The 57,671-nt window shown below is 69.7% G+C and carries 46 protein-coding genes, 1 tRNA gene and 1 pseudogene (1 of these 48 cut by a window edge); 39 read left to right on the top strand and 9 right to left on the bottom strand.

Features of this window, described 5'->3' with window-relative positions:
* Nucleotides 1-395 carry the 3' end of an NAD+ synthase gene (locus tag H570_RS0111115; RefSeq protein ID WP_027080801.1) on the top strand. The gene continues 1,258 nt to the left of window position 1, outside the view, so 395 of the gene's 1,653 nt are visible here — the last part of the coding sequence; the start codon falls outside the window, past its left edge; its stop codon occupies nt 393-395.
* Between the two features lie 117 nt (nt 396-512).
* Here the strand turns inward: H570_RS0111115 and H570_RS0111110 are convergent, their stop codons facing one another.
* Nucleotides 513-1,394: an outer membrane protein assembly factor BamD gene (locus H570_RS0111110; RefSeq protein WP_027080800.1), complete on the bottom strand. Its 882-nt coding sequence runs from the start codon at nt 1,392-1,394 to the stop codon at nt 513-515.
* A 91-nt stretch (nt 1,395-1,485) separates the two neighbouring features.
* Here H570_RS0111110 and rluD point away from each other — a divergent pair, with 91 nt between their 5' ends.
* From rluD to clpB, 6 genes are all read left to right on the top strand, one after another.
* Nucleotides 1,486-2,484, top strand: coding sequence for a 23S rRNA pseudouridine(1911/1915/1917) synthase RluD (rluD, locus tag H570_RS0111105; protein WP_027080799.1), 999 nt, complete (start codon nt 1,486-1,488; stop codon nt 2,482-2,484).
* Nucleotides 2,481-3,257, top strand: coding sequence for a peptidoglycan editing factor PgeF (pgeF, locus tag H570_RS0111100; protein WP_051176323.1), 777 nt, complete (start codon nt 2,481-2,483; stop codon nt 3,255-3,257). The genes rluD and pgeF overlap by 4 nt, the downstream gene beginning before the upstream one ends.
* The gene (locus tag H570_RS19140; RefSeq protein WP_036136005.1) at nt 3,254-3,793 is read left to right on the top strand and encodes a DUF4166 domain-containing protein; all 540 of its coding nucleotides are present in this window, start codon (nt 3,254-3,256) and stop codon (nt 3,791-3,793) included. Before pgeF ends, H570_RS19140 begins: the two co-directional genes overlap by 4 nt.
* Nucleotides 3,771-4,196, top strand: a complete 426-nt coding sequence (locus H570_RS19135) for a thiol-disulfide oxidoreductase DCC family protein (protein ID WP_027080796.1) — start codon at nt 3,771-3,773, stop codon at nt 4,194-4,196. The genes H570_RS19140 and H570_RS19135 overlap by 23 nt, the downstream gene beginning before the upstream one ends.
* 140 nt (nt 4,197-4,336) lie before the next feature.
* Nucleotides 4,337-4,873: a lactoylglutathione lyase gene (gloA, locus tag H570_RS0111085; protein ID WP_036136002.1), complete on the top strand. Its 537-nt coding sequence runs from the start codon at nt 4,337-4,339 to the stop codon at nt 4,871-4,873.
* 257 nt (nt 4,874-5,130) lie between these two features.
* Nucleotides 5,131-7,716: an ATP-dependent chaperone ClpB gene (gene clpB / locus H570_RS0111080; protein WP_027080794.1), complete on the top strand. Its 2,586-nt coding sequence runs from the start codon at nt 5,131-5,133 to the stop codon at nt 7,714-7,716.
* A 22-nt stretch (nt 7,717-7,738) separates the two neighbouring features.
* Here the strand turns inward: clpB and ybaL are convergent, their stop codons facing one another.
* Both ybaL and H570_RS0111070 read right to left on the bottom strand, forming a co-directional pair.
* Nucleotides 7,739-9,445, bottom strand: a complete 1,707-nt coding sequence (gene ybaL, locus H570_RS0111075; protein ID WP_027080793.1) for a YbaL family putative K(+) efflux transporter — start codon at nt 9,443-9,445, stop codon at nt 7,739-7,741.
* A gap of 179 nt (nt 9,446-9,624) precedes the next feature.
* Nucleotides 9,625-12,063: a TonB-dependent receptor plug domain-containing protein gene (locus tag H570_RS0111070; protein WP_027080792.1), complete on the bottom strand. Its 2,439-nt coding sequence runs from the start codon at nt 12,061-12,063 to the stop codon at nt 9,625-9,627.
* A 387-nt stretch (nt 12,064-12,450) separates the two neighbouring features.
* On the opposite strand from H570_RS0111070, the gene H570_RS0111065 reads away from it, so the two are divergent.
* The 18 genes from H570_RS0111065 to tolA all read left to right on the top strand — a co-directional run bounded on the left by H570_RS0111065 (nt 12,451) and on the right by tolA (nt 30,500).
* The gene (locus H570_RS0111065; protein WP_027080791.1) at nt 12,451-14,433 is read left to right on the top strand and encodes an ABC-F family ATP-binding cassette domain-containing protein; all 1,983 of its coding nucleotides are present in this window, start codon (nt 12,451-12,453) and stop codon (nt 14,431-14,433) included.
* 100 nt (nt 14,434-14,533) lie between these two features.
* Nucleotides 14,534-15,781, top strand: coding sequence for a cation:proton antiporter (locus H570_RS17285; protein ID WP_084500090.1), 1,248 nt, complete (start codon nt 14,534-14,536; stop codon nt 15,779-15,781).
* A gap of 49 nt (nt 15,782-15,830) precedes the next feature.
* The gene (locus tag H570_RS0111055; protein WP_027080790.1) at nt 15,831-16,490 is read left to right on the top strand and encodes a hypothetical protein; all 660 of its coding nucleotides are present in this window, start codon (nt 15,831-15,833) and stop codon (nt 16,488-16,490) included.
* Nucleotides 16,491-16,645: 155 nt separating this feature from the next.
* Nucleotides 16,646-16,957 carry an FmdB family zinc ribbon protein gene (locus H570_RS0111050; protein WP_027080789.1) on the top strand — a complete coding sequence of 104 codons (312 nt, stop codon included), beginning with the start codon at nt 16,646-16,648 and terminating at the stop codon, nt 16,955-16,957.
* A 157-nt stretch (nt 16,958-17,114) separates the two neighbouring features.
* Entirely contained in the window at nt 17,115-18,878 is a 1,764-nt protein-coding gene (gene aspS, locus H570_RS0111045; protein WP_027080788.1) for an aspartate--tRNA ligase, read from the top strand.
* 92 nt (nt 18,879-18,970) lie between these two features.
* Nucleotides 18,971-19,513, top strand: a complete 543-nt coding sequence (locus H570_RS0111040; RefSeq protein ID WP_036135998.1) for a GNAT family N-acetyltransferase — start codon at nt 18,971-18,973, stop codon at nt 19,511-19,513.
* A 33-nt stretch (nt 19,514-19,546) separates the two neighbouring features.
* Nucleotides 19,547-19,858: an I78 family peptidase inhibitor gene (locus H570_RS0111035; RefSeq protein ID WP_051176408.1), complete on the top strand. Its 312-nt coding sequence runs from the start codon at nt 19,547-19,549 to the stop codon at nt 19,856-19,858.
* Nucleotides 19,821-20,531: an esterase/lipase family protein gene (locus H570_RS0111030; protein WP_425411563.1), complete on the top strand. Its 711-nt coding sequence runs from the start codon at nt 19,821-19,823 to the stop codon at nt 20,529-20,531. Before H570_RS0111035 ends, H570_RS0111030 begins: the two co-directional genes overlap by 38 nt.
* Before the next feature lie 137 nt (nt 20,532-20,668).
* The gene (locus tag H570_RS0111025; RefSeq protein WP_027080784.1) at nt 20,669-21,400 is read left to right on the top strand and encodes a YebC/PmpR family DNA-binding transcriptional regulator; all 732 of its coding nucleotides are present in this window, start codon (nt 20,669-20,671) and stop codon (nt 21,398-21,400) included.
* A 101-nt stretch (nt 21,401-21,501) separates the two neighbouring features.
* On the top strand, nt 21,502-22,059 hold the full coding sequence (gene ruvC, locus H570_RS0111020; protein WP_051176322.1) for a crossover junction endodeoxyribonuclease RuvC: 558 nt from the start codon (nt 21,502-21,504) through the stop codon (nt 22,057-22,059).
* 127 nt (nt 22,060-22,186) lie between these two features.
* Nucleotides 22,187-22,792: a Holliday junction branch migration protein RuvA gene (gene ruvA / locus H570_RS0111015; protein ID WP_027080782.1), complete on the top strand. Its 606-nt coding sequence runs from the start codon at nt 22,187-22,189 to the stop codon at nt 22,790-22,792.
* Between the two features lie 139 nt (nt 22,793-22,931).
* Nucleotides 22,932-24,836: a potassium transporter Kup gene (locus H570_RS0111010; RefSeq protein ID WP_051176321.1), complete on the top strand. Its 1,905-nt coding sequence runs from the start codon at nt 22,932-22,934 to the stop codon at nt 24,834-24,836.
* A 623-nt stretch (nt 24,837-25,459) separates the two neighbouring features.
* A complete protein-coding gene (locus H570_RS0111000) occupies nt 25,460-26,452 on the top strand; it encodes an LLM class flavin-dependent oxidoreductase (RefSeq protein ID WP_027080780.1) in 993 nt (330 codons plus the stop codon).
* A 112-nt stretch (nt 26,453-26,564) separates the two neighbouring features.
* Complete coding sequence (gene ruvB / locus H570_RS0110995; protein WP_027080779.1) at nt 26,565-27,635, top strand: Holliday junction branch migration DNA helicase RuvB; 1,071 nt, start codon at nt 26,565-26,567, stop codon at nt 27,633-27,635.
* Entirely contained in the window at nt 27,632-28,084 is a 453-nt protein-coding gene (gene ybgC, locus H570_RS0110990) for a tol-pal system-associated acyl-CoA thioesterase (RefSeq protein WP_027080778.1), read from the top strand. The genes ruvB and ybgC overlap by 4 nt, the downstream gene beginning before the upstream one ends.
* Nucleotides 28,085-28,214: 130 nt before the next feature.
* Nucleotides 28,215-29,015 carry a protein TolQ gene (gene tolQ, locus H570_RS0110985; RefSeq protein WP_027080777.1) on the top strand — a complete coding sequence of 267 codons (801 nt, stop codon included), beginning with the start codon at nt 28,215-28,217 and terminating at the stop codon, nt 29,013-29,015.
* 85 nt (nt 29,016-29,100) lie between these two features.
* The gene (tolR, locus tag H570_RS0110980) at nt 29,101-29,544 is read left to right on the top strand and encodes a protein TolR (RefSeq protein WP_027080776.1); all 444 of its coding nucleotides are present in this window, start codon (nt 29,101-29,103) and stop codon (nt 29,542-29,544) included.
* Nucleotides 29,544-30,500 (top strand): cell envelope integrity protein TolA, encoded by a 957-nt coding sequence (gene tolA, locus H570_RS0110975; RefSeq protein WP_027080775.1) that lies wholly within the window; start codon nt 29,544-29,546, stop codon nt 30,498-30,500. Before tolR ends, tolA begins: the two co-directional genes overlap by 1 nt.
* 273 nt (nt 30,501-30,773) lie before the next feature.
* On the opposite strand, the gene H570_RS19130 is transcribed toward tolA, so the two are convergent.
* Entirely contained in the window at nt 30,774-30,923 is a 150-nt protein-coding gene (locus H570_RS19130) for a hypothetical protein (protein ID WP_169447767.1), read from the bottom strand.
* Nucleotides 30,924-31,156: 233 nt separating this feature from the next.
* Here H570_RS19130 and tolB point away from each other — a divergent pair, with 233 nt between their 5' ends.
* The 8 genes and pseudogenes from tolB to H570_RS0110925 all read left to right on the top strand — a co-directional run bounded on the left by tolB (nt 31,157) and on the right by H570_RS0110925 (nt 37,749).
* Nucleotides 31,157-32,485: a Tol-Pal system beta propeller repeat protein TolB gene (gene tolB, locus H570_RS0110965; protein WP_027080774.1), complete on the top strand. Its 1,329-nt coding sequence runs from the start codon at nt 31,157-31,159 to the stop codon at nt 32,483-32,485.
* Between the two features lie 78 nt (nt 32,486-32,563).
* The gene (pal, locus tag H570_RS0110960; RefSeq protein WP_027080773.1) at nt 32,564-33,079 is read left to right on the top strand and encodes a peptidoglycan-associated lipoprotein Pal; all 516 of its coding nucleotides are present in this window, start codon (nt 32,564-32,566) and stop codon (nt 33,077-33,079) included.
* Between the two features lie 105 nt (nt 33,080-33,184).
* Nucleotides 33,185-34,015 carry a tol-pal system protein YbgF gene (gene ybgF / locus H570_RS0110955; protein WP_027080772.1) on the top strand — a complete coding sequence of 277 codons (831 nt, stop codon included), beginning with the start codon at nt 33,185-33,187 and terminating at the stop codon, nt 34,013-34,015.
* A 106-nt stretch (nt 34,016-34,121) separates the two neighbouring features.
* Nucleotides 34,122-34,808, top strand: a complete 687-nt coding sequence (queE, locus tag H570_RS0110950) for a 7-carboxy-7-deazaguanine synthase QueE (RefSeq protein ID WP_027080771.1) — start codon at nt 34,122-34,124, stop codon at nt 34,806-34,808.
* Between the two features lie 241 nt (nt 34,809-35,049).
* A complete protein-coding gene (gene queC / locus H570_RS0110945; protein ID WP_027080770.1) occupies nt 35,050-35,733 on the top strand; it encodes a 7-cyano-7-deazaguanine synthase QueC in 684 nt (227 codons plus the stop codon).
* Nucleotides 35,734-35,790: 57 nt separating this feature from the next.
* A tRNA-Lys gene (locus H570_RS0110940) sits at nt 35,791-35,866 on the top strand.
* A gap of 751 nt (nt 35,867-36,617) precedes the next feature.
* Nucleotides 36,618-36,990: pseudogene (locus H570_RS17275) on the top strand (efflux RND transporter permease subunit); the annotation flags it as partial.
* 468 nt (nt 36,991-37,458) lie between these two features.
* A complete protein-coding gene (locus tag H570_RS0110925; protein WP_027080768.1) occupies nt 37,459-37,749 on the top strand; it encodes a hypothetical protein in 291 nt (96 codons plus the stop codon).
* Between the two features lie 32 nt (nt 37,750-37,781).
* Here H570_RS0110925 and recQ read toward each other — a convergent pair whose 3' ends face one another.
* Nucleotides 37,782-39,611 carry a DNA helicase RecQ gene (recQ, locus tag H570_RS0110920; protein WP_027080767.1) on the bottom strand — a complete coding sequence of 610 codons (1,830 nt, stop codon included), beginning with the start codon at nt 39,609-39,611 and terminating at the stop codon, nt 37,782-37,784.
* 207 nt (nt 39,612-39,818) lie between these two features.
* A complete protein-coding gene (locus H570_RS0110915; RefSeq protein ID WP_027080766.1) occupies nt 39,819-40,373 on the bottom strand; it encodes a Dps family protein in 555 nt (184 codons plus the stop codon).
* Nucleotides 40,374-40,458: 85 nt separating this feature from the next.
* Here H570_RS0110915 and hrpA point away from each other — a divergent pair, with 85 nt between their 5' ends.
* Nucleotides 40,459-44,670, top strand: a complete 4,212-nt coding sequence (gene hrpA, locus H570_RS0110910) for an ATP-dependent RNA helicase HrpA (protein ID WP_027080765.1) — start codon at nt 40,459-40,461, stop codon at nt 44,668-44,670.
* A gap of 45 nt (nt 44,671-44,715) precedes the next feature.
* Here hrpA and H570_RS0110905 read toward each other — a convergent pair whose 3' ends face one another.
* Nucleotides 44,716-45,225: a hypothetical protein gene (locus tag H570_RS0110905; protein ID WP_027080764.1), complete on the bottom strand. Its 510-nt coding sequence runs from the start codon at nt 45,223-45,225 to the stop codon at nt 44,716-44,718.
* A 62-nt stretch (nt 45,226-45,287) separates the two neighbouring features.
* On the opposite strand from H570_RS0110905, the gene H570_RS0110900 reads away from it, so the two are divergent.
* Together H570_RS0110900 and H570_RS0110895 are read left to right on the top strand one after the other, a co-directional pair.
* Entirely contained in the window at nt 45,288-47,465 is a 2,178-nt protein-coding gene (locus tag H570_RS0110900; RefSeq protein WP_051176320.1) for a RelA/SpoT family protein, read from the top strand.
* A 68-nt stretch (nt 47,466-47,533) separates the two neighbouring features.
* Nucleotides 47,534-49,138 (top strand): hypothetical protein, encoded by a 1,605-nt coding sequence (locus H570_RS0110895; RefSeq protein WP_156899956.1) that lies wholly within the window; start codon nt 47,534-47,536, stop codon nt 49,136-49,138.
* 249 nt (nt 49,139-49,387) lie between these two features.
* On the opposite strand, the gene H570_RS0110890 is transcribed toward H570_RS0110895, so the two are convergent.
* Nucleotides 49,388-51,493 carry a glycosyltransferase gene (locus H570_RS0110890; RefSeq protein ID WP_027080761.1) on the bottom strand — a complete coding sequence of 702 codons (2,106 nt, stop codon included), beginning with the start codon at nt 51,491-51,493 and terminating at the stop codon, nt 49,388-49,390.
* A 209-nt stretch (nt 51,494-51,702) separates the two neighbouring features.
* On the opposite strand from H570_RS0110890, the gene mrcB reads away from it, so the two are divergent.
* Genes mrcB through yoaA form a run of 3 tightly spaced genes read left to right on the top strand, consistent with a single transcriptional unit; the run spans nt 51,703 to nt 56,742 of the window.
* Nucleotides 51,703-54,126 carry a penicillin-binding protein 1B gene (mrcB, locus tag H570_RS0110885; RefSeq protein WP_027080760.1) on the top strand — a complete coding sequence of 808 codons (2,424 nt, stop codon included), beginning with the start codon at nt 51,703-51,705 and terminating at the stop codon, nt 54,124-54,126.
* Nucleotides 54,126-54,665: a tetratricopeptide repeat protein gene (locus tag H570_RS0110880; protein WP_051176318.1), complete on the top strand. Its 540-nt coding sequence runs from the start codon at nt 54,126-54,128 to the stop codon at nt 54,663-54,665. The genes mrcB and H570_RS0110880 overlap by 1 nt, the downstream gene beginning before the upstream one ends.
* Before the next feature lies 1 nt (nt 54,666).
* Nucleotides 54,667-56,742, top strand: coding sequence for a DNA repair helicase YoaA (yoaA, locus tag H570_RS17270; protein ID WP_036135989.1), 2,076 nt, complete (start codon nt 54,667-54,669; stop codon nt 56,740-56,742).
* 358 nt (nt 56,743-57,100) lie between these two features.
* On the opposite strand, the gene H570_RS17265 is transcribed toward yoaA, so the two are convergent.
* Nucleotides 57,101-57,671 (bottom strand): hypothetical protein (locus H570_RS17265; protein ID WP_036135987.1); only part of this gene is annotated, 571 nt, incomplete at its 5' end.

Raw genomic sequence — 57,671 nt, 5'->3', positions numbered from 1 at the left:
ACATGTGCGGCGGCTATGCGCCGATCAAGGACCTGTACAAGACCGAGGTGTTCGCGGTGTCGAAGTGGCGCAACGCGGTGGCCGGGGCGCCGGTGATCCCGCCGGCGGTGATCGCGCGGCCGCCGTCGGCGGAGCTGCGCGACAACCAGCTCGACCAGGATTCGCTGCCGCCCTACGACGTGCTCGACGCGATCCTGCTGCGCCACGTCGACCAGGAGCAGGCGCGCGACGAGATCGTGGCTGCCGGGTTCGACGCCGCCACCGTTGACCGCGTGCTGCGGCTGGTGCGCACCAGCGAGTGGAAGCGCCACCAGGCCGCACCCGGGCCGAAGGTCTCGCGGCGGGCGTTCGGGCGCGAACGGCGCTATCCGATCAGCAACGGATACGGTGGCTAACCCGCACGAGCGCCCCATGGGCGCGATGTTAGCGCGGCGCAGGCCATCGCGCCCGTGGGGCGCTCCTGCGAAAAAAGCCGCCCGGAGGCGGCTTTTTCCCGGCGGCGCGGCGGGCGCCTACTTCTTCTTGTCGTTGTCCAGCGCCGACTTCTCGCCCGCGAACGGGTTGAGCTTGCGGATCGTCCACGGGTAGTCCGGCCAGTGGCCGGTCAGGTATGGGTGCTGCGGGTCGTTCTGCTGCAGCACGCGTTTGGCGTCGGCGGCCAGCGTGTCGTTGCCCAGCCGGGTGTAGGCCTCGGCCAGCAGGGCGACGGCGTCGTTCTGGTACTCGCTCTGCGGATAGGTTTCGAGCAGGTACTTGGCGCGCTCCACCGCGCTGACGTTGGCGCCGCGGCGCAGGTAGTACAGCGCGACCTCCATGTCGTGGCGGGAGAACAGGTTGCGCAGCGCCACCATGCGCTGGCGCGCGTCGGCGGCGTAGCGGCTGTTGGGATAGCGGGTGGTGACGGTGTTGAAGTCGTTGTAGCCCTGCATCGGCGTGGCCAGGTCGCGACGGCTGGCGTCGAGCTTCCACACCTTCTGCAGGAACACCGTGTCGCGGTTGGAGTTCACCAGCCCGCGCAGGTAGTACATGTAGGCGATGTTGCGGTGGGTGGGGTAGGTGCGGATGAAGCGGTCGATCGACGAAATCGCTTCTTCGTTGTTGCCGCTCTTGTACTGGGCGTAGGCGGTTTCGATCAGCGCCTGCTCGGTGTAGGCGCCATACGGGTACTGCGCGACCAGCCGCTTGTAGGTGGCCACGGCGCCGTTCCAGTTGCCGCCATGCATCTGCTTCTGGCCCTTGGTGTAGATCTCCTCGACCGGCTGTCCCTCGAGGGCATCCTTGTCCTTCTTGAACAGGCCCTTCACGCGAGCGCAGCCCGAGGCCGTGAACAGCACCAGCAGCAACAGGAGCAAGACATTGCGGACGTGGCGCGAAGCGGGCTGGCGTGGGGTCATGGGAAACCGATTGGTCGCGGGAGGCACGAAGGGCGGATAATAACAGCCCGTGATGGCCATCGCGGTCCGCGCCTGAACCGATACCGTCCCCATGCCCAGTTCCCCAGCGCCCGAGCGCGCCCAGCCCGAACAGCGCAGCGCCCGCGTGCCGGAGGCCGACGCCGGCCGCCGCTTCGACGCCGTGCTCGCGGGCCTGTTCCCCGAATTCTCGCGCTCGCGCCTGGCCGAATGGATCAAGGCCGGCGACGCCCTGCTTGACGGCGCGCGCGTGCGCCCGCGCGATCCGGTCCGCGGCGGCGAGGAGGTAACCCTGGCGGTGGTGCTGGATACCCAGACCGAGGCCGAGCCGCAGGATCTCCCGCTCACGATCCTGCACGAGGACGCCGACGTCTTCGTGATCGACAAGCCGGCCGGGCTGGTGGTGCATCCCGGCGCGGGCAATCCCGACGGCACCCTGGTCAATGCGCTGCTGTTCCGCGACCCGGCGCTGGCGGCCCTGCCGCGCGCGGGCATCGTGCACCGGCTCGACAAGGACACCTCCGGGGTGATGGTGGTGGCGCGCACGCTGCAAGCGCACGCCGCGCTGGTCGAGCAGCTCTCGGCGCGCGCCGTGCACCGGCAGTACCTGGCGATCGTGGTCGGCGCACTGGTCAGCGGCGGCACGGCGCATGCGGCCATCGACCGCCATCCGCGCGACCGTCTGCGCATGGCGGTGCGCGACGACGGCCGCGATGCGGTCACCCATTACCGCCTGCGCGAGCGCTTCCGCGCGCACACCGCGCTGGAGTGCCGGCTGGAAACCGGCCGCACCCACCAGATCCGCGTGCACATGGCGCACCTGAAGCATCCGATCCTCGGCGATCCGCTGTACGGCGGGTCGCTTCGGCTGCCGCGCGGGGCCTCGGAAGAGCTGATCGCCGCGCTGCGCGGGTTCAGGCGCCAGGCGCTGCATGCCGAAACCCTGGAATTCATCCATCCGCTCGGCGGCGAGCCGCTGCGCTGCAGCGCGCCAGTGCCTGCGGACATGCTCGAACTGATGCGCCTGCTGCGCGAGGACAGCGCGGCGCAGGCGGGGACGGGGCGGCGTTGAGCGGGCGCGGGCACCCAAGCGACAGCGCGATATTCGCGCTGGACGCCGACTGGGATGCACCGCCCAGCGTGCACGCCTTCACCACGCAGCGATTCGGCGCCGGCCGCTCGCAGCCGCCGTTCGACAGTTTCAACCTCGGCAACGCGCGTGCCGCCGATGGTGACGATCCCGGCGTGGTCGCGCGCAACCGTGCCGAACTGGACGAGCGTGCCGGACTGCCGTCGCCGCCATGCTGGCTGCGGCAGGTGCACGGGACGCGGGTGCTGCGATTCGAAGCGTCGACGGCCGACGAGCCCGAGGCCGACGCCGCGGTGACTTCGACGCCGGGTGTCGTGCTCGCGATCCTCACAGCCGACTGCCTGCCGGTGGCGTTCGCCGCCCGCGACGGCAGCGAGCTGGGCGTGGCGCACGCCGGCTGGCGCGGTCTGGCTGCCGGCGTGCTCGAGGCAACGGTCACGGCGATGCGCACGGCACCCGCCGATCTCGTCGCCTGGCTCGGCCCGGCGGCCGGACCGGGCGCCTACGAAATCGGCGAAGAGGTATTCGAGGCGTTTACCTCGCGCGACCGGCGGGCCGAAGCCGCATTCGCGGCAACGCGTCCCGGCCACTGGCGCGTCGACCTGTACGCGCTGGCGCGCCTGCGGCTGGCCGATGCCGGCGTGGCCGCGGTCCACGGCGGCGGCCTGTGCACGATTTCCGAGCCGCGGCGCTTCTTCTCCCATCGCCGCGACGGCCGCAGCGGCCGCATCGCGACCCTGGCCTGGATGACATGACGCCGACCCTGTTCCAGGGGCTGCTCGGAGCTTCGTTCTACTCGCTGCCGCCGGCGGTGCGCGCGCTGCACGACGTCCGCGGCAGGGCCACCTATGCCGGCCGGGCGACGATCGTGCGCGGCCGCAATCCGCTGGGGCGGCTGTGCGCGAGGGTCGCCCGCCTGCCGGCGGCACGCGAGGATGTCGCCACCGCCGTCACCTTCGACGCGCGTCCTGCCAGCGAGACGTGGCACCGCGATTTCGGCGGCCAGCCGATGCAGTCGCGCCTGCACCGCGAGGGCAGGATGCTGGTCGAGCGGCTCGGCCCGCTGCGCTTCCGTTTCGCGCTGCACGTGCAGGACGACGCGCTCTGGTGGCGGGTTGGCGGGGTGCGCCTGCTGGGCGTGCTGCCGCTGCCGGCGTCGCTGTTCGACCGCGTGTATTGCCGCGAAGGCGAGCATGCAGGGCGTTACACCTTCCAGGTCGAGGCCGCGCTGCCGCTGTGCGGGCAACTGATCCACTACGAGGGCTGGCTTGAAGCCGTCGACCCCGCCTGAGCCGGCAGCCGGCGGCGCCATCGTGGTGTTCGACGGCGTCTGCGTGCTGTGCAGCGGCTGGGTCGGCTTCCTGCTGCGCCACGATCGCGCGCGGCAGTTCCGCTTCGCGGCGATGCAGGGCGAGGCGGGACGGGGGTTGCTCGATGCGCACGGGCTCGATCCGGACGATCCGATGTCGTTCCTGCTGCTCGACGCGTCCGGCGCGCGTACCGACAGCGACGCGATCATCGCGGTGCTGGCGCGGCTCGGCGGCGCCTGGCGCGGCGCGCGCCTGCTGCGCATGGTGCCGCGCCGGCTGCGCGATTCGTTGTATCGCCGGCTGGCGCGCAACCGCTATCGCTGGTTCGGCAGGCGCGACGCGTGCCACCTGCCATCGGCGACGGAACGCGACCGATTCCTGTAGGAGCGCCCCATGGGCGCGATGGGCTCTACCCGTGATGTCCCATCGCGCCCATGGGGCGCTCCTGCGTGGTCTTTGGGGTTCCGCGACATCCCCGTGACCCTCCCGCATCGACACTGGACCCTCGACCCACGAGATCCGCCATGACCATCCAGACCCGCGCCGGACTCGCCGATGTTCCCGGCGTCGCCCCGATCCGCGACGCCGCCACCGCCGGCTTCATCTTCAACCACACCATGCTGCGCGTGCGCGATCCTCGGGCATCGCTGGATTTCTACACCCGCGTGCTCGGCTTCGCGCTGGCGCGCAAGGTGGATTTCGAGCAGGCGAAGTTCTCGCTGTACTTCCTGGTGCTCGCCGAGCTCGACGACCTGCCCGACGGCGACGAAGCGCGGCGGCAGTGGCTGGCGCGCCAGCGCGGCGTGCTCGAACTGACCCACAACCACGGCACCGAATCGCAGCCTGGCCCGGTCTACCACGACGGCAACAGCGAGCCGCGCGGCTTCGGCCACATCTGCGTGAGCGTGCCGGACGTGCGCGCCGCCTGCGTGCGGCTGGAGGCGCTGGGCGTGCCGTTCCAGAAAAGGCTCGGCGACGGCAGCATGCGCGACATCGCCTTCATCCGGGATCCGGACGGCTACTGGATCGAGCTCATCCAGCCGACGCCGCTGGAGAACTGAGTCGCCATGGCATATCAGCCCATGATCGTGTAGGTCGGGGCAAAGCCCCCGACGGCTTCCAGCGATTGGACCGAACCTGATGCCTGGCGACGCGGGCGTCGGGCGCGTAGGCCCGACCTGCGTCCCGACGATCATTGAAAGCGTCGGGAGCGCGGCCCCGACCGACGTCTCACAAGATCTTGAAACCATCGCGGTCAACCCTATTTCATGGGCATTGCCGGCGCTGCCGGCCATCCTGATCCCGAGGGCCTTCCCAGATGCGCATGGACAAACTCACCTCGCGTTTCCAGCAGGCGCTGGCCGACGCGCAGTCGCTGGCCGTGGGCCGCGACCACAACCTGATCGAACCCGCCCACCTGCTGCTGGCGCTGCTCGACCAGTCCGGCGGCGGCACGCGCCCGCTGCTCGCACAGGCCGGCGTCAACGTGCCGGTGCTGCGCGAGCGGCTGGCCGAGGCGCTGGACAGGCTGCCGAAGGTGTCGGGACAGGACGGCAGCATTTCGGTCGGCAACGACCTGTCGCGCCTGCTCAACGTCACCGACAAGCTGGCCCAGCAGCGCGGCGACGCGTTCATCGCTTCGGAGCTGTTCGTGCTCGCCGCGCTCGACGACAGGGGCGAGGCGGGCCGTGCGCTCAAGGCCGCCGGTGCGGACAAGGCGAAGCTCGAAGCGGCGATCGACAACATGCGCGGCGGTGAGAAGGTCCAGGACGAGAACGCCGAAGACGCGCGCCAGGCGCTGGAGAAATACACCATCGACCTCACCGCGCGCAGCGAGAAGGGCAAGCTCGACCCGGTGATCGGCCGCGACGAGGAGATCCGCCGCACCATCCAGGTGCTGCAGCGCCGGACCAAGAACAATCCGGTGCTGATCGGCGAGCCGGGCGTGGGCAAGACCGCGATCGTCGAAGGCCTCGCCCAGCGCATCGTCAACAACGAGGTGCCCGAGGGCCTGCGCGGCAAGCGCGTGCTGTCGCTGGACATGGGCGCGCTGATCGCCGGGGCCAAGTTCCGCGGCGAGTTCGAGGAGCGCCTGAAGGCGGTGCTCAACGACCTGGCCAAGAACGAAGGCCAGATCATCCTGTTCATCGACGAGCTGCACACGATGGTCGGCGCCGGCAAGGCCGAAGGCTCGATGGACGCGGGCAACATGCTCAAGCCGGCACTGGCGCGCGGCGAGCTGCACTGCATCGGCGCGACCACGCTCGACGAATACCGCAAGTACGTCGAGAAGGACGCCGCGCTCGAGCGCCGCTTCCAGAAGGTGTTCGTGGGCGAGCCGAGCGTGGAGGACACCATCGCGATCCTGCGCGGATTGAAGGAGCGCTACGCGGTGCACCACGGCGTGGAGATCACCGACCCGGCGATCGTCGCCGCGGCCACGCTTTCGCACCGCTACATCGCCGACCGCCAGCTGCCGGACAAGGCCATCGACCTGATGGACGAGGCCGCCTCGCGCATCCGCATGGAGATCGACTCCAAGCCGGAGGAACTCGACCGCAAGGAGCGGCGGCTGATCCAGCTCAAGATCCAGCGCGAGGCGCTGAAGAAGGAGAAGGACGCCGAATCGAAACAGCGCCTGGCCGACCTTGAGGCCGAGATCGAAGTGCTCGAACGCGAGTACAACGACCTGGAGGAAGTGTGGAAGGCCGAGAAGGCCACCTTGCAGGGCGCAACGAAGGTCAAGGAGCAGATCGAGGCGGCCAAGCTCGAACTCGAATCCGCGCAGCGCCGCCAGGACTTTGCCGCGATGAGCGAGATCCAGTACGGCCGCCTGCCGGAGCTGGAGAAGCAGCTCAAGGCCGCGCAGGAGGCCGAGACCCAGGGCTTCACCCTGCTGCAGGACAAGGTCACCGCCGAGGAGATCGCCGAGGTCGTCGCGCGCTGGACCGGCATCCCGGTCAGCAAGATGCTCGAGGGCGAGCGCGAGAAGCTGCTGAAGATGGAAGAGGTGCTGCACGCACGCGTGGTCGGCCAGGACGAGGCGGTCAGGGTCGTGTCCGACGCCGTGCGCCGCTCGCGCGCGGGCCTGAGCGATCCCAACCGCCCGAGCGGTTCGTTCCTGTTCCTCGGCCCGACCGGCGTGGGCAAGACCGAGCTGTGCAAGGCACTGGCGGAGTTCCTGTTCGACAGCGCGGACGCGATGATCCGCATCGACATGAGCGAGTTCATGGAGAAGCATTCGGTGGCGCGGCTGATCGGCGCCCCCCCGGGCTACGTCGGTTACGAGGAAGGCGGCTACCTCACCGAGGCCGTGCGCCGGCGCCCGTACAGCGTGATCCTGCTCGACGAAGTGGAGAAGGCGCATGCGGACGTGTTCAACATCCTGCTGCAGGTGCTTGACGACGGCCGCCTGACCGACGGGCAGGGGCGCACCGTGGATTTCCGCAATACCGTGATCGTGATGACGTCCAACCTGGGCTCGCAGATGATCCAGGAGCTCAACGGCGACGACTCACCCGAGGCCTACGTGCAGATGAAGGCCGCGGTGATGGGCGTGGTGCAGTCGCACTTCCGCCCCGAGTTCATCAACCGCCTCGACGACATCGTCGTGTTCCATCCGCTGGACAAGGCGCAGATCAAGTCGATTGCGCGGATCCAGATGCGCGGCCTGGAAAAGCGCCTGGGCGAACGCGGGATCCGCATCGAGGTTTCAGACAAGGCGTTCGAACTTCTCGGCAACGTCGGTTTCGATCCGGTCTACGGCGCACGGCCGCTCAAGCGGGCGATCCAGCAGCAGCTGGAGAACCCGCTGGCGACGAAGATCCTCGCCGGCGAGTTCGGCAACGGCGACACGGTGAAGGTGGACGCGGAGGGCGGGGCGCTGGTGTTCGCGAAGGGCTGATGCGCGGCGGCCGCGCGGCCGGTCAGCCTGCCGCGCGCGCGGGCCGGTATGGCGGCGTGGACATCACCATTTCCGCAAGCGAATAGGCCAGCTCGCGCTCGGCCAGCAGCGCGCCGTCGGCGCCGCGTTCGAGCAGGTGCCTGACCTCGGCATCGCTGTGCGCGCGCGCCAGCACGGTGATCGCGGGGTTGAGTGCCTTGAGACGGGCGATCGCCTCGCCGGCCTCCAGCGCCTGCGCGATCGCGAACACCACCAGTTTCGCGCGTCCGGGCGCGGCTTCATGCATCACCCGCTCGGCGGCGATGTTGCCGCGCACCGCCGGAAAACCGGCGTCGCGCGCGTGCGCCACGCTGTCGGCATCGTCCTCGACCACCACCACCGGCACGCCGCGTGCCTGCAGCAGCGCGGCGAGCTGGCTGCCGACGCGGCCGTAGCCGACGACGATGGTGTGGTCGGTGATGCTGTCGGGCACGTGGTGGGCGGCCGCGTCCTCGGCCAGGATCGCGGCGGCATCGCGCGACTGCTGCTCCTGCTCTCGCGCATCCTGCCTGGCTTGCCAGCGGTCGAGCACGCCGAACAGCAGCGGGTTGAGCATGATCGAGATCAGCGCGCCGGCCAGCACCAGGTCCTGCGCGGCCTTCGGCATGATCCCAAGCGTCACGCCCAGGCCGGCGATGATGAAGGCGAACTCGCCGATCTGCGCCAGGCTCGCCGAGATCGTCAACGCGGTGCTGTTGGGATGCCCGAACGCGCGCACGATCACGTAGGCCGCCGCGGACTTGCCGAAGATGATGATGGACGCGGTGGCCAGCACCAGCAGCGGCTGTTCGACCAGGATGTGCGGGTCGAACAGCATGCCGACGGAGACGAAGAACAGCACCGCGAACGCGTCGCGCATCGGCAGTGAGTCCTGCGCGGCCTTGTGGCTGAGCTCGGACTCGTTGAGCAGCATGCCGGCGAAGAACGCGCCCAGCGCCAGCGAGACCCCGAACAGCTCGGCCGACCCGAATGCCACCCCCAGCGCGATCGACAGCACCGCCAGCGTGAACAGTTCGCGCGAACCGGTGCCCGCGGTGCGCTCGAGCAGCCACGGGATGACGCGGCGCCCGAACACCAGCATGACCGTGACGAACAGCGCCACCTGCACCAGCGTGGCCAGCACCTTCGCCAGGATCGTGCCGAAGGTGACCGCGTCGCCGCTGTTGGCCACGCTGGCGGCCACCGGCATCAGCACCAGTGCCAGCACGCAGGCCAAGTCCTCGACGATCAGCCAGCCCACGGCGATGCGCCCGCGCCGCGATTCGAGCAGGCGCCGCTCCTCCATCGCGCGCAGCAGCACCACGGTGCTGGCGGTGGCCAGCGAGAAGCCGAAGATGATGCCGTGCAGCGTCGGCCAGCCGAGCAGCGCCGACAACCCCCAGCCGAGCCCGGTGGCGACGGCGATCTGCACGATTGCGCCGGGGATGGCGATGTACCTGACCGCCATCAGGTCCTTGAGCGAGAAATGCAGGCCGACGCCGAACATCAGCAGGATCACGCCGATCTCGGCCAGCTGCGGCGCCAGCGACTGGTCGCCGACGAAGCCGGGGGTGAACGGGCCGGCGACGATCCCGGCGACCAGGTATCCCACCAGCGGTGACAGCCGCAGTCGCTGCGCAGCCATGCCCAGCACGAAGGCGAGCACGAAGCCGACGCACAGGATGGCGATCAGCGAAGTGTGATGCGGCATCGCGGATCCGGCGGGGAACGGGAAACGATAGTGACCGGCGGGCACGGTCGATGCAATGCGCTCCGGATGCGGGCGTCACGCAGGAGCGGCCCATGGCCGCGAGCTTTTCGTACCCCGGCATTTCGCGAAAAGCTCGCGGGGCGTGGGCCGCTCCTACGGGGTGTGGTGCCGCGACGGTGTTACCAGGTGTAGGCGACCCTGCCGTACACGTAGGCACCGTTGAACCCGCTCGGCGACTGGCTGCTGTACGGGAACTGGTTGTGGTTGGCGTTGGCCGCGATGGTGCGGTCGGGGTACTGGTCGAGCAGGTTGTCGGCGCCCAGGGTCAGCGTCCAGCGATCGCTGGGCTTGAAGCTGGCCGAGGCGTCGACCGTCCACATCGCGCCGTAGGTCTGGTCGAGGGCCGGGTTGCCGCTCTCGCTCACGCGGGTCGTGAAGTCGCCGTAGCGGGTCGCGCCCGCGTTGAAGCTCCAGCGATCGAGGTTCCAGTTCGCGCCCAGCGTGACCTTGTCGCGCGGGAAGCCTTCCTCGATCCGGCCCTGCTCGTCGCGGCCCACGCGCCAGAACGTGGCGCCCAACTGGTTGAGCACGGCCGGGTTGGGCGCGATGCGGGTGATGTCGGTCTTGTTGTAGTTGTAGCCGGCGGTCAAGGTGAGCTTGCTGCTCTCCAGTTCGACGTCGTAGCTGCCGACCACGTCGATGCCGCGGGTGCGGGTGTCGATGGCGTTGTTGAAGTAGCGCAGCGCGGTGACGCCCGTGATGCCGAGGTCCTGGAGCAGCTGTTGCGCGGCCGGGTTGGTACCGACCAGCAGGTTGGACGACAGCACGATTCGGTCGTCGACCTCGATCTGGTAGGCGTCGATCGTGACGTACAGCCGGTCGAGCGGCTGCAGCACCAGGCCCAGGCTGTAGGACAGCGAAGTCTCGGCCTGCAGCGGTTCGGCGCCCAGCGCGCGCGCGGCGGGACTGGTGGCGGGGAAGGTGCCCGAGTCGAAGAAGCGGTCCAGCGCGCCGTTGTAGTTCGAGGTCACTACCTGGTAGTGCTGCTGCGACAGCGACGGCGCGCGGAAGCCGCTGGCCACCGTGCCGCGCAGCGCCACCGCGTCGCTGAAGGCGTAGCGTGCCGACAGCTTGCCGGAGGTTTCACTGCCGAAATCGCTGTAGTCCTCGTAGCGCCCGGCGATGCCGGCGGAGAACTTGTCGGTGAAATCGGCCTCGAGTCCCGCGTAGACGGCGTAGCTGTCGCGGTCGAAGTGGCCCGAGTTGCTCGGCGTGAAGCCCTGGAAGCCCTGCGCGCCGCCGCCGTTGTAGGAGTCGGGCTCGCCGGGCGACTGGTTCCACTTCTCGCGCCGGTATTCGGCACCGAACGACAGCGTGGCCGGGTACGCCAGGCCCCAGTCCAGGGTCTTGGTCACGTCGGCGTTGACCACGTTCTGGGTGTACTCCAGCGCGCCGTCGTAGAAGCTGGTCGGGCTGGCGGTGCCGAGGCTGTAGTTGATCGTGTTCTGCGTCCGGAAGCCGATGTGGTTGTAGCCGTAGTTGTAGCTCACGTCCCAGGTCCAGCCGGCATCGTTGCCGCCCTTGAGGCCCGCGACGAGCGAGCGGTCCTGCGACAGCATCGCGATCTCCGGCACGTAGCCGTCCGGATAGAACTGCGCCAGCAGCGCGCCCTGGCCGCTGTGGTTTTTCGAGCGGTTGAAGGCGTACGAGATGATGTCGCGGTTGCTGGCGATCGCGGTGGCGTAGGCGCTGAGGTTGTCGCTGAAGTCGAATCCGGCATTGGCCGAGACCGCGGCCGAGTCCACCTGCGGGTCGCCGTAGATGTAGGCCACCTCGCCCAGGCCCGGATTGTTGCCCTGGTCGGGCAGGGTGGCGGGCGTGAACGGCTGGAACGGGCCGGCGCGGTTGGTCTCGTCCTGGCTGCCGGCCTGCCCGGCGACGTGGACGAAGCCGCGGTCGTCGGCGAAGCGCAATCCGGTGTTGCCGGAAAGCTGGTATTGCCTGCCGTCGCCGGCCGAATACTGGCCCGCGTCCACGGCGATGCTGCCGCCGGTCTCGCTGCCCTTGAGCACGACGTTGACCACGCCGGCGATGGCGTCGGAGCCGTACTGCGCCGAGGCGCCGTCGCGCAGCACTTCGACGCGCGCAATGGCCGCGACCGGGATCGCGTTGAGGTCCACCGCCGACGAACCGCGGCCGATGCTGCCGTTGACATTGAGCAGCGCCGAGACGTGGCGGCGCTTGCCGTTGACCAGCACCAGCACCTGGTCGGGCGACAGGCCGCGCAGCTGCGCCGGGCGGATCGCGCTGGTGCCGTCGGTCACCGCCGGGCGCGGGAAGTTCAGCGACGGCAGCACGCGCGCCAGCGCGGTGGCCAGCTCGGTGGTGCCGGTGGCCTGCAGCGCCTCGGGCGTGATGATGTCGATCGGCGACTGCGATTCGGCCACGGTGCGGTCGCTGACCCGGGTGCCGGTGACGATCACGGTGTCCAGCGTGCTGGCCTTGGCCTTCGATGGCGCGGCGGCGTCCGGCGCGGCGTCCTGGGCAAGCGCGGGAGCGCTGGCGATGGCGGCCAGCAGGGCGAGCGCGAGGGTGGTCGGAGCGGGGCGATGGGTCACGGGGGATTCCTTGCACGGCGTTCAGGGAAGTCCGGTGTAGCACGGCCGCCGCGCAGCTGCAATCGCTGCATCCGCATGAAGCGATATTTCCATCAGCGCAACGATGAAGCGCCCGCGCCGCCGCCATCGCCCGGGGCATCTGATGAACACCTGTGGCAGCAGGATCGGTCGCGAGCGTATCGGGCTCGCAGGAGTGCGATCGCGCCTTGCAAGGTTGCCAGCCGGGCGCAGCAATCCGGTTCCCTTGCAATGGAAGGCCGGTTCCCGTTTGCGCTTGGCGTGAGGCGGCCTGCGCCTGTCCGTCGGCGACGAAACGCTCGCGGCTGGACCCGCTCCCGTCGCCATGCGTGCGGTCGCGGGGCACTGCGCCTGTAGAATGCGCGCCCCATGATCGCCTTCAAGAATTTCGCGCTGCGGCGCGGCGAGCGCCTGCTGCTCTCCGACGTCGACCTCGCCCTGCACGCCGGCTGGCGCGTCGGCGTGGTCGGCCGCAACGGCACCGGCAAGTCGAGCCTGTTCGCGGCGATCCGCGGTGAGGTCGAGGCCGACCGCGGCGATATCGACGTGCCCAACCGGGTGCGCATCGCCAGCATCGCGCAGGAAATGCCGTCGCTGCCGGACGCCGCGCTCGACTTCGTGATCGGCGGCGATGCCGCGCTGGCGGCCGCGCTCAAGGCCGAGGCCGACGCGCTCGCGGCGGAAGACTGGGAAGCGGTGGCCAACGCCCACCACCGGCTGGAGGAAGTGAACGGCTACGACGGCGCCGCGCGCGCCGGCAAGCTGCTGCACGGGCTGGGCTTTTCGGCCGACCAGCAGCAGTGCGCGGTGGCGACGTTCTCCGGCGGCTGGCGCGTGCGCCTGAACCTGGCGCGCGCGCTGATGACGCCCAGCGACCTGCTGCTGCTCGACGAGCCCACCAACCACCTCGACCTCGACGCCGTGCTGTGGCTCGAGCAATGGCTGCTCAAGTATCCGGGCACGCTGCTGCTGATCAGCCACGACCGCGAGTTCCTCGACAACGTCAGTACCCACACCCTGCACCTGCAGGGCGGCGGGGCGAAGCTGTACGTCGGCGACTACACCGCGTTCGAGCGCCAGCGCGCCGAACAGCTGCGCCAGCAGCAGATCGCGCACGACAAGGAACAGGCCGAGCGCGCGCACCTGCAGAGCTTCATCGACCGGTTCAAGGCCAAGGCGAGCAAGGCCAAGCAGGCGCAATCGCGGATGAAGCGGCTGGCCAAGCTGGCCGGCACCGAAGCGGTGCGCGCCGAGCGCGAGATGCGGATCGAGTTCCCGGCGCCGCTGCGGTTGCCGCATGCGCTGTTGCGGTTGAACCACGCCGATTGCGGCTACGCATTCGAACCCTCCCCTTCAAGGGGAGGGCAGGGTGGGGATGGGGTTGCTCGCCGCGTGGGGGAAACCCATCCCCTCCCCAACCCTCCCCTTGAAGGGGAGGGAGCCAAGAGCACCACCATCCTCACCAACGTGGGCTTCGGCCTCGAAGCCGGCGACCGCATCGGCCTGCTCGGTGCCAACGGCGCGGGCAAGTCGACCCTGGTCAAGACGCTGGTGGGCGAACTCGAACCGATCGCGGGCGAGCGCTACGCGCACCCGGACCTGCGCATCGGCTACTTCGCCCAGCACACGGTGGAAGCGCTGCGCGCCGGCACCTCGCCGATCGACCACCTGCGCGAGCTGTCGCCGGACGCGTCCACGCAGGCCTTCCGCGATTTCCTCGGCAAGTGGAACTTCCCCGGCGACCGCGCCTTCGAAAGCATCGACGGGTTCTCCGGCGGCGAGCGCGCGCGCCTGGCGCTGGCGCTGATCGCGTGGAAGCAGCCCAACGTGCTGCTGCTCGACGAACCCACCAACCACCTCGACCTGGACATGCGCGAGGCGCTGGCCGAGGCGCTCTCCGACTTCGACGGCGCGATCGTGCTGGTCTCGCACGACCGCCATCTGATCGGACTGGTCAGCGACACTTTCTGGCGCGTGCACGACGGCGTGGTCGAACCTTTCGACGGCGACCTCGACGAGTACGCCGCGTGGCTGCGCTCGCGTTCGGGCGAGTCGCGCTCGTCGTCGAATGCCGGTGCCGCATCCGCGAAGCCCGGCGGCGCGATCTCCGCAGGCACGCCGGCAAAAACCACCAGGCCGGCGAAGGTCAATCCGCACAAGCTGGCCCAGGCCGAGTCGCGGGTCGAGGCGCTGGCGGCGCAGCTTGCCGAGGTTGAATCAAGCCTCGCCGACCCCGGCGCCTACGCCGACGGCGGCAAGCGCGTCGCCGAGCTGGGCGTGCGCCAGGCCGGGTTGCGCGCGCAGATGGAAGCCGCCGAAGCCGAGCTGCTGGCGCTCTACGACGCGGCGTGATCGCGCGCCGTCTTCTCGGTGCGCACACATCGCACCGCGATAATCGCCCGCTGGCCCGACGCGGCGGCGATACAGGCCGGCGCCCGCACACGGAAGGCGCATGAACCGCGAACTGATCTACCTGCTGTTGATCCTGGGCTTGCTGGTGATCCCGCGCGCGCTGCAGCGCTTCAATATTCCGGCACCGATCACCTGCCTGGTCTTCGGCATCGGCGCGATGCTGGCGTGGGGCGCGAAGACCCACGATCCGGTGGTGGCGCTGCTGTCGACGCTCGGGATCTCGTCGCTGTTCCTGTTCGCCGGGCTGGAGGTCGACCTGCGGGCGCTGCGCCGCGGGCTCTGGCCACTGCTCGCGCACCTGGCGATCCGCGTGGCGATGCTGTGCGGCGTGGCTTGGCTGGCGTGGCGCTATCTCGACCTGGGATGGCAGGCGGCGGGGCTGCTGGCGCTTGCCCTGCTGACGCCGTCCACCGGCTTCATCCTCGACACGCTCGAGCGGCTCGGGCTCGACGAGGAAGAGCGCTTCTGGGTGACCAGCAAGGCGATCGCCGGCGAACTGCTGGCGCTGGCGGCGCTGTTCGTGGTGCTGCAGGCAGGAGATCCGGCGCAGCTGGGGGTGTCGAGCGTGGCGATGGCGGCGATGCTGGTCGGCCTGCCGCTGGCGTTCATCGCGCTGGGGCGCTGGATCGTCCCGCATGCGCCGGGCTCGGAGTTCTCGCTGCTGGTCATGGTCGGCATGGTGGCCGCCTACATCACCTACAAGCTGGGCGTGTACTACCTGGTCGGCGCCTTCGTCGCCGGCCTGATCGCGCGCCTGCTGCGCATCCGCATGCCGCGGCTGGCGTCGAACGACAACATCCACGCGCTGCGGCTGTTCGCGACGTTCTTCGTGCCGTTCTACTTCTTCCACGCCGGCACCCTGGTCTCGCGCGAGGCGCTGAGCTGGGAGGCGCTGGGGATGGGACTGCTGATCACCGCGGTGATCGTTCCGCTGCGGGTGGCGACGGTCTGGCTGCAGCGGCGGGTGCTGTTCCGCGGCGAGCGCAGGCACAGCACCCTGCGGGTCTCGATCGCGCTCACGCCGACGCTGGTGTTCACCCTGGTGCTGGTGGAGATCCTGCACAGCCGCTTCGGTATTTCCGCCGCGCTGTCCGGCGCGCTGGTGCTCTACACGACCTTGAACACGCTGTTGCCGTCGCTGCTGCTGAGGATGCCGTTCGATGTCGATCCGGTCGACGGAGGCTACCTGCATCCCGAGGACAAGGCCGCCACGGCCAACCGGATCGTGGAGCAGGGCGGAAGCAGCCCGCGCGGTGCGGTCGAGGCGGACGCGCCGCAGGGCGCCTGAGAACGGCGGGAGATTGTGACCGGGGGCCGCGGTCGGTTAGCTTGGCTGCATGAGAATGCCGAACCGCCCGACGTTCACCGCACTTGCCGTCGCAGCCCTGCTGCCGTTCGCAGCGTGTTCCACCCAAGGCAAGCCCGAAGCCGCCGCGACGGCCGCGGCTGCCGAAGTGGAGGCCGCCCCGGCGGATGCCTTCCTCGCCGCGCTCGCCAGCCATTGCGGGCTGGCATTCGCCGGGCGCATCGTCGCCGACGAGCCGGCGTCGCCCGCGCCCGACGCGTTCGCCGGCAAGCCACTGGTGATGCATGTGCGCGGCTGCGAAGAACCGACGCGCGAGCTGCGCATTCCGTTCCACGTCGGCGACGACCGCTCCCGTACCTGGGTGGTCACGCGTACCGCCGGCGGCCTGCGCCTGAAGCACGACCATCGCCACGAGGACGGCAGCGACGACGTGCTGACGATGTACGGCGGCGACAGCGTTGCGCCCGGCACGGCGGCGCGGCAGGCGTTCCCGGTGGATGCCGAGTCGATTGCCCTGTTCGAGCGTGAAGGATCGGCGGCATCGGTGGCCAACACCTGGGCGATGGAAGTCGAGCCGGGCAAGCGCTTCCTCTACGAACTCTCGCGCCCCGGCGGGCGGCTGTTCCAGGTCGAGTTCGACCTCTCGCGTCCGGTCGAACCGCCGCCACCGCCTTGGGGCAGCGAAACGTAGGCCAGCGCGACGCGGGCGATCGAACCGGGGACGGCAGGGCGTGGCTTGACGGCGCACGGACCCGTAGAACGAGTGCCGACGACACGTCGCACGCTTGAAATCCGGCGCCCAGGCCCCAGACTGGCGCGCATCCAGACACGCGCCGTACGTCCACCATGCCGATCTACGCTTACCGCTGCGCCGCTTGCGGCCACGACTTCGACCGCCTGCAGAAGATGTCCGATCCCGACCCCGACACCTGCCCGTCGTGCGGAGCGGCCGGCGACGTGCATCGCCAGGTCACCGCGCCGGCGTTCCGCCTGGCGGGCAGCGGCTGGTACGAGACCGACTTCAAGAAGGGCAGCGACAAGAAGCGCAACCTGGTCGAAGGCGGGGAGGGCGCCGCCAAGGCCGAGCCGGCCAAGCCGGCGAAGGAGGCCGCGACGCCGGCCAGGCCCGAAGCGAAGCCGGCGGCCAGCGGCGGCTGAACGCCGCGGGCGCCTCGGTGCGTCCCGAACTACGCGCGGCAGCCGTCGCGCACCCAAACAGTGGGACGCGGCAACCGTTAAAATGGCGTATTCCGGCAAACCGCCGGCATGATCGCCGGCGGCGCCAGGTCGCCGGTTCGCCATTCCTGGAGCCCCCATGCGTACCCATTTTTGCGGCCTGATCGACGAGTCGCTGATCGGCCGGACCGTCACCCTGTGCGGCTGGGCCGACGTCGCCCGCGACCTCGGCGGCCTGTGCTTCATCGACCTGCGCGACCACGAGGGCATCGTGCAGGTGGTGGCCGAGCCGGGCGACGCCGCGGGCAACGCGGCCGTGATCGCGACCGCGGCGAAGGTGGGCTACGAGGACTGCCTGCGCGTGACCGGCACGGTGCGCCGTCGCGAGAGCGTCAACAACAAGATCCGCACCGGCCAGGTGGAAGTGGTCGCGACCGCGATCGAAGTGCTCAACAAGGCCGAGCCGCTGCCGTTCCACGCCCACGAGAACGCCGGCGAGGACATCCGCCTCAAGTACCGCTACCTCGACCTGCGCACGCCGAAGATGCAGCGGATGATGCGCACCCGCATCAGGCTGGTGCAGGCGCTGCGGCGCTGGCTCGACGCGCGCGGCTTCCAGGACATCGAAACCCCGATCCTGACCAAGGCCACGCCCGAGGGCGCGCGCGATTTCCTGGTGCCCGCGCGCATGCACCCGGGCGAGTTCTACGCGCTGCCGCAGTCGCCGCAGCTGTTCAAGCAGATCCTGATGGTGGCCGGCTTCGATCGCTATTATCAAATCGCGCGATGCTTCCGCGACGAGGCGCTGCGCGCCGACCGCCAGCTCGAGTTCACCCAGCTCGACATGGAATTCGCATGGGTCGACGAAAAGACCGTGCAGGACACCACCGAGGCGATGATCCGCGAGGTGTTCCGCGAGGTGATGGACGTGGAGCTGGGCGAGTTCCCGCGCATGACGTATGCCGAAGCGATGCGCCGCTACGGCTCGGACAAGCCGGACCTGCGCTTCGATCTGGAGCTGGTGGACGTCGCCGACCTGGTGAAGGACAGCCAGTTCAAGGTGTTCACCGACTGGGCCAGTGCCGACGGCGGCCGCGTCGCCGCGCTGCGCATCCCGGGCGGCGCGTCGCTGTCGCGCAAGCAGATCGACGAGTACGCCGCCCACGCCGCGAAATACGGGTCCAAGGGCCTGGCCTACGCGAAGATCGACGAGGCCGGGGCGGTCAGTTCGCCGATCGCCAAGTTCTTCGACGAGGCCGCGTTCGCCGCGCTGTTGCAGGCGGTCGTCGCCGGCAACGGCGACATGGTGTTCTTCGGCGCCGGCGTGTATCGCACGGTCAGCGAATTCATGGGCGCGGTGCGGCTCAAGGCAGGCAGGGACTTCGGCATGATCGCCGACACCTGGAAGCCGCTGTGGGTCACCGACTTCCCGATGTTCGAGTGGGACGACGAGGAAAACCGCTACGTCGCGCTGCACCATCCCTTCACCGCGCCGGCGGTCGACGACGAGGCCGACCTTCGTGCGAACGCGAAGAACGCGGTGAGCCGCGGCTACGACATGGTGCTCAACGGCAACGAGATCGGCGGCGGTTCGATCCGCATCCACCGTTCCTCGATGCAGAGCGCGGTGTTCGAACTGCTCGGCATCGGCGCCGAGGAGGCAGAGGCCAAGTTCGGCTTCCTGCTCGACGCGCTCAGGTACGGCGCGCCGCCGCACGGCGGCATCGCCTTCGGCATCGACCGCATCGCCGCGCTGATGGCCGGCACCGAGTCGATCCGCGACGTGATCGCCTTCCCCAAGACCACCACCGCGCAGTGCCTGATGACCGGCGCGCCGTCGCCGATCCCCGACCGGCAGCTGGCCGAGGTGCACGTGGCGGTGCGGCCGAAGGCAGCCGGCTGACACCCTCTCGTGTAGGAGCGGCGGAAGCCGCGAACTTTTCGGTGAACAAAGAGCAAAAGCTCGCGGCTTCCGCCGCTCCTACAATTCGTGCCATGCCGAGTTCCTCCACCATCCGCCGCGCCACGCCCGACGATGCGCCCACGCTGTCGCAACTGGCCGCCCGCACCTTCGTCGAAACCTTCGGCCACCTGTATCCGGCCGAGGACCTGCAGGCCTTCCTCGCCGATGCCTATGCGGTGGACAAGCAGCGCACGATCCTCGCGCATCCGGACTATGCGGTGTGGCTGCTCGAACGCGATGGCGTTGCGGTCGGCCATGCCGCCGCCGGCCCGTGCGGGCTGCCGCATCCGGACGTCGCGCCCGGCGACGGCGAACTCAAGCGCCTGTACGTGCTCAAGGCGCACCAGAACGGTGGCATGGGCGGGAAGCTGTTTGCCACCGCGCTCGACTGGCTGCTGCGCGATGGCCCGCGCACGCTTTGGATCGGCGTGTGGTCCGAGAACCTGGGCGCGCAGCGTTTCTATGCACGGCATGGATTCGTGAAGGCCGGCGAGTACGAGTTCCCGGTGGGGCGCGTGCGCGACCGCGAGTTCATCCTGCGCCGCGCCGCCGGCGCGCCGGCCCCGCGCTGCTAGACTGCGTTTCCCATGCAAACCGGCCTGCATTCCATGTCCTTCCGCATCCTGTCCGTCACCTGCCTGGGCCTGCTGCTGGTGGCCTGCGCACCGCCGCAATCGCTGCAACCGGCCAGTGGTGGCCCGGCCATCGCCGGTGATGGCACCTGCAAGGTCGAAGGCGTGGACTGGGCGATCGGGCAGGAAGCCACCGAGGCGGTCATGGCGCGGGTCTGGCGCGAGAGCGGCAGCGGCCTGATCCGGCCGATCGCACCCGGCCAGGCGGTGACGCGCGACTACCGGCGCGATCGCATCAACGTCCATATCGATGGCGACAACGCCATTACCGGAATCGACTGCGGCTGACCGCGGCGTGTCGTCTTCGCCGCATTCCGTGGACCCGGGCGCGCCTGTACGACGCGTGGTCCTGCTGCACGGCATCTGGATGGTCGGCGCGACCATGCAATGGCTTGGCACCCGCCTGCGCGCGGCGGGCCATGTGCCGGAAACCTTCGGCTACCACAGCATCGTCGGCGGGCCGGACGAGGCAGTGCCGCGACTGGTCGAGCAACTGCGGGCGGGCGAGGAAGCCGACATCGTCGCCCACAGCCTCGGCGGCCTGGTGGCGCTGCAGGCAATGGCGGCCGAGCCCGACCTGCCGGTACGCCGGATGGTGTGCCTGGGCGTGCCGCTGTGCGGCAGCAGCGCCGCGGCGAACCTGGCGCGCTGGCCGCTGGCGGCGCTTTGGCTGGGGCGCAGCGCCGACCTCCTGCGCAACGGCTGCATGACCTGGCCGCCCGGCCACGAGATCGGCATGGTCGCCGGCCGCCTGCCGCATGGGCTCGGCGGCCTGCTGGCGCAATTCGAGGGTGACAACGACGGCAGCGTATCGGTCGCCGAAACCCGCAGCCCGCAGCTGGCCGACCACGTGGTGGTTGCGGCCAGCCACAGTGGCCTGCTGTTCTCGGCCGAGGCGATCACGCAGACGGTCGCGTTCCTGCACGACGGCCACTTCCGCCACATCAACGAGCCCTCGTAGGAGCGGCGGAAGCCGCGAGCCCTTCGGCACGTCGCCAGGCCGCCATGAACGGCTCGCTGCTTCCGCCGCGCCTGTGGGTGATGAGGGCCCGATTCCAGTAAAATCGCCGGCTTTCCACGCAAGGCCGGGGGTTTGCCATGGGTCGCGGCCCATCCATCGAAGCACGCAAGAACGCCTCCGACGCCAAGCGCGGCAAGATCTTCACCAAGATCATCCGCGAGATCGGCGTGGCCGCCCGCGCCGGTGGCGGCGATCCGGCGACCAATCCGCGCCTGCGCACCGCGATCGACAAGGGCCTGTCGAACAACATGTCCAAGGACGTGATCGAGCGCGCGATCAAGAAGGCCACCGGCGAACTGGAAGGCGTGTCGTACGAGGAAATCCGCTACGAAGGCTATGCGCCCGGCGGGGTGGCGGTGATCGTCGACTGCCTCACCGACAACAAGGTGCGCACCGTGGCCGACGTGCGCCACGCGTTCGGCAAGTTCGGCGGCAACCTCGGCACCGAGGGTTCCGTGGCCTTCATGTTCAAGCGCATGGGCGTGCTGCGCTTCGCTGCCGGCGCGGACGAGGAAAAGATCACCGACGCCGCGATCGAGGCCGGCGCCGACGACGTGTTGGTGTATCCGGAAGACGGCGCGATCGACGTGCTGACCTCGGTGGAGTCGTTCGAAGCGGTGCGCGACGCGATGAACGCCGCGGGCGCCGCGCCGGACGACGCCGAAATCACGTACCGCGCGGACAACGACGTCGCCGTCGAAGGCGAGACCGCGCAGCAGGTTGTCAAGCTGCTCGACTGGATCGAGGACCTGGATGACGTGCAGAACGTCTACAGCAACGCCGAACTCGGCAAGGACGCGTACACGTGAACCCCGGGCCGGAAATGCGCGCGCGCCGCGGTTGCCGTCGTCGCCGTGCCGGCGCCCGGCGCCTGGCGCTGGCGCACGATCCGCGCGGAGGCTGCTGAGCCTTGTCGAATCCCGATTCCCGGTTCCCGGTCGCCGGCTCCACCCGCATCCTCGGCATCGACCCCGGCTCGCAGCGCACCGGCGTGGGCATCATCGACGTGGATGCGGCCGGTCGCGCCACGCACGTGTTCCACGCGCCGCTGGTGCTGCTGGGCGAGGGCGGTTTCGCGCAGCGGCTCAAGCGCCTGCTCGACGGCCTGGGCGCGATCATCGCCGAGTACCGGCCCGATGAAGCGGCCGTGGAACAGGTGTTCATGGCGCGCAACCCGGACTCGGCGCTCAAGCTCGGCCAGGCGCGCGGCGCGGCACTGTGCGCGGTAGTGATGCATGATCTGCCGGTGCACGAGTACGCGGCGCGCGAGATCAAGCTCGCGCTGGTCGGCAAGGGCGGCGCGGACAAGGTGCAGGTACAACACATGGTGGGGATCATGCTCAACCTCAAAGGCAAGCTGCAGGCCGACGCCGCCGATGCACTGGCGGTGGCCATCACCCATGCCCACGTGCGCGCCAGTGCGCAGCGCCTGGGCATGGGCACGCGCGAAGCGTGGAGCCGCAAGTGACGGGGGCCGGGATCCGGGATCCGGGAGTCGGGATTCGGAAAGGCAGTCAAGTCGGCAGCGCCAACGAACCCTGCTTTCCCCAGTCCCCGATCCCCGATCCCCATTCCGTGTACGCGGAGCGTGCGCGATGATCGGCCGCCTCAAGGGCATCCTCGTCCACAAGCAGCCGCCGTGGCTGGTGGTCGACGTGCACGGCGTGGGCTACGAGCTCGAAGCGCCGATGAGCACGTTCTACGACCTGCCCGCCGTGGGCAGCGAGGTGTCGCTGTTCACCCACTACGCGCAGAAGGAGGACAGCGTCTCGCTGTACGGCTTCCTGGGCGAGCCCGAACGGCGCCTGTTCCGCGACGTGCAGCGGGTCAGCGGCATCGGCGCGAAGATCGCGCTGGCGGTGCTGTCGGGTGCCGGGGTCGACGAATTCGCGCGCATGGTGCAGGCCGGCGACGTTGCCGCGCTGACCCGTATCCCGGGCATCGGCAAGAAGACCGCCGAGCGGATCATCGTGGAGCTGCGCGAGCGCATGGCGCAGATGTATCCGGTCGGCGTCGCGGGCGCGGGCATGGAAGGGGTGGGGCACGGCGCCGCCAACGATCCGCTTTCGGAAGCCACCGTCGCCCTGCAGCAGCTTGGCTACAAGCCGGCCGAGGCGCAGCGCATGGCCAAACAGGCATTCGCCGAGGGCGACGTTGCCGAAACCATCATCCGCAAGGCGCTACAGTCCGCGCTGCGTTGAACTGCGCCGCGATGAAATGAGGTCACGATGAGCTATCACCGGCGCCCCGGGAATCGTATCCCGGCAACCAGCCGCCATGATTCCGGCGCGGCCGCGGGTCGGGCCGTCCGTCCCGCGAACGCACCTGGGAAGATCAACAATGCGTGCTGACGCAGGCGCCGCGGCCAGCGGCGGACACGGCAAGGTCGGCCTGCCCGGACTTGTCGTCGGCGCGCTCGGCGTGGTCTTCGGCGACATCGGCACCAGCCCGCTGTACACGCTGAAGGAAGCGTTCTCGCCGCACTTCGGCCTGACCGGCAACCACGACACCATCCTGGGCATCCTGTCGCTGGTGTTCTGGGCGCTGATGATCGTGGTGACGCTCAAGTACGTCAGCATCATCATGCGCGCCGACAACGAGGGCGAGGGCGGGATCATGGCGCTGATGGCGCTTGCCCAGCGCACGCTGGCCAAGGGCGGGCGCTCGGCGTACATCGTCGGCATCCTCGGCATCTTCGGCGCGTCGCTGTTCTTCGGCGATGGCGTGATCACCCCTGCGATCACCGTGCTGGGCGCGGTCGAGGGCCTGGAGGTCGCAGCGCCCGCGCTGGATCGCTTCATCGTGCCCATCGCGGTGGTGATCCTGGTGCTGGTGTTCCTCGCCCAGCGCTTCGGCACCGCGAAAGTGGGGCGGGTGTTCGGGCCGATCACGATGCTCTGGTTCATCGCGCTGGCCGCGATCGGGATCCACAACATCATCGATGCCCCGGAAGTGCTCAAGGCGCTCAACCCGTGGTGGGCGGCGAAGTTCTTCATCACCCACGGCTGGCATTCGCTGTTCATCCTCGGCGCGGTGGTGCTCGCGGTCACCGGTGGCGAGGCGCTGTACGCCGACATGGGGCACTTCGGCGTGCGCCCGATCCGCTACGGGTGGTACGGGATGGTGCTGCCGGCGCTGATGCTCAACTACCTCGGGCAGGGCGCGTTCGTGCTCAGCCATCCAGCCGCGGTGGAGAATCCGTTCTACGAGGCCGTACCGCAGTGGGCGCTGTACCCGATGATCGCGCTGGCGACCATGGCGGCGATCATCGCGTCGCAGTCGGTCATCACCGGATCCTATTCGGTGGCGCGCCAGGCGATGCAGCTCGGCTACATCCCGCGGATGCAGGTCAAGCATACGTCCAGCGACACCATCGGCCAGATCTACATCCCCTACATCAACTGGACCCTGATGGTGGCGGTGCTGACGGTGGTGCTGATGTTCCAGAGTTCCACCGCGCTGGCATCGGCCTACGGCATCTCGGTGTCGGCCACGATGCTGATCGACACGCTGCTGCTGGCGCTGGTGGCGCGCGCCCTGTGGCCGCGCGGGCGCAAGTGGGTGCTGCCGCTGTGCGTGCTGTTCTTCGTGGTCGACGTGGGCTTCGTGATCGCAAACGGCGCGAAGTTCTTCGACGGCGCGTGGTTCCCGGTGGTGCTGGGCCTGTGCGTGTTCACCCTGCTGCGCACCTGGCGCCGGGGCCGCGAGCTGCTGCACGAAGAGGTGCGCAAGGAAGGCATCCAGCTCGACACCTTCCTGCCGGGCCTGATGCTTGCCCCGCCGGTGCGCGTGCCGGGCACCGCGATCTTCCTGACCGCGGACCCGGGCGTCGTCCCGCACGGCCTGCTGCACAACCTCAAGCACAACAAGGTGCTGCACGAGCGCAACGTCTTCCTGACCGTGGAGACGCTGACCGTGCCCTACGCGCCGGCGGGAACGAGGTTGCAGCTCGAATCGATCGGCGATGATTTCTACCGCGTGCTGATCCGCTTCGGCTTCATGGAGACCCCGGACGTGCCGCTGGCGCTGATGCGCTCGTGCGACCAGGGAGGCATCCATTTCGACCCGATGGAAACCACCTATTTCGCGAGCCACGAGACCGTCGTTGCCAGCCGCCGCCGCGGCATGCCGATCTGGCGCGACCGCCTGTTCGCCTTCATGCACCGCAACGCGGCGCCGGCGACGGGATTCTTCCGGATCCCGGGCAACCGGCTGGTGGAGCTGGGGGCGCAGGTCGAGATTTAGGGGCAGCCTCTGAACGGTTCGTCATCCCCGTGGCTTTCAACAGACGCATGTCTGGTCACGCGGGAATCCATGGACGTTGCTTTCCCGTGAGTTGAAAACGCAAGCCGCAAGAAGTGCGAAAGTCAGAAGCTTCCGCCTTCGGCGGCTTCATTTCTTTTGATAAGCGTCAAAAGAAACGGAAGCAAAGAAAAACGCTTCCCCGTACGGAGCTCTCCAGGCGATTCGTTGACGCAGGGATTTTTCTAATCGGCATCCTGCCTCATAGAAAAACGCCGCACATCCATGTGCGGCGCCCTTCGGGTTTGCCGACAAGGGTGAGACGGTGTGTTTCTCAGAAGGTCAAAGTCAAAACCTAAGACAAACGCTGATCAATTCGCTTTTGCTCTTCATTCCCGCGAAGGCGGGAATCCAGTGACCTTGCTATTCAAGAATCTGGAGTCACTGGATCCCCGCCTTCGTGGGGATGAGGACACTTACTCTGCGTTGCCCTAATACCAAGATCAGGATCAGGGCGGACACTGCGTGCGGGTCGCAGGCCGGCATAAGCGAAAGTCCATGTTCGCGGGGATGGCAAAACACCTCGGTCGTCCCGATATCGAGCACGTCCCCGCCGGAGCCCCGCGATGATTCCGTATTCGATCCTCGACCTCGCCCCCGTCACCGAAGGCAGCACGCCGCGCGAAGCGTTCGCCAACACGCTTGACCTCGCGCGCCACGCGGAAGCCCTCGGCTACCACCGCTACTGGCTGGCCGAACACCACAACATGCCCGGCATCGCCAGCGCGGCGACCGCGGTGCTGATCGGGCATGTCGCAGGTGGCACTTCGACGATCCGCGTGGGCGCGGGCGGGGTGATGCTGCCCAACCACGCACCGCTGCAGGTGGCCGAGCAGTTCGGCACGCTGGCATCGCTGTATCCCGATCGCATCGACCTGGGCCTCGGTCGTGCGCCGGGCACCGACCAGGCCACCACGCGCGCGCTGCGGCGCTACTTCGACGGCGCTGATGCGTTCCCGCAGGACGTGGCCGAGTTGCTGCGCTACTTCGAACCCGTGCGTCCGGGGCAGCCCGTGCAGGCCGTGCCCGGCGCCGGCATCGAGGTGCCGGTGTGGCTGCTCGGGTCGAGCCTGTTCAGCGCGCAGCTGGCCGCGGCGATGGGGCTGCCGTTCGCGTTCGCCTCGCACTTCGCGCCGGCGGCGATGGAGCAGGCGCTGGCGCTGTACCGGCAGGACTTCAGGCCGTCGAAGCGGCTGGCGAAGCCGCACGCGATGCTGGCGCTCAACGTGGTCGGTGCCGAAAGCGCGGCCGAGGCCAGGCGCCTGTTCACCACCCAGCAGCAGAGCTTCGTGCGCCTGCGCCGCGGCCAGCCCGGGCTGGTGCCGCCGCCGGTCGACGACATCGAGGCGTTCTGGAGCCCGGCGGAGAAGGCGATGGTCGAGCAGGCGCTGGCGTGCACCGTGCTGGGCAGCCAGTCCGAAGTGGGCGCCGGTATCGCCGCCTTCATCGAACGCCATCGCCCGGACGAACTGCTGCTGACCGCCAACATTTTCGACCACGCCGCGCGCAAGCACTCGTTCGCGGTGGCCGCGGACGCCTGCAGGGGTATCTCCGCCTGACCGGGTAGGAGCGCCCCATGGGCGCGATGGGCATTGCCGTGAAGGCCCGTCGCGCCCATGGGGCACTCCTGCATGGAGGCGCCCGGCCTGCGCGGCATGCGAATATAGGCGCATGACCGAAGACCGCATCATCGCCGCCGACGCCACGCGCGAGGACGAGGCCATCGAGGCCAGCATCCGGCCCAGGCGGCTGGACGAGTACCTCGGCCAGCAGCCGGTGCGCGAACAGCTGTCGATCTACATCGAGGCCGCGAAGCATCGCGGCGAATCGCTGGACCACGTGCTGATCTTCGGGCCGCCCGGGCTGGGCAAGACCACGCTCAGCCACGTCATCGCCAACGAGCTGGGCGTCAACCTGCGCGTGACTTCCGGCCCGGTGATCGAGAAGGCCGGCGACCTGGCCGCGCTGCTGACCAACCTGCAGCCGCACGACGTGCTGTTCATCGACGAGATCCATCGCCTTTCGCCGGTCGTGGAGGAAGTGCTGTACCCGGCGATGGAGGATTTCCAGCTCGACATCATGATCGGCGAAGGCCCGGCCGCGCGTTCGATCAAGATCGACCTGCCGCCGTTCACCCTGATCGGCGCCACCACCCGCGCCGGCCTGCTGACCGCGCCGCTGCGCGACCGCTTCGGCATCGTCCAGCGGCTGGAGTTCTACAGCGCGCAGGAACTGACCCGGATCGTGAAGCGCTCGGCGCAGATCCTCGGGATCGACTGCGTCGCCGAGGGTGCCGGCGAGATCGCGCGCCGTTCGCGCGGCACCCCGCGCATCGCCAACCGCCTGCTGCGCCGCGTGCGTGACTATGCCCAGGTGCGCGCGGGCGGGCGCATCGACCATGACGTGGCCAACGCGGCGATGCAGATGCTGAAGGTGGATCCCGAAGGTTTCGACGACCTCGACCGGCGCCTGCTCAACCTGATCATCGAGAACTTCGACGGCGGCCCGGTCGGCGTGGAGTCGCTGGCCGCGGCGCTGAGCGAGGAGCGTGGCACGCTCGAGGACGTGATCGAGCCGTACCTGATCCAGCAGGGGTTCCTGGTGCGCACCGCGCGCGGGCGGATGGCCTCGCACAAGGCCTACCGGCACTTCGGCCTGCGGCCGAGGGGGGATTCGGGACTGGGGATCGGGGATTCGCAACCGCTCTTCGAAGCCGACGATCCCGAGAGCGGGCGCCCTTGATTTCCGAATCCCGAATCCCGACTCCCCAATCCCGACTCCCGTTCAGTTGGCCGACACGGGTCTATTGGGAAGATACCGACGCCGGTGGCGTGGTCTACCACGCGCAGTACCTGGCGTTCCTCGAGCGCGCGCGGACCGAATGGCTGCGCGCGCGCGGTTACGGGCAGGAATTGCTGCGGGTCGAGCATGGCCTGGTGTTCGCGGTGCGGTCGATGCGGATCGATTTCCGCGCGCCGGCGCGGCTCGACGACGCGCTGGACGTGTCGGTCGTGCTGCGCCAGCGCCGCCACGCGAGCCTGGTGATCGCGCAGGGCATCCGCTGCGACGGCAGGCTGCTGCTGGACGCGGAAGTGAAGGTCGCGGCGCTGGACGCCGACGGCTTCCGCCCGCGCGGCATCCCCGAAACGCTGTACGAAGAACTCGGATCCATCGAACAAGGCGCGCAGTGACCAGTCCACGTTCGACCCGTCGCACGCCGTGCGGCATGCGAGGCACCGGCTGCGCCACCGCGGTGGCCGCCATCGCCGAAGCGCGCACCAAAGCCATCGCCAGACCTTATCCAGACACCGGAGCCCATCCATGACGCCCCTATCCGCACTGCTGCAGGCGACCTCGGTCGAACCCTTGCCGGAAGAAGCCGCGACCACCGCGGCGGAACTGGCGGCCGATCCGGGCGTGGCCGGCGGAGCGGCCGCGGCGGCGGGCAACCACCTCGACATCGTGCAGCTGATCCTGCACGCTTCGATTCCCGTTCAGTTCGTGATGGTCCTGCTGCTGGTTGCCTCGATCGCGTCGTGGGTGATCATCTTCCGCAAGCGCAGCCTGCTCAGCCGCGCCGAGGACGAGAGCGACCGCTTCGAGGAGCGCTTCTGGTCGGGCGCCGAGCTGTCCAAGCTGTATGCCGGCGCGCAGGGCCGCGGTCGCGACTCAGGCGGGCTGGAGGCGATCTTCGAAAGCGGCTTCCGCGAGTTCAACCGCATCCGTGAGCGCCGCGGCGTCGACAGCCGGATCCAGCTCGAAGGCGCGCAGCGCGCAATGCGCGTGACCACCTCGCGCGAGCTCGACGGGCTGGAGCGCAACCTCGAGTTCCTCGCCAACGTCGGTTCGATCAGTCCCTACGTCGGCCTGTTCGGCACGGTGTGGGGCATCATGATTTCGTTCCAGGGGCTGGCCAACGTCAAGGAAGCGACCATCGCCAGTGTCGCGCCCGGCATCTCCGAGGCGCTGATCGCCACCGCGATGGGCCTGTTCGCGGCGATCCCGGCGGTGTGGGCCTACAACCGCTTCGCCACCAAGGTCGAGCGCATCGCCACCCGCTACGACGCCTTCGCCGAGGAGTTCTCCTCGATCCTGCAGCGCCAGTCCCATCTCGACGAGTGAGCGGCCCAACCCCGTCGCCGGCCGTCGCGCGTTCGTGCATGCCGGCCCGCATCGCACATGACATCGAGGTGAACCCCACATGGCCATGACCGCCAACGGCCGCCGCATCCGCAAGCACAAGCTCAAGGCCGACATCAACGTCGTGCCCTACATCGACGTGATGCTGGTACTGCTGATCATCTTCATGGTGACCGCGCCGCTGATGAACCTGGGCGTGGACGTCGAGTTGCCCGAGTCGAATGCGAAGTCGCTCGAGCAGGACAAGGATCCGATGGTGGTGCAGGTCGACGCAGCCGGTGCCTACGCGCTGGTCCTTCCCGGCAACGACCGCCCGCAGGCGATCGGCGCCGACGAGCTGGAGGCGCGGGTGCGCGGGATCGTCAACCAGAACCCGAAGCAGGCGATCTTCGTGGCCGGCGATGGCAGCGCCAACTACCAGAAAGTGATGGACGCGATGGTGCTGCTGCAGCGCGCAGGGGTCCAGAAGGTCGGGTTGATGAGCGACCCGCAGCACCAGAGCGCCAGGTAATGCGGGAAACGCGCGCCGACTCGACCCAGGCCGTGGTGCTGGCGATCGCGCTGCACGCGTTCCTGTTCGCGTTGATGTTCGTCGGCCTGTGGTGGACGCGCGACGCCGCGCCGATCGCAGCCGCCGGTTCGCCGATCAGTGCGGAGATGGTCGACACCAGCGAGCTGTCCACGCAGATGCGCCGCGCGCTGGCGCGGGAAGCCGAGCCGCTGCCGGCACCCGAGCCCGAACCCGTGCCGCCGCAGGAAGTCCAGGAAGACGCCGCGCCGCTGCCGCAGCCGCTTCCCGAACCGCAGCCGCAGGAATCGCCGGTGCCCAGGCAGCAGGAAGCGCAGGAGTTCGTGCCCGAGCCGGCCCCGGTCGAGCAGGAAAAGGTCGACCGCAACGCCATTTCCGCCGAGACCCGCGAACGCGAGCAGGAAGAAAAGCGCCGCCAGGAGCAGGTCGACCTGACCGAACGCAAGCAGCAGGAGGAGGCCGAACGCAAGTTCCGCCTCGCCGAGCAGCAGCGCGACCAGAAGCTGAAGAAAATCCAGGCCGAGCGAGCCAAGGCCGAGCGGGAGGCCAAGCTGGCCGAACAGAAGCTCAAGCAGATCGCCGATGCGCGGGCCAGGCAGGCCTCCGACGCCGCCGCCAGCGCGCCGCCGCCGCCCGGGAACAACGGCGTGGATGCAGGCTTGCAGGCACGGTATGCCGCAGCGATCCAGGAAGCGGTGCTGCGCAACTGGACCCGGCCCGAGAACGTGCCGCAGGGCCAGCGCTGCCGCATCTACATCACCCAGCTGCCCGGCGGCGACGTGATGAGCGCCAAGGTCGATCCGTCGTGCCCGTACGACGAACTCGGGCGCCGTTCGGTCGAGGCCGCGGTGCTCAAGGCCAAGCCATTGCCGTACGCCGGCTTTGAATCGGTGTTCCAGCGCAACCTGATTCTCAACTTCGAGGCGCAGGATCGGTAATTGGCGGAGAACAAAGGTTCCGCGCCTGCAAGATCAAAAGCCTTCGCGCCGTGTCGGCGCGAGTCACCTTTCTTTGCTTGTGCAAAGAAACGTGACCCAAAGAAACACACCCCGCCTGCGCGCCCGGCGCGATGCGCCGGGTTCGCGGAGCCGGGGGGAATTTTCGGATGGGGCCTCCTGCCCCAGCCGAAAACGCCGCACATCCATGTGCGGCGCCCCTGCGGGGTTTGGCCCGCCCCCTCCGCCGCTTCGGAGGGGCCCCGGAGATCAAGGTCAACAGCGCCAACACCGGTACGGCACCAACGCCGGGACAAGCACCAACACCAGCACCAGCGCCAGAACCAGAACCAGCACCAGCACCAGCACCAGCACCAGCACCAGCAACTGCGGGAGCGAATTCAATTGCGGGCTTTGCTGTCGCATTCGGGTGATGTTGACGCTTGTGGCCGATGGCGCTTGCAGAAGTTCCGGCTGCGTCGCGGGCAGGCTTTCGCACTGTGGTGGGCGCCGGTCGCACGCTTGGCGACGGCTTCGCCAACGGCAACAGACACGCAAATCCGCGTCGTCAAGACCATCCGAGCAAGCCCGCATTCAGCTTTGAGACGCCGTTCACACAGACCCTGCCAACATTCAGTTTTCCCGGACTCGGCCTGCCCATGAAAGCATCCCCGCGCCTTTTCGCCGCCTTCGTCGCGATGTTCGCCTTCCTGCTGCCGCTGGCGGCCTTGTCGCAGGAGCGGGGCCTGGAGATCGACATCGTCGGTGGCAACGCTTCGGCGCTGCCGATCACGGTGGTGCCGATGCCTTACCAGGGCGGCGGCGCTGCGCCGGAAACCGACGTGGCTGCGGTGGTCGGCGCAGACTTGGCCCGATCGGGCCAGTTCCGCACCCTGCCGGCGGCGGACATGGTGGAAAAGCCCACCCGCGGCAGCGAGATCCAGTTCCCGACCTGGCGCCTGCTCAAGCAGGACTTCATCGTGGTCGGCCACGTGCTCGATGCCGGCGCGGGCAGCTACCGGGTCGAGTACGAACTGTTCGACGTGGCCAAGCAGGAACGCCTGCTCGGCTTCGCGATGACCGCGCGCTCGAGCGCGCTGCGCGACGTCGCGCACCAGATGGCCGACGCCATCTACGAAAAGATCCTCGGCGTGCGCGGTGCGTTCTGGACCCGGATCGCCTACATCACCGTGACCGGCACCGGCAAGGGCGCGCGCTACGCGCTGATGGTCGCCGATTCGGACGGCTACAACCCGCAGACCGTGGTGCGCTCGCCCGAGCCGCTGCTGTCGCCGTCGTGGAGCCCGGACGGCCGCAAGCTGGCCTACGTGAGTTTCGAGCGGGGCAATTCCTCGATCTACATCCAGGACATCACCACCGGCAGCCGCGAGCTGATCGCCAGCTTCCGCGGCATCAACAGTTCGCCGGCGTTCTCGCCCGACGGCCGCCGGCTGGCGTTGACCCTGTCGCGCAGCGGCAACCCGGAAATCTACGTCATGGACCTGGGCAGCAAGGCGCTGACCCAGATCACCAACCAGTTCGGCATCGACACCGAACCGACCTGGAGCGCCGACGGCAGCAGTCTGTATTTCACTTCCGACCGCGGCGGCCAGCCGCAGATCTACCAGGTTCCGGCCAGCGGCGGCAGCGCCACGCGGGTGACGTTCCAGGGCCGTTACAACGCCAGCCCCACGGTTTCGTTCGACGACAAGAAGATCGCCGTGGCACAAGGCAGTGGCAACGTGTACCGTATTGCATTGCTGGATCGCAGCCTGGGGTCGCCGCGCTGGTCCACGCTGTCGCCGGGGTCACTTGACGAATCGCCGAGCTTCGCCCCGAACGCCAGCATGGTGCTCTATGCGGCCCGCGAGGGACGGCGGGGCGTGCTGTATGCCGTTTCGGCAGACGGCCGCGTCCGCCAGCGCCTGGTCCTCGCCGACGGCGACGTCCGCGAGCCGGCATGGGGCCCGTTCCGCGCCCAGCGCTGACGTGTCCTGCACCACCCTGACGCCCAAGCTTTTTCCGACGTTTCCGCAACACCCCTTCAACGCTAAGGATTCGACGAGATGAATACCATTACCCGCGTGTTGTTGACGGCCGTGCTTTGCACCGCAGCCGTTGCCTGCTCCAAGAAGGTCAAGGAAGTGCCGCCGGCCGACACCGGCCCGAGCACCGGTGTCGTCGACCAGACCGGGCCGACCACGCCGGGCGCCTACGGCCCGGGCGACCTCGACACCGATGCCTGCCTGCGCCAGCGCGTGGTGTACTTCGACCTGGACCAGGACGCGCTGCGTCCGGAATTCCAGGCCGCGATGGCCTGCCACGCCAAGTACCTGCGTGACCGTCCGTCCTCGCGCATGACCCTGGAAGGCAACGCCGACGAGCGCGGCAGCCGTGACTACAACCTCGGCCTCGGCGAGCGCCGTGCCAACTCGGTGTCGTCGGCGCTGCAGGCCAACGGCGGCTCCGGCGCCCAGATCACGGTGGTCAGCTACGGCGAAGAGCGCCCGACCTGCACCGACTCGAACGAGGATTGCTGGGCCAAGAACCGTCGCGTCGAGATCGTCTACACCGCGAAGTAAGCACCCTGCGTAACCGACGTCGGCAGCTGGCGGGAACCCCGTCAGCTGCCGATTGTCTTTACAGCACCAGAAGTTCACCGAACCAGAAGCATTCCGGCCATGACCATGCATTCGACCAGGACTCTCCGCAGTTTCGCCCTCGCTGCCGCAGTCGCGGCCATCGTTGCCGCGACGCCCGCATTCGCGCAGCGCGCCAGCCTCGCCGACCGGGTGGCTTCGCTCGAGCAGCAGGCGGCCAACAACCAGGGCAACGTGGACCTGCTCAACCAGGTCACCCAGATCAAGAGCGAGCTGCAGGCGATGCGCTCGCAGCTCGAAGAGCTGCAGCGCCAGAACGAGCAGCTCGAATCGACCAATCGCGCGCAGTACCTCGATCTCGACGGCCGCCTGAACCGGCTGGAAAGCGGGGCGCCCGCGCCGACGCTCGATCCCAGTTCCGTCCCCGCCGCCGCGGCGCCGGCCAAGTCCGCCAATGCACCGATCGCCGGCGCGGCGCCGGAAGCCGCGCCCGCGGTCTACGGCGACCCGGGCGCAATGGCGCGGACCGCCGACGAGCGCGGTGCCTACGCGGTGGCGTTCGACGCGCTCAAGTCCGGCCGCTACGCGGAATCGGCGCAGCTGTTCCACGATTTCCTGCAGGCCTACCCCAACGGCGCCTATGCGCCGAACGCTTACTACTGGCTCGGCGAGAGCTACTACGTCACCCAGAACTACGCCCTGGCGCAGCAGCAGTTCCAGGCGCTGATCGACCGTTATCCCACTCATGACAAGGCGCCGGGCGCGTTGCTGAAGGTGGGCCTGTCGCAGTACGGGCAGAAGCAGCTCGGCGACGCCGAAAGGACACTGTCCGAAGTGTCGACGCGCTATCCCGGCACCGACGCGGCGCGCACCGCCGATGACCGGCTGCGCGCGATCCAGCTGTCGCAGGTGCAGTAGGTCGGGGCTACGCCCGCGACGGTTCTTGAATCCACGGGTGCCGGGGATGCAGTCCCGGCCCGCGACCGCCCCGGATCGCGTCCGGGGCAGGCCCTACAATCCATCCATGAACGCCGCTTCCGCTGCCAATGACGCGGCCGCCGCCGCATCGGCGGACCGGCTGCGCATCACCGAGATCTTCCTGTCGCTGCAGGGCGAGGCCCGCGATGCCGGCTGGCCGACCGTGTTCGTGCGCCTGACCGGCTGCCCACTGCGCTGCCAGTATTGCGACACCGCCTACGCCTTCCACGGCGGGCAGTGGCGCGAGATCGACGCCATCCTCGCCGAGGTCGCGCGCCACGGCGTGCGCCACGTCTGCGTGACCGGCGGCGAACCGCTGTCGCAGAAGCGATGCATCGTCCTGCTGCGGCGGCTGTGTGACGCCGGCTACGTGGTGTCGCTGGAGACTTCGGGCGCGATCGACATTTCCGAAGTCGACCCGCGCGTGTCGCGCGTGCTGGACATCAAGACGCCGGGTTCGCGCGAGGTCGAGCGCAACCGCTGGGAGAACCTCCCGCTGCTGACCTCGCACGACCAGGTCAAGTTCGTGCTCTGCGGTCGCGCCGATTACGAATGGGCGCGCGACGTGGTCGCCGGGCAAGGCCTCGACAAGCGCTGCGACGTGCTGTTCTCGCCGAGCAAGTCCGAACTCGCCCCGCGCGAACTGGCCGACTGGATCGTCGCCGACCGCCTGCCGGTGAAGTTCCAGATGCAGTTGCACAAGCTGCTGTGGGATGACGAGCCCGGGCGCTGATTCGGCGGCGTGGGCGGGACAGCGCGCGACTGAATGGCCCGCCCTGCCCGAGCCCGGCGCGTCGAAGCGGGTGAAGCCACTCCAGGTTGTCGTCCCGGGTGCTGCGCGAGGTCGTTGCCGCAGGAGGGCCACGCATGGCCCCTCGCTCTGGCTGTGCCCGGAATGACAACGACCATCCGTCGCTGCATGCTCTTTCCCGATTCCCGATTCCCGATTCCCGATTCCCGATCTTCAATCCCCCATGAAAAAAGCAGTCGTCCTTGTGTCCGGTGGCATGGATTCCGCCGTCGTCGTTGCCATCGCACGCGAGCAGGGGTTCGCCGTGCATGCGCTCAGCGTTTCCTACGGCCAGCGCCACACTTCCGAGCTGGACGCCGCCGCCCGCGTGGCCGCCGCGCTCGGGGCGGTGGAGCACAAGACCGTCGGCGTCGACCTGCGCACGATCGGCGGCTCCGCGCTCACGGCCGACATCGACGTGCCGCTGGATGCGGACCAGGACGCCGATGCGCCCGCCATCCCGGTCACCTACGTGCCCGCGCGCAACACCATCATGCTGTCGGTGGCGCTGGGCTGGGCCGAAGTGCTGGGCGCGGCCGACATCTTCTGCGGCGTCAATGCGGTCGATTATTCGGGCTACCCGGATTGCCGGCCGGAATTCATCGAGGCGTTCGAGCGCCTGGCCAACCTCGCCACCAAGGCCGGCGTCGAAGGCGCGGGCATCCGCGTCCATGCACCGTTGCAGCGGATGAGCAAGGCCGACATCGTCCGCGAAGGCCTGCGCCTGGGCGTGGATTTCGCGCAGACCGTCTCCTGCTACCAGGCCGATGCACAAGGCCGCGCCTGCGGCCACTGCGATGCCTGCCGCCTGCGCGCCGAGGGCTTCTCAGCCGCGGGAACAGCCGATCCCACGCGCTACGCCGGGTAGGGCAGGGCGCCAGCGGTGCGGTAGAATTGCCGCCCCGCGCGACCTGCGCGGCCTCGTGGGCCGTTAGCTCAGTCGGTAGAGCATCGGACTTTTAATCCGCTGGTCGATGGTTCGAATCCATCACGGCCCACCACATGCGCCTCCCGTCCCCGCCCTGGAACAAGGCGACCCGCGAAGCGGATCGGCCTGGTTGATCGGCTGCATTGAACTGTCGGAGCGCGGACCAGAACCGGCCCGGGAGAGACGATACGACGGCCACCGACCGGGCGAAGCCCGGGCGGATGAGACTCTGGAACTCACCAGGCAGAAAAAGAGACTCATGAACGAGTCTCCAGGAGTCTCCGCTGGGCCAGCAAGTCTCGCGCATGAGGCTCCGGGACTCACGGATCAGCAAGCAAGCCTCGCGCATGAGGTTCCGGGACTCGCGAACGAGACAAAAAGCCTCACGCATGAGGTTCCGGGACTCACGAACGAAACAAAAACTCTCACCCACTAGACTCCGGGACTCGCCGATGAGCAGAAAAGTCTCGCGCATGAGGCTCGAGGACTAACGGTTGAATGAAAAAGTCTCACGGGTGAGGCAGCGCGCCTCGTTGACGAGACGAAAAGGCTGGCGCGTGAGGCTTCATTGCTCAAGGATGAAGCGAAAAGCCTGACGCATCAGGCTCCGTTGCTCACCACTGGAGCAGCACCAGTGGCGCAAGGAGCTGAAAGGCTGGAAGAGGCGGCTGGGACGCGGAATCGCCCCCAACCGCCCTGGCAATGAAGCAGTGGACGGTCATTGCCTGGAAATCGTCGTCCTCGGGGCGGAAGGCGCTGTCGGCCAGGCAGGTTTCGGGTCTGCCGCTGCTGGCAGTGGTGCCCGATTGCCAGGCGCTGGCGCGGGAATTCCGCTGCCGATCACCGCGGGCGTGGGTCTCATCGCGCTGTCGGGGCGTGGCGGTGCTCAACGGCCTGGTCATGATCGCCTTCATCCGCACGTTGCGCGAACAGGGTGCGCCGCTGGACGAGGCCATCGTGGAGGGCGCGCTTGGCCGCCTGCGTCCGGTGCTGATGACCGCGCTGGTGGCCTCGCTGGGCTTCCTGCCGATGGCGTTCAACGTCGGCACCGGCTCGGAAGTGCAGCGGCCGCTGGCGACGGTGGTGATTGGCGGCATCGTGTCATCGACCCTGCTCACGCTGCTGGTGTTGCCGGCGCTGTACCGCTGGCTGCATCGCGAGGACGCCACGACGGGGCAGGGAACGGCGGCGCGCTGATCCGCGCAAGGAAGGTCGGGCCGGTCCGCGGGCCATGCGGGCCGGTGACGCATCGGCACGAGTTCGCCGCACCGCAGCATTTTGCCGTGTAATGACAATTATCGTCTCGTTCTGACCTCGATTGTCATCGAAAAGTGCGCAACGTCCATGTCGGGCACCGCCGATCCCGCCGTCAGGAGCGGCTCATCCTGCGAACCGGGCCTCAGACGGGCGGCGCTGCTTCGCGTGGCGCGTGGAAGGCCGCGGCGCCACGGCATGTCCTGTTCGTGTGCGCGCTGCGCGTGCACCTCGTCTCGCGAGCCACGGCGGGCGCCGCCCGGATGCATGAGGGCTGGAATCCACATGCGCTCACGCAAGCCGCATGTTGGATGGGCAACAATTCGAGGGGCACCGGGTGGCCCGCGATGTCGGTGGTGGCATCGGCTCGCCGCAGATGCACGCGTCCAGCGCAATCTGCCGAAACGCGACATGCCCACGCAGCACGAGGAACAGGATATGAAAGCAACGGCACTTTCCACGGGATTCTTCAACCAGCTTGCGCAGAAGCGGCAGTTCGCGGCGTGCATCGCCGATCTCGCGGCTGCCATGGCCACGCAGGCAGGTGAGGCCGCGACCCGTCCGCTGTCGCGCGAGCAGCTTGAACGCGCATTCCAGGCCAACCTCGTCGAGACCGGGCTGGTCATGGACCTGGTCCTGGAATGGGCTGGCGAACAGCGCGCACAGGGGCTGGCGTCCGACAACGACGTCTTCTGCACGTAGCCGCCGCGTCGCGGCCCGGCCTGTCGCCGGTTTCAGGCGGCGACGGATCCGTGCAGGACCGCCAGCACTTCCTCGCCGTAACGGGCGAGCTTGGTGCCGCCGATGCCGCCGACCTGGGCCAGTTCGTCCAGCGACGACGGCCGCAGCCGGGTGATGTTGCGCAGGGTGGCGTCGTGGAAGATCACGTAGGGCGGCACGTTCTGCTCGCGCGCAAGGCGCGTGCGCAGGTCGCGCAAGGCTTCGAACAACGGCTGCTCGCCTGCTGAAAGCTCGATGGCCGCCGCCGAGCCCGTCGCGCGGCCGCGCTCGCGCTGCTTCCTGCGCGGCAACTCCTTGCGCAGCATCACCGTCTGCTCGCCGCGCAGCACCGCGCGGCTGGCGTCGGTCAGGCGCAGGCCGCCGTAGCCTTCGGTGTCGACGTCGAGCAGGCCGGCGGCGACCAGCTGCCGGAACACCCCGCGCCAGGTGCGCGCGTCGAGGTCGGCGCCGACGCCGAACGTCGACAGCTGCTCGTGCCCGAACTGGCGGATGCGTTCGCTGTCGGCGCCACGCAGGACGTCGACCAGGTGCGCGACGCCGAAGCGCTGGCCGCTGCGGTACACGCAGCTCAATGCTTTCTGCGCGGCCACGGTGGCATCCCAGGCCTCGGCCGGCGCCAGGCAGTTGTCGCAGTTGCCGCAGGGCTGGCCGGGCCCGCGCGCGGAATACTCCTCGCCGAAGCTGGCCAGCAGCACCTGGCGCCGGCAGCGCATGGTTTCGCAGTAGCCGATCAGCGCATCGAGCTTGCGCCGCTCCAGCCGCTTGCGCTCCTCGCCGGCCTCGGAGTTCTCGATCATCTGCCTGAGCAGCACCAGGTCGCCGAGGCCGTGGCACAGCCAGGCCTCGGCGGGTTCGCCATCGCGGCCGGCGCGGCCGGTTTCCTGGTAGTAGCCCTCGATCGACTTGGGCAGGTCGACGTGGGCGACGAAGCGTACGTCCGGCTTGTCGATGCCCATGCCGAAGGCGATGGTGGCCACGATCACCACGCCTTCCTCGCGCAGGAAGCGACGCTGGTTGGCGGCGCGCGTGGCCGCGTCGAGGCCGGCGTGGTAGGGCAGGGCGTCGAAGCCGAGTTCGACCAGCGCCGCCGCCGTCTTCTCGACTTTCTTCCGCGACAGGCAGTAGACGATGCCCGCCTCGCCGCGATGTGCGTCCAGGAAGTCGCGCAGCTGCGCGCTGCCGTTGTCCTTCTGGACCACGGTGTAGCGGATGTTGGGCCGGTCGAACGAGCTGACGAAGTGGCGCGCGTCCTCCAACTGCAGGCGCTCGGCGATCTCGCGCTGGGTCGGCGGATCCGCGGTGGCGGTGAGCGCGATCCGCGGGATGTCGGGCCAGCGCTCGTGCAGCAGGGTCAGCTCGCGGTACTCGCGGCGGAAATCATGGCCCCACTGCGAGACGCAGTGGGCCTCGTCGATGGCGAACAGGGCAATGCGGCTGCGTTCGAGCAGCGACAGGAAGCGCGGCGTCAGCAGGCGCTCCGGGGCGACGTAGAGCAGGTCGAGCTCGCCCGCGAGCAATTCGCGTTCGATGCGGGCGGCGTCCTCGCCGTCGAGCGTGGAATTGAGGTACTCGGCGCGCACGCCGAGCTGGCGCAGGGCCTCGACCTGGTCCTGCATCAGCGCGATCAGCGGCGACACCACGATGCCGCAGCCGTCGCGCAGCAGCGCCGGGATCTGGTAGCACAGTGACTTGCCGCCGCCGGTGGGCATCAGCACCAGCGCATCAAAGCCGGCGCTGACGTGGTCGACGATGGCGGCCTGCTCGCCGCGGAAGGCGGCGTGGCCAAAGGTCTTCCGGAGCGTTTCGAGTGCGGCGTTTCCCATGCATGCAAGGGTAGCAAGCCGGCGTCGCGGGTCAGTCGGGGATTGTCGCGCGGCGGCGTAGGGACTTGGCCCCCGCAAATGATCCCGTAGGAGCGGCCCATGGCCGCGAGCTTTTTGCTGGCCTGCCGGAAGCCGGAAACAAGAAGCTCGCGGCCATGGGCCGCTCCTACGGCGGGGAAAGGGCCGCGTTGCGGCGGCCCGTGCCGGCTACTGCAGCAGCGAGCGCAGCATCCAGGCGTACTTCTCGTGGGTATGCAGGCGCTGGGTCAGCAGGTCTTCGGTAGGCGCGTCGTCGGCGGCGTCGGCGATGTCCAGCACCTCGCGCGCGGTGCGGCAGACAGCCTCGTTGCCGACCACCAGCTGGCGTACCATCTCGCGCCAGTCGGGAGCCTCGGTCAGGCCCGGTTCTTCCTTGATCGTCGACAGGCGGATGAACTCGGCATACGAACCCGGCGCGTTGAAGCCCAGCGCGCGGATGCGCTCGGCGGTTTCGTCCAGCGCATTCCACTGCTCGGTGTACTGCTCTTCGAACATGTTGTGCAGGGCGTTGAACATCGGCCCGGTGATGTTCCAATGGAAGTTGTGGGTCTTCAGGTACAGGGTGAACGCGTCGGACAGGAACACCGACAGTCCCTGGGCGATCTTCTTGCGATCGGTCGCATCGATCCCGATGTCGATGGCCGGGCCGCGGTCGCCGGGACCTGGCGATGCGGCGGGTTTCGGGGCAGCCGGTCTGGATTTCTTGCTCGGGGTCTTGGCCATCGGGTTTCTCCTGGAAAGGGCATGACGCCACAATAGGGACGGGCGGCAGGCGCGTGGAATCGGATCGTGCCGTCTAATCAGACAGATGAAGCCTAAAGAGCCAAATGCAAGTGCCGCGTCAAGGCAGGCGCAGCGCGCCATCGACGGCGCCTGCAGCCGCGATGCCGCGCGCCTGAAGGGTTTGCTGCGCCGCTGGCAGGCCGCGCCGGCGGATGCCGGCGCGCGCGAGGCATTCGAGGTCGCGCTGGCGCAGTCGGTCGAACGCCGCGCCGCGCGTGCGGCGCGCCTGCCGCTGGCAGCCGTGGATCCGTCGCTGCCGATTGCCGCGCATGCCGACGACATCGTTGCGCTGGTCCGGGACCACCCGGTGGTGGTGGTCGCCGGCGAGACCGGTTCGGGCAAGACCACCCAGCTGCCGAAACTGTGCCTGGCCGCCGGCCGCGGCGCGGCGGGGATGATTGCCTGCACCCAGCCGCGCCGGATCGCCGCACGCGCGGTGGCGCGGCGCGTCGCCGAGGAGCTGCAGGTGCCGCTGGGCGGCGCGGTCGGCTTCCAGGTGCGTTTCTCCGACAACGTCTCGGCCGACACCGCGGTCAAGTTCATGACCGACGGCATCCTGCTGGCCGAGATCGCCTCGGACCGCTGGCTGTCGGCCTACGACACCATCATCATCGACGAGGCCCACGAGCGCAGCCTCAACATCGACTTCCTGCTCGGCTACCTGAAGCAGCTGCTGCAGCGGCGCCGCGACCTGAGGGTGATCGTGACCTCGGCCACCATCGACACCGAACGCTTCGCCGCGCACTTCGACGGCGCGCCGGTGGTCAACGTGGAGGGCCGCGGCTATCCGGTGGAAGTGCGCTACCGGCCGCTGGAAGGGGAGGGCGAGGACGAAGGCGAGCGCACCGTGCTCGACGGCGTCCTTGCCGCCTGCGACGAGATCGCGCGCGAAAGGCCGATGGGCGACACCCTGGTCTTCCTGCCCGGCGAGCGCGAGATCCGCGACGCGCACCAGGCGCTGGAACACCGGAAATACCGCCATACCGAAGTGCTGCCGCTGTACGCGCGGCTGTCGGCGCGCGACCAGGACCGGGTGTTCAACCCCGGCCCGCAGCGCCGCATCGTGCTGGCGACCAACGTCGCGGAAACATCGCTGACGGTGCCGCGCATCCACTACGTGGTCGATCCCGGCCTGGCGCGGGTCAAGCGCTACAGCCCGCGGCTGAAGCTCGACCGGCTGCACGCCGAGCCGGTCAGCCAGGCCAGCGCCGACCAGCGCAAGGGCCGCTGCGGCCGCATCGCGCCGGGCACCTGCTACCGGATCTATTCCGAGGCCGACTTCGAATCGCGCGCGGCGTACACCGACCCGGAGATCCGCCGTGCGGCGCTGGCCGGGGTGATCCTGCGGATGCTCTCCCTCGGCCTGGGTGGCGACGGCGATCGCGGCGGCAAGCGGCGACGCGGGCGGGGAGACGGGGAGAGGCGCAGCGATGCGAACCTCGTCGAGGATTTCCCCTTCATCGATCCGCCCGATCCGCGCGCGATTGCCGACGGCTGGCAGCAGCTGGCCGAACTCGGCGCGGTCGATGCGCAGCGCAGGCTCACGCCGATCGGCCGCACGATGGCGAAATTGCCGGTGGACGTGAAGCTCGCGCGCATGCTGGTCGCCGCGCAGGCGCACGGCTGCCTGCACGACATGCTGGCGATCGCCTCGTTCCTGGGCATCCAGGATCCGCGCGAACGGCCGGCCGACCAGCGCGCCGCCGCCGACAATGCGCACGCGCAGTTCCGCGATCCGAAATCGGAGTTCGTCGGCATCCTCAGGCTCTGGGAGGCCTATCGTCTCGTGCACGAGGCGTCGACCCAGTCACAGCTGCGCAAGTGGTGCGAGCGGCACTTCCTCGGCTTCCTGCGCATGCGCGAATGGCGCGAGCTGCACCGGCAGCTGAAGCTGCAGTGCGAGGAACTGGGCTGGAAGGAGCAAGCCGCGGGCAGCGGACTGGTGTTCGCGGACGACCTGCCCGAAGCGCAACCGATCCGGCCAGGCGCGCAGGCTGAAGACGCGGCTGCCAGCGCGCAAGCGCGAGAGACTGTCTCTCGACGCAGGCGCGGCCGGCGCGGGACCACGGGGTCGAATGCGGGGCCGGACGCCGGTCTCTCGCGCCTGCATGCCGGTGGCGACAAGGCAGCTGCGTCCGTTTCGACGCCACCCAACGAGTCGCGCACGGCTGCGTATGTCCGCTTGCATCGCGCGTTGATCGCCGGCCTGCCCACCCAGCTCGGGCACCGCACCGAGCGCGGCCAGTACGAAGGGCCGCGCGGGCGCAGGTTCCAGCTGTTCCTCGGTTCGCCGCTGGCATCGAAGCCGCCGCCGTGGGTGCTGTCGGCCACGCTGCTCGATACCGAGAAAGTGTGGTCGCTGACCAACGCGGCGATCGAGCCGGAATGGGCGATCGCCGAGCTGCCGCACCTGCTTGCGCGCCGGCATTTCGATCCGCGCTGGTCGCGCAGCCAGGGCCGGGTGGTCGGCAGCGAGCAGGTCTCGCTGTTCGGCCTGGTGCTGGCGCCGAAGCAGCCGATCCACTACGGCGGCCTGTACCCGGAGGAGTCGCGCGACATCTTCGTGCGCGACGGCCTGGTCACGGGCGAGATCAACACCCGCAGCGCCTTCGTCGCGCGCAACCGCAAGGTGCTGGCGCAGGCCGAAGAAGAGGAAGCCAAGCAGAGGCGCGCCGGGCTGGTGGTGGACGAAGAGTGGATGGCGCAGTGGTACCGCGACCGGATTCCCGCGGAGATCACCAGCGTGCAAGCGCTCGATGCCTGGTACGCGAAGCTGCCGGCCGCCGCGAAGCAGGCGCTGGAATGGAGCCGCGACGACCTGCTGGTGGCCGATGGCGCCGACGCGGACCTTTTCCCGGCGTTCATCGCGCTTGGCGACGCGCGGCTGGCGGTGCGCTATCGCTTCGAGCCCGGTGCGGTGGACGACGGCATGACCGTTGTCGTGCCGCTGCACCTGCTCAACGCGCTGGATGCCCCGCGACTGTCGTGGCTGGCGCCCGGCTTCGTCGCGGACAAGGCGGCGGCGATGATCCGCACCCTGCCGAAATCGCTGCGGCGCAACTTCGTGCCGGCGCCGGATTTCGCGCGCGCGTTCGCGCAGGCGCACGGCAGCGCCGATGCAGGCGCCGACGCGTTTGCCGGCACGCTGGCGCGGTTCCTCAAGCGGATGACCGGCGTGGAGGTCACGGGCGGCGATTTCGAGGAGGCCGCGCTCGAGCCGCACCTGCGTGCGAACCTGCGCCTGCTGGATACCGACGGCCGCAGCGTGCTGGCCGAATCACGCGACCTGGACGCGCTGCGCGCACGCTTCGGCGCACAGGCACGCGATGCGTTTGCCGCGCGTGCTTCGGAAGGCCTGGCGCAGGACGGGTTGGTGGAATTCCCGGCTGAGCCCATTCCGGAATCGGTACCGGGCGCCGGCGGCGTACCCGCCTATCCGGCGCTGCACGATGACGGCGACAGCGTCCGCCTCGACGTGCACGCCGACCGCGACGAAGCGCGCCGCCACCATCCGCGCGGCGTGCGCAGGCTGCTGGCGTTTGCCTTGGCCGATCGCGTGCGCCAGGCGCGCAAGCAGCTGCCGGTCCCGCCGAAGACGGCGCTGCTTTATGCGGCGATCGAGTCCGCAGCGCCGCGTGCCTCGTCCAGCGGCAGGCCCGCCGATCATTTGCGCGAGGATCTCGTCGATGGCGCGTTCGCCGCGCTTGCGGCGGGCGGGCTCGGCGACATCCGCGACGCGGCGGCGTTCGCCGCGCGCAGCGATGCGATCGGCAAGGCGCTGTTCGGTGAAGCGATGGCGCGGCTGCAGCAGGCCGAGACCATCCTCGGGCTGGTGGCCGAGGTGCGCGCGAAGCTCGATTCGAAACTGGTCGGCTGGGCGCGCGGCAACCTCGACGACATGCAGGCGCAGCTGGCCGCGCTGGTGCCGCCGGGTTTCCTGCGCGACGTGCCGGCGCAGGCGCTGGCCGAGTACCCGCGCTACCTGCGCGCGCTGGCCACGCGCGCGCAGCGCGCGCTCAACGACCCGCCGCGCGACCAGCAGCGCATGCTCGACCTCAAGCCGTTCACCCAGGCGTTGGCCGAAGCCGCCGCCGAAGGCCATGCCGACGATCCCGAGTGGCAGGCGCTGCGCTGGGACATCGAGGAACTGCGCGTTTCGCTGTTCGCCCAGGAACTGGGCGCGAAGGGCGGGGTGTCACCAAAGAAGCTCGCCGCGCGGATGGCGCGGCTGCGGTAGGTGACGCCATGGCAAGGGCACTCGCGTTGCGAATGCGTGGTTGCGTTACTTGACCCGCTCGACCTTGGCGCGGGTGTTGTAGCCCTCGATGCGCAGGTACCAGGTGTTGCCGATCAGGCTGGGCGTGATCTTGACGGCCGGGTTTTCGACGCGCACGCCGGCCAGCGAGGCGGTGTCGGTCTGGCGCCACTGCTGGCCGTTGTCGAGGGTGTAGGTGTTGCCCTTGCGGAAGCCCTTGAACTGCCCGGCGATGTGCGCATCGATCGGTTCGGACGAGCCGAAGTGGAAGAAGCCGCGGTTCTCCGTTTCCACCATCTCCTTCGCCTGCACCGCGGCCTGTTCGGCTGCCTTGGTGGTTTCGGTGGTGATGGTGCGGTTCAACCAGGCGTTGAGGTTGGCCAGTTCTTCGGCGCTGAGCTTGTCGAGGCCGGCGGCCTTGAACTGTTCCGGCGTCATCGCCTGCTCGATCGGCGGCTGCGCGGCCGGGGTCTGTGCGAACGCGGGAAACGCGCAGCCGAGCAGCAGGGTGAACGCGAGCAGGATCGACGAGCGCATGGTCTGTTCCTCGGGTCGGGAGGCCGCTAGTGTAGACCTTCCCCCCGGAGCAGGAACCGCGCGTGTCGTCGCCCGTCCACAACGTCGAGCAAGTCCTGGCCGCGCACCCGGCCGTCGCCGCCTTGCCGCGGCGTTTGCGGACGTTGCTCGACGAGGCGTTGGCCGGCGCGGGGGATGCCCCGGACGCGACGCTGGCCGAACTGGTCGACACCCTCGACTCGCTCGCGCTGCTCAATGCAGATGGCGAGGCGGTGCTGGCCGCGATCCTGCACGCACTGCCGGACGCCGCTGCGCGGCTGGGCGCAAGGCTGGACGACGCCGAACCGGCGGTCGCCGCGTTGCTCGACGGCCAGCGCGCCGCCAACCAGGTCTGGGCGCTGCACGCCGAACGATCCGGGCAGGGCAGCGCCGAAGGCCTGCGGCGCCTGCTGCTGGCGATCGTGCGCGACCTGCGAGTGGTGCCGATCCTGCTGGCGCGGCAGCTGGCGCAGCTGCGCACTGCCTCGCAGCGCCCGGACGACGAGCGCCGCGCGCTGGCGCAGCTCACCCGCGACATCCATGCACCGCTGGCCAACCGGCTGGGCATCTGGCAGCTCAAGTGGGAGCTGGAAGACCTCGCGTTCCGTTACCTCGAGCCGGAGACCTATCGCCGCATCGCGCGCCTGCTCGACGACAAGCGCGCCGGCCGCGAGCAGTACATCGACCAGGTCACCCGGACGCTGCGCGAGGCGCTGGCCGCACAGGGCATCGACGGCGAGGTCGCCGGCCGGCCCAAGCACATCTACAGCATCTGGAAGAAGATGCAGAAGAAGGACGTGCCGATCGGCGAGCTCTACGACCTGCGCGCGGTGCGGGTGCTGGTCGATGACATCCCCGCCTGCTATGCGGCGCTGGGCGTCGCGCACGCGCTGTGGATGCCGATTCCCAGCGAGTTCGACGACTACATCGCCCGGCCCAAGCACAACGACTACCGCTCGCTGCACACCGCCGTGGTCGGGCCCGAGGGCAAGACGCTGGAAGTGCAGATCCGCACCCGCGAGATGCACGCGCAGGCCGAGCTGGGCGTGGCCGCGCACTGGCGCTACAAGGAGCAGGGCTACGCGGGGCGCAGCGGGCCGCAGCGTTCGGCCGCGGGCAATGCCGCGCTCGACCGCAAGATCGAATGGATGCGGCGGCTGCTGGATGCCAGCGCCGATGGTGCGGGCGAACTCGCAGGCAGCCTCGACACTGAGCTGGTCGAGGACCGCATCTACGTGCTGACACCGCGCGGCGAAGTGGTCGACCTGCCGCGTGGCGCCACGCCGCTGGATTTCGCGTACCACGTGCACACCGACGTCGGCCACCGCTGCCGCGGCGCCAAGGTCGACGGCCGCATCGTGCCGCTCGACCACGTGCTGCGCAGCGGCGACCGGGTCGAGATCCTCACCGGCAAGGTGTCCGAGCCGCGCCGCGACTGGCTGCTGGCGTCCAACGGCTTCCTCGCCAGCGCGCGCTCGCGCGAGAAGGTGCGCAGCTGGTTCCACAAGCTCGACCGCGCGCGCAACCTGCAGGACGGCCGCGAGCTGCTCGACAGGGAGCTCAAGCGCCTGGGCCTGCAGCAGGCCGACCCGGCGCCCGCGCTGCAGAAGTTCAACGCGGCCACGCTTGACGACCTGCATGTGCTGGTTGCGCTGGGCGACGTCGGCCCGCACCAGGTCACGCGCGCGCTGCTCGAACACGAGCGCGGCCTGCGCGAACCGGCCGCTCCGGGCGATGGCGAACTGGCCGTGCGCGTGCCGCGCAAGCCGGCGAGGACGCCGGCTTCGGCGTTCACCGTGGTCGGCGTGGGCAACCTGCTGGTGCAGGTGGCGCGCTGCTGCCAGCCGGTGCCGGGCGAGGCCGTTGCCGGCTACCTCACCCGCAGCCGCGGCGTGAGCGTGCACCGCGCCGACTGCGCCGCGTTCCTGCGCCTGTCGGCCGCGAGCCCCGAGCGCGTGCTGCCGGTCGAGTGGGGCCGCGCCGGCGGCGGGCACGAGGCCGGCGTGGTGGTCGACGCGGTCGACCGCAAGTACCTGCTCAAGGACCTGACCAACCTGATCGCGCAGGAAGACGCGCACGTGCTGTCGATCCGCAGCGACAGCGGTCGCCACGGCCAGCAGCGGTTGCACATGCAAGTGCGGGTGCAGGATTTCGGCCAGCTCTCGCGCCTGCTCGGCAAGATCGAAAGCCTCCCGGGCGTGCAGCAGGCGCGACGCGCCTGAGCAACGCGGGCCAGCGGCACGACGGCGAGATCACTGTGGCCTCAGGCGGCATCTTCTATGCTGCGCCGGTGATCCACGTACGCGATACGCCAAACCATCCCGACGGGGGGCGCGGCGCCGACCTTGGCGATGGCCGGCGCGAGCCGGGCATGGGGCCGCTGGCGGGCCTCGACTTCGCGCGCCGCACGCCGCGCCGCGCGCCCGTCCCTGCGCGTCGGCGATGGTGGCCGTGGCTGCTGGCGTGCGCGCTGCTGGCGGCGGTGCTGGTCGTGGCATTCCGCAAGCCGCTGGCCGACTGGCTTTGGCCGCAGACGCGGGCGCAGGCGCTGCGCGTGCAGGCGGCGCAGGCGCTGGCGCAGGGCCGGCTGACCGCGGCCGACGGCAGCGGCGCGCGCGAGCTTTACGAAGCGGCGCTGGCGATGGACCCCGACCGTGACGAGGCGCGCGTGGGGCTGGGACAGGTGGCGGAAGCGGCGCTGGCGCAGGCGCGCGTCGCCACCGCGCAGGATCGCTTCGCCGACGCGCACGCGTCGCTGCGGCTGGCGCGCGCGCTGTCGGTGCCGCGCGCCGACGCCGATGCCGTGGCCGCGGCGCTGCGCAAGCGCGAGGCGGCCCATGCCGGCATTCCCCGGCTGCTCGCGCAGGCCGAGGCCGCGCGGGAAGCCGGGCGGCTGACCGGCGACGACAGCGCCGCGCTGCCGCTGTACCAGCGCATCCTCGCGCTGCAGCCGGAAGATACGCGCGCGCTCGAAGGCCGCGAGGACGCGCTGGGTGAACTGCTGCAGCAGGCCCGCGCGCAGTTGCGCGAAGGCAAGCTCGCCAAAGCCACGGCCGCGATTTCAGCCGCGCGCGACTTCGACCCGGGCCACGTCGACCTGCCCCACACCCAGGCGCGCTTGAACGAGGAACTCGACGACGTGCGCGGCCGCGCCGCCGCAGATCTGCGTGCCGGGCGCCTGGAGCGCGCCGAAGAGCGCTACCGGCTGCTGGGCGAGGCCGGGCAGCAGGCCGATGCGGACGCAGGATTGCAGCGCGTCGCGGCTGCCTGGGCGCATCGCGCCGAAACCCTGGCTGCCGATTTCCGCTTCGCCGCCGCCGACTCGGCGCTGGACAGGGCGCGCGCGCTGGCACCGGACGCCGCCGGAATCCCGGAAGCCGAGCACCGCATCGCCCGTGCCCGGCAGGCGCATGCACGCCTGGGCAGCCAGGTGCCGCCACGCGAGCGCGCGCGTCGGGTCGCGCGCCTGCTGGACGAGGCCAGGCAGGCCGAAGCGCGCGGCGACCTGCTCGACCCGCCCGGCGACAGCGCCTTCGACAAGCTGCGCGCCGCGCGCGCGATCGCGCCGGACGATCCCGCCGTGCGCAAGGCCAGCGCGCGCCTGCTGCCGGCCGCGAAGGAATGCTTCGAACGCGGCCTGCGCGCCAACAACCTCGGCCTTGCGCGCGCCTGTTTCGATGCGCGCGTGGTGCTGGAAACCGATGCCGCCGCGCTGGCATCGGCGCGCCGCCGGCTGGCCGGGCGCTGGCTGGCGATCGGCGACGAGCGTCTTGGCGCTGGTGAATTGCGCGGCGCCAGCGCGGCACTGGCCTCGGCGCGCGCGCTGGATCCGGCCACGCCGGGCCTCGATGATTTCGACCGCCGCATCCGCGCGGCTACCGCGCCGCAGCGCTGAGTCGCGCAGCGACCGGCGCAGCCGGGCGCGGGGACGCCGTCGGTCCGGGCCTGCCGGCAGTCCAGCTGCCGCGGCCCGTCGAGGCTTTCCGCCGATCGCGTACAGCCGGTAGCGGGGGCGGGATTCGAGCCTGTGCCCGTCAGGTCATGGGCCTCGCCAGTTGCCGGATTGCTTCACGGCGCCGCGACCATGGTCGCTCCCGAAGACCCCGCTCCCGCTGAGCCCGCTGCCGGCGGGCGCGGCGTGCCGTCAGTCGCGCGGTGCGAAGAACACCTGCCGCACCGTTTCGCGCGCGGCGTCGAGCGAGAAGTGGCGCGCCACGTTGTCCAGCCCGTTGCGGCTGAGCGTCGTCCACAGCGCTTCGTCCTCGTGCAGGCGCACCACCGCGTCGGCGAAGGCATCGGCGTCGTCGGCCACCAGCACGTCGTGGCCGTCGCGCGTGTGCATGCCTTCGATCGCGCATGAGGTCGCCACCACCGGCTGGCCGTGCGCCATGCTCAGGTTGACCTTGCCCTTGACGCCGGCGCCGTAGCGCAGCGGCGCCAGCGCGACCCGGCAGCCGTCCATGTACGGCGCGATGTCGGGCACGTGGCCGTGCACGGTGATGCCGTCGCGTTCGGCCAGCGCGCCGATCGCCTCGACCACGTCGCCGCCGATGCAGTGGAAGCGGACGTCGGGCAGGCGCAAGCGCACCCGCGGAAACACCGCGTCGGCGAACCAGCGCACCGCATCGACGTTCGGCGGATGGCGGAAGCCGCCGACGAACACCAGGTCCCGGCGCTGCGCGAACGGCGCGCCCGGACCGGCGATGCGGTGCAGGTTGGACAGCACTTCCACGCGCGCGGCGGGTGCGTCGGTCGCAAGCAGTGCGCGCTCGGCGTCGCTGACCACCAGGGTCAGGTCGCTGCGCGCGATCACGTCCAGTTCCAGCACGCGCGTGCGCTGCGCCGTCCGCGCCCGCGCGGCATCGCCGGCCACTTCGGCCGCGCGCTGCTCGCGCAGGTAGTGCAGGTCGATCGTGTCGAACACCAGTTGCGCCTGCGGCGCGTGCTTGCGCAGCAGCGGGAGGAATTCGCGCGCGACGTAGTGGCGGCAGGCGATGACGCTGTCGAAGCGCGGCCCGTGCTCGCGCATCCACGCCGGGACGCCGCCGACGAACGGGGCGAACCAGGTTTCCACGCCGAGCGCCTGCAGCGCTTCGGTGTACGCGCCGGCATGCTTCAGGTCGGCGGGCAGGAACACCACGTGGGCGCCTTCCGCTTGCAGCAGGCGCATGAGGTTGACCAGGCGCAGCGATCCGGAATCGCGATCGGGCATCGGCGACAGCGCGTCGATCACCAGCACCTGCCTTTGGCGGTGATGCAGCGTGGCGGGCGAGGGCACGACATCGGCAGCCAGCTGTTGCCGCAGCGCTTCGGCCCGATGCGCCGCGAAGCGTTCGCGGTTGCGGACCTGGCTGGCCTTGGCGCCGTGGCGGGTATCGGTGCCGGCGGTGGTGCCCTCGTCGTGGACCACGCGTGCGGCCGGCTGGTACAGCACGCGCCTGCCGGCGGCGCGGACCGCGAAGGCCAGGTCGGTGTCCTCGTAATACGCCGGTGCATAGCGCACGTCGAACATGCCCGCCTGCACGAACAGGGTGCGCGGAATGACAATGGCAGCGCCGCTTGCGTAGTCGGTATCGCGCAGGTAGCCGTAGCGCGGATCGACGGGGGACTGGTGGCGGCCGTAGTTCCATCCGCTGCCGTCGGCGAACACCACGCCGCCGGCCTCCTGCAGCCTGCCATCGGGATACAGCAGCTGCGCGCCGACCAGGCCCGCGCCGGGATGGTCGGTGAAGGTCTGCAGCAGCGCATCGAGCCAACCGGGCTGCGGCACGGTGTCGTTGTTGAGGAACACCAGGAACTCGCCGCGGGCCAGCGCGGCGCCGTCGTTGCATGCGGCGATGAAGCCGCCGTTCACGGCGCGGCGGTGATGGCGCAGGCCGGCAATCGTCGGCAGCACCTCGGCGCTGTCGTCCGGCGAGCCGTCGTCGACCACGATGACCTCGAACGCCGCCTGCGGCGGCTGTTCGACCAGCGCGCGCAGGCAGCGCAGGGTGTGTTCGAGCTGTCCGTAGACGGGGATGACGATGCTCGCCAGCGGTTCGGCGCTGGTGGCAAGCCGCGCCGGCACGCGCGGCGTCGCGGCGGGGAAGTACAGTGCAGCGCGCTGCGCCGCGGGGACCCGGCGCAGCTGCGCGCGTACGCGCTCCCAGCTTGCGCGCAGGCCGCGCGTGCGCAGGCTGAGCCAGCCGCGGCGGATCAGGCCGGTCGCGCGATCGAACAGGAAACGCGCATCGGCCAAGGAAATCGACAACTTGGAGCTCCGGCTGGCGGAATGGAGGGCGGTCGCGCGGGATCATCCCCGCTGCGGCCCGGCACCTGCGGGCGGCGCCCATTTTGCGCCATGGACGGCATCGCCCGGAGATGCCAACGCTGCAAGCCGGCGTTCAGCGGGGTCTGCGATAGACTCGTCGCTTCCGCGGCGCGCGCGCCATTGTCGCATCCCTCTTCCCGAACCGTACCGTGGCCCGAATCGATTACGACGAAGACGAGGACGCGCTCGACGGAAACGGCGCCGCGCCGGACTGGCGCCGGCGCCTGCTGACCTGGACGCTGGCGGCCGTGGGCCTGGGCCTGGGCTTCCTGATCCCGTACACGCTCTACCTCAACCACCAGGTCAGCGAACGCTTCGGCCAGCTGCGCTGGCAGGTGCCCACCCGCGTATACGCGCGCCCGCTGCAGCTGGCGCCCGGCGTGGCGATGGATGCGCAGACGCTCAAGACCGAGCTGGCCGCGGCGTCGTATCGCGAGGACGGCGGCAAGCGCCCCGGGACGTACGAACATGACGGCGCGCGCTGGGTAATCGCCAACCGCGGCTTCCGCGATGTCGACGGCGACGTCGCCCCGAGCCGGGTCGAAGTCACCCTGTCCGGCGGCCGCGTCGCCAGCCTGCGCGACGCCGGCAGCCGCAAGGCGGCCAAGTCGGTGCGGCTGGACCCGGCGCGCATCGCGACCCTCTACGGACAAACGCAGGAGGAGCGGCAGCTGGTCCGGATCGAGGACGTGCCCGAGCTGCTGGTGACCGGCCTGCAGGCGGTCGAGGACCGCGACTTCGCCCATCACCACGGCATCGACCTGGGCGGCATGCTGCGCGCGGCTTTCGTCAACCTCAAGTCCGGCGAAGCGAAGCAGGGCGGCAGCACGCTGACCCAGCAGCTGGCGCGCTCGGGCATCCTCGGCATCGGCCGCGAGCAGACCTTCAGCCGCAAGTTCAACGAGATCCTGTTTGCCCTGCTGATCGAGGCGCGCTACGACAAGCGCAGCATCCTCGAGGCCTACCTCAACCAGGTCTACCTCGGCCAGCGTGGTGCGCAGGAGATCCGCGGCGTCGCGGCCGGCGCCGAGTACTGGTTCGGCCGCGAACTGGGCGACCTGTCGACGGAACAGATTGCGCTGCTGATCGGCATGGTCAAGGGCCCGTCGGCCTACGATCCGCGCCGGCACCCGGACGCTGCGCGCGATCGCCGCGACTTCGTGCTGGCGAAGATGCACGAGTCCGATCCGCAGCTGATCGACGACGCGCAGTACGCGCGCGCCCGCAAGGCACCGCTGGGCGTGACCAACGCGCCGGGCAGCACTTCGGCCAATCCCTTCCCGGCGTATGTGGACCTCGTGCGCCGGCAGCTGGTGCGCGACTACCCGGCCGACGCGCTGCAGGGCGCCGGCCTGCGGGTGATGACCGGGATGTCGCCTGCGGCCCAGGCCTACGCCGAAGGCGCGGTGACGCGCACGCTCAAGTCGCTGGAAAACAACAAGCGGCCGCCGCTGCAGGCCGGCGTGGTGGTGACCGACGTCGACAACGGCGACGTGCTGGCCGTGGTCGGCAGCCGGGATTTCCGCCAGCCGGGCTTCAACCGCGCGATCGAGGCGCGACGCCCGGTCGGTTCGCTGCTCAAGCCCTTCGTCTACATGCTGGCGCTGGCATCGCCCGACCAATGGTCGCTGGCCAGCTGGGTGGACGATTCGCCGGTCACGGTGACGCTGGGCAACGGCAAGCGCTGGAGCCCGGGCAATTCCGACGGCCGCAGCCACGGCAGCGTGCGCCTGATCGATGCGCTCTCGCAGTCCTACAACCAGGCCACGGTGCGCGTGGGCATGGCGGTGCAGCCGCAGCGCGTGGCGATGCTGCTCGACAAGCTGGCGGGCATCAAGGCCGACCCCAATCCCTCGCTGATCCTGGGCGCGGTGGACCAGAGCCCGTATGCGATGGCGCAGCTGTACCAGTTCCTCGCGTCGGGCGGCGAGATCCAGCCCCTGCACCTGGTGCGCGGCGTGCTCGACGGCGACGGCAGGATGCTCAAGCGCTACGACAAGGAACCCAAGCCGGCGCAGCCGGGCGACGCGATCGCCGTGCGCCTGATTTCCACCGCGCTGCAGCGCACGGTGACCAACGGTACCGCGCACCAGCTCGTCCGCGACGGCCTTGGCCGCCTCGACGCCGCCGGCAAGACCGGCACCAGCAACGATGGCCGCGACAGCTGGTTTGCCGGCTGGACCGGCGATTACCTCGCCGTGGCCTGGGTCGGCAACGACCAGAACGAGATGACCGGCCTGTACGGCGCCACCGGTGCGATGCGGGTCTGGTCCGGCCTGTTCTCGCACCTGCCCAGCGCGCCGCTGAAAGTCGGCAGCGACGGGCTCGACTGGCAGTGGGTGGCGCAGTCCAACAGCACCGATGCGTCCTGTCCCGGCGCGCGGCAGTTCCCGTTTGCCAAGGGCTACGCGCCGCCCTACCAGGGCTGCGTGTTCGCCGAGCCCGACGGCGCCGCCGAGGAAGAGCAGGGCGGCGGCTGGCGCAGCTGGTTCGGACTCGACCGCAAGCCGCAGGACCCGGCCAAACAGCTGCCCGAGCAGTCCGCACCGTCCCAGTCGCAAGAGCAACCCTGATGTCGATTCGAATCCAAGTCGTCGCGCGCCGCTGCGCGCCCGCCGTCATTGCACTGGCGCTGGCCGCCTGCGCAACCTCCGAGCCCGCGCCGCCGCAGCCCGCGCCGCTGACTGCCGCCACCCCGCAGCAGCAGGTCGCCGCGATCCGCGCCGCCGCGGGCGACGGCGAGGGTGAACTGGCGATCCAGCCGCTGCGCGATCCCAAGGTCGAAGACCTGCGCGAACAGGCCTCGCGCCTGGAGGCGCAGGGGCACTACGCCGACGCCGCCAGCGCGCTCGACCAGGCGCTGGAGATCGTGCCGGACGATCCGGCCCTGCTGCAGGAGCGGGCCGAGGCCGCGCTGCTGCTCGGCGACCACGACCAGGCCGAGACGCTGGCCCGGCGTGCCTTCGAAACCGGTTCGAAGGTCGGCCCGCTGTGCCGCCGCCACTGGGCTACCGTCGAACAGGCGCGCCTGCTCGAAGGCGACGCGGCTGGCGCGTCGGCCGCGAAGGCGCAAGTCGGGCAGTGCGCCGTCGCCGGCGTCAACCGCTTCTGAGATGGAGGACGGAACCGGAGAGAGCCTGGCCGCACGCAGCCGCGCCGCCCTGGCCGAAGGCGGCATGCTGGCCGCGCAGATCCCGGCGTTCGCGCCGCGGCCTTCGCAGCAGGATCTCGCCGCCGCCGTCGCCGAGGCGCTGGACGCGCGCGGCGTGCTGCTGGCCGAGGCCGGCACCGGCACCGGCAAGACGTTTGCCTACCTGGTCCCGGCGCTGCTGTCGGGGCAGAAGACCATCATCTCCACCGGCACCCGCGCGCTGCAGGACCAGCTCTACCACCGCGACCTGCCGCGGGTGCGCGACGCGCTTGGCGTCGGCATCAAGACCGCGCTGCTCAAGGGCCGCGCCAACTACCTGTGCCGCTACCGGCTCGAGCGCGCTAGGGGCGAGCCGCGCTTTTCCGCGCGCGAGCAGATTGCGCAGTTCCAGCGCATCGTGTCGTGGAGCGGGCGCACGCGCATGGGCGACCTGGCCGAACTCGACGGCCTGCCCGACGACTCGCCGCTGCTGCCGATGGTCACTTCCACCGCCGAGAACTGCCTCGGCAGCGAATGCCCGTTCTGGGGCGACTGTTTCGTCGTGCAGGCGCGGCAGCGCGCGCAGAACGCGGACGTGGTGGTGGTCAACCACCACCTGCTGCTGGCGGATCTCGCGCTCAAGCAGGAGGGCTTCGGCGAGATCCTGCCCGGCGCGCAGGCCTTCGTCGTCGACGAGGCGCACCAGCTTCCGGAGCTGGCCGCGCAGTTCTTCGGCGAGTCGCTGAGCGCGCGGCCGCTGGCCGAGCTTGGCCGCGACGCGCTGGCCGAATGCAAGGAGGTGGACGGTTCGCTGGCGGTCGTGCAGCAGCCGGCCAGGGAACTCGAACACGCCACCCGCGCGCTGCGCGCGGCGATGGAAGTGCTGCCGCCGCGCGGCACCCGGCTGCGCGCGCTGCAGGACGCCGGCGTGCGCGAGGCGCTCGACGCGTTGTCGCGCGCGCTGGCGGATATCGCCGCCGCGATCGCACCGCTGCGCGAGGCCGCGCCCGGCTTCGAGGCCTGCCACGTGCGTGCGCAGGACCAGCTGGCGCGGGTTGCGCGCTGGCGAGAAGAAAGGGGGTCAGAGTCACTTTCCGACCAGGCTTTCGATTCGACTGACGATCTTCCGTCGGAAAGTGACTCTGACCCCCTTTCTTCTTCCGACGTGCGCTGGTACGAACTCTCGCCGCGCGGCTTCCGCCTGCAGCGCACGCCGCTGGACGTGTCCGCGCCGCTGCGCGCGCACCGCGAGAGTTCGCGCGCGGCGTGGATCTTCACTTCGGCCACGCTGGCGGTCGATGGGCGTTTCGACCACATCGCAACGCGGCTGGGGCTTTCAAAGGGGGCAGAGTCACTTTCCCCGGACCGGGCGTCTGCCCCCGGCGAAGTTCAGCGGGAAAGTGACTCCGACTCCTTTGAAACCCTGCTCGCGCCCAGCCCCTTCGACTGGGCCTCGCAGGCGCTGTGCTACCTGCCGCCGCGGCTGCCGCAGCCGTCGGCGCGCGACTACACCGCCGCGATCGCCGAGGCGCTGCTGCCGGTGCTGCACGCATCCGGCGGCCGCGCATTCGTGCTGTTCGCCTCGCACCGCGCGCTGCGCGAGGCGGCCGACATCCTGCAGGGCGGGCCGTGGCCGCTGTTCGTGCAGGGACAGGCGCCGCGCGCGCAGCTGCTGCAGCGCTTCCGCGAATCGGGCAACGGCGTGCTGCTGGGCGCGGCGAGTTTCCGCGAAGGCGTGGACGTGGCCGGCGACGCGCTGAGCGTGGTGGTGATCGACAAGCTGCCGTTCGCCGCGCCCGACGACCCGGTGTTCGAGGCGCGCCTGGACGCGATCCGCCGCGCCGGCGGCAATCCCTTCCGCGACGAACAGCTGCCGCAGGCGGTGATCGCGCTCAAGCAGGGCGTCGGCCGCCTGATCCGCACCGAGACCGACCGCGGCGTGCTGGTGCTGTGCGATCCGCGCCTGCTGGAGAAAAGCTACGGCCGGCTGTTCCTGGACTCGCTGCCGCCGTTCCCGAAGACCCGCGACGTCGCCGACGTGGAGGCGTTCTTCGCGTAGGTCGGGTCGGCGTCCCCGACGCCCATGGCTGTCCGGGTTCCGGATCGTCGGGGGCGTCGCCCCGACCTGCGGCTTGGGTTGGGTCCCCGGCGACTGGCCGAAAAGTCGGCTTCGGAGGAATCTTCGTCCCGTCGTGCCGATGGTCGGCGGTGGCGCCGCGATCGCGCGAGGCCTCTTCGGCTGATCCCCCAGCAGGTCGCGGTGCGACGACCGGGGCATTCTCCAGGTCGTCGCAGCGGCCGGGCCGCTGCTGTCATGCGTGGCGTTGCCGCCTGCTGGATAGATCTGCAGGACATCGCCTGCAGGTTCGCGTCCCGTGCCCCGGCACGCAGCCGGGGCACGGGATTGCAGGACCGGCTCAGGTGCCGGCGTTGCCGGAGACGTCGGTGCAGTATTCGAGCACCGTGGTGAATCCGCGCGACATGTTGCCCCTGCATTGGGAGCCGCTACTGCCCCCGTCAAAGCCCCAGCCGTTGGTCGGCGTGGAGTTTATTGCCGTGTTGTCGCGCAGCGAGGAACCCGAGCCGCCACCAACGGTGCCATAAGCTCCTCCCGCGCCGGCAGGGATGAGGTTGATGAGCTGGTTGCGCGCGATCTCGTGTCCTGTGCCGGTGAAGGAAATTCCATAAACGTAGCCGTTACCGCTGCTGCTTCCGGTCACAGTCACGTTGACCACCTGATTGTCGCTGATCGACGTGCCGGTACCTGAGAGGGAAATTCCGACGCTATAGGCGCTGTCGAGCCTCCCGCCGGTATCAATGATCCGGTTGCGGCGCGCGGTGATGGCATCGCCCCGGAGAACCATTCCAATGAGGGTGCTGTTGTCCACCCGGTTGTCTTCGATCAGATGTCCTGCGCCACCGCCGATGTCGATTCCGATGTGGAACCCGCGCACGCCGCAGTTGCGGATCGTGATGTTCTGGCGGTTC

The sequence above is a fragment of the Luteimonas mephitis DSM 12574 genome (assembly GCF_000422305.1).
Lineage (GTDB): Bacteria > Pseudomonadota > Gammaproteobacteria > Xanthomonadales > Xanthomonadaceae > Luteimonas > Luteimonas mephitis.
The sequence above is the reverse complement of the archived record's forward strand: the minus strand, read 5'-3'. Positions and strand labels throughout refer to the sequence as shown.

What these genes read in the sequence shown, in the direction of transcription:
- rluD (WP_027080799.1), top strand. Translation starts at nt 1,486, where the DNA reads ATGCCCAGTTCCCCAGCGCCCGAGCGCGCCCAGCCCGAACAGCGCAGC.
- H570_RS0111050 (WP_027080789.1), top strand. Translation starts at nt 16,646, where the DNA reads ATGCCGATCTACGCTTACCGCTGCGCCGCTTGCGGCCACGACTTCGAC.
- ruvB (WP_027080779.1), top strand. Translation starts at nt 26,565, where the DNA reads ATGACCGAAGACCGCATCATCGCCGCCGACGCCACGCGCGAGGACGAG.
- tolA (WP_027080775.1), top strand. Translation starts at nt 29,544, where the DNA reads ATGCGGGAAACGCGCGCCGACTCGACCCAGGCCGTGGTGCTGGCGATC.
- ybaL (WP_027080793.1), bottom strand. Translation starts at nt 9,445, where the DNA reads ATGCCGCATCACACTTCGCTGATCGCCATCCTGTGCGTCGGCTTCGTG.
- H570_RS0110905 (WP_027080764.1), bottom strand. Translation starts at nt 45,225, where the DNA reads ATGCGCTCGTCGATCCTGCTCGCGTTCACCCTGCTGCTCGGCTGCGCG.
- queC (WP_027080770.1), top strand. Translation starts at nt 35,050, where the DNA reads ATGAAAAAAGCAGTCGTCCTTGTGTCCGGTGGCATGGATTCCGCCGTC.
- tolR (WP_027080776.1), top strand. Translation starts at nt 29,101, where the DNA reads ATGACCGCCAACGGCCGCCGCATCCGCAAGCACAAGCTCAAGGCCGAC.
- H570_RS0111110 (WP_027080800.1), bottom strand. Translation starts at nt 1,394, where the DNA reads ATGACCCCACGCCAGCCCGCTTCGCGCCACGTCCGCAATGTCTTGCTC.
- hrpA (WP_027080765.1), top strand. Translation starts at nt 40,459, where the DNA reads ATGAAGCCTAAAGAGCCAAATGCAAGTGCCGCGTCAAGGCAGGCGCAG.
- pal (WP_027080773.1), top strand. Translation starts at nt 32,564, where the DNA reads ATGAATACCATTACCCGCGTGTTGTTGACGGCCGTGCTTTGCACCGCA.
- recQ (WP_027080767.1), bottom strand. Translation starts at nt 39,611, where the DNA reads ATGGGAAACGCCGCACTCGAAACGCTCCGGAAGACCTTTGGCCACGCC.
- aspS (WP_027080788.1), top strand. Translation starts at nt 17,115, where the DNA reads ATGCGTACCCATTTTTGCGGCCTGATCGACGAGTCGCTGATCGGCCGG.
- tolB (WP_027080774.1), top strand. Translation starts at nt 31,157, where the DNA reads ATGAAAGCATCCCCGCGCCTTTTCGCCGCCTTCGTCGCGATGTTCGCC.
- H570_RS0110880 (WP_051176318.1), top strand. Translation starts at nt 54,126, where the DNA reads ATGTCGATTCGAATCCAAGTCGTCGCGCGCCGCTGCGCGCCCGCCGTC.
- H570_RS17285 (WP_084500090.1), top strand. Translation starts at nt 14,534, where the DNA reads ATGAACCGCGAACTGATCTACCTGCTGTTGATCCTGGGCTTGCTGGTG.
- H570_RS0111030 (WP_425411563.1), top strand. Translation starts at nt 19,821, where the DNA reads ATGGCGACAACGCCATTACCGGAATCGACTGCGGCTGACCGCGGCGTG.
- H570_RS0110925 (WP_027080768.1), top strand. Translation starts at nt 37,459, where the DNA reads ATGCCCACGCAGCACGAGGAACAGGATATGAAAGCAACGGCACTTTCC.
- H570_RS0111040 (WP_036135998.1), top strand. Translation starts at nt 18,971, where the DNA reads ATGCCGAGTTCCTCCACCATCCGCCGCGCCACGCCCGACGATGCGCCC.
- queE (WP_027080771.1), top strand. Translation starts at nt 34,122, where the DNA reads ATGAACGCCGCTTCCGCTGCCAATGACGCGGCCGCCGCCGCATCGGCG.
- H570_RS19130 (WP_169447767.1), bottom strand. Translation starts at nt 30,923, where the DNA reads ATGCGACAGCAAAGCCCGCAATTGAATTCGCTCCCGCAGTTGCTGGTG.
- H570_RS0111010 (WP_051176321.1), top strand. Translation starts at nt 22,932, where the DNA reads ATGCGTGCTGACGCAGGCGCCGCGGCCAGCGGCGGACACGGCAAGGTC.
- H570_RS0110915 (WP_027080766.1), bottom strand. Translation starts at nt 40,373, where the DNA reads ATGGCCAAGACCCCGAGCAAGAAATCCAGACCGGCTGCCCCGAAACCC.
- tolQ (WP_027080777.1), top strand. Translation starts at nt 28,215, where the DNA reads ATGACGCCCCTATCCGCACTGCTGCAGGCGACCTCGGTCGAACCCTTG.
- gloA (WP_036136002.1), top strand. Translation starts at nt 4,337, where the DNA reads ATGACCATCCAGACCCGCGCCGGACTCGCCGATGTTCCCGGCGTCGCC.
- H570_RS0111025 (WP_027080784.1), top strand. Translation starts at nt 20,669, where the DNA reads ATGGGTCGCGGCCCATCCATCGAAGCACGCAAGAACGCCTCCGACGCC.
- clpB (WP_027080794.1), top strand. Translation starts at nt 5,131, where the DNA reads ATGCGCATGGACAAACTCACCTCGCGTTTCCAGCAGGCGCTGGCCGAC.
- yoaA (WP_036135989.1), top strand. Translation starts at nt 54,667, where the DNA reads ATGGAGGACGGAACCGGAGAGAGCCTGGCCGCACGCAGCCGCGCCGCC.
- ybgF (WP_027080772.1), top strand. Translation starts at nt 33,185, where the DNA reads ATGCATTCGACCAGGACTCTCCGCAGTTTCGCCCTCGCTGCCGCAGTC.
- H570_RS0111065 (WP_027080791.1), top strand. Translation starts at nt 12,451, where the DNA reads ATGATCGCCTTCAAGAATTTCGCGCTGCGGCGCGGCGAGCGCCTGCTG.
- ruvA (WP_027080782.1), top strand. Translation starts at nt 22,187, where the DNA reads ATGATCGGCCGCCTCAAGGGCATCCTCGTCCACAAGCAGCCGCCGTGG.
- H570_RS0111000 (WP_027080780.1), top strand. Translation starts at nt 25,460, where the DNA reads ATGATTCCGTATTCGATCCTCGACCTCGCCCCCGTCACCGAAGGCAGC.
- H570_RS0111055 (WP_027080790.1), top strand. Translation starts at nt 15,831, where the DNA reads ATGAGAATGCCGAACCGCCCGACGTTCACCGCACTTGCCGTCGCAGCC.
- H570_RS19140 (WP_036136005.1), top strand. Translation starts at nt 3,254, where the DNA reads ATGACGCCGACCCTGTTCCAGGGGCTGCTCGGAGCTTCGTTCTACTCG.
- H570_RS0111035 (WP_051176408.1), top strand. Translation starts at nt 19,547, where the DNA reads ATGTCCTTCCGCATCCTGTCCGTCACCTGCCTGGGCCTGCTGCTGGTG.